The 56,907-nt window shown below is 72.5% G+C and carries 52 protein-coding genes (2 of these 52 only partly in view); 28 read left to right on the top strand and 24 right to left on the bottom strand.

Translation table 11 applies throughout. The annotated features are described in order from the left end of the window. From IO30_RS0118930 to hutH, 4 genes are all read left to right on the top strand, one after another. Nucleotides 1–566, top strand: the final stretch of a protein-coding gene (locus IO30_RS0118930) for an adenylate/guanylate cyclase domain-containing protein (protein WP_031144580.1). Its footprint begins 601 nt before the window's first position; only the last 566 of its 1,167 coding nucleotides appear in the window; the start codon falls outside the window, past its left edge; its stop codon occupies nt 564–566. Between the two features lie 26 nt (nt 567–592). After that, nucleotides 593–1,393 (top strand): enoyl-CoA hydratase/isomerase family protein, encoded by an 801-nt coding sequence (locus IO30_RS0118925; RefSeq protein ID WP_031144578.1) that lies wholly within the window; start codon nt 593–595, stop codon nt 1,391–1,393. Between the two features lie 101 nt (nt 1,394–1,494). Further along, on the top strand, nt 1,495–2,610 hold the full coding sequence (locus IO30_RS0118920; protein ID WP_031144575.1) for a GGDEF domain-containing protein: 1,116 nt from the start codon (nt 1,495–1,497) through the stop codon (nt 2,608–2,610). Between the two features lie 124 nt (nt 2,611–2,734). Next, nucleotides 2,735–4,276, top strand: coding sequence for a histidine ammonia-lyase (hutH, locus tag IO30_RS0118915; RefSeq protein ID WP_031144574.1), 1,542 nt, complete (start codon nt 2,735–2,737; stop codon nt 4,274–4,276). Nucleotides 4,277–4,343: 67 nt separating this feature from the next. Here hutH and IO30_RS44715 read toward each other — a convergent pair whose 3' ends face one another. Beyond that, nucleotides 4,344–4,724, bottom strand: coding sequence for a hypothetical protein (locus IO30_RS44715; RefSeq protein WP_031144572.1), 381 nt, complete (start codon nt 4,722–4,724; stop codon nt 4,344–4,346). A gap of 164 nt (nt 4,725–4,888) precedes the next feature. Here IO30_RS44715 and IO30_RS47025 point away from each other — a divergent pair, with 164 nt between their 5' ends. Then, nucleotides 4,889–5,173: a hypothetical protein gene (locus IO30_RS47025; RefSeq protein WP_234321472.1), complete on the top strand. Its 285-nt coding sequence runs from the start codon at nt 4,889–4,891 to the stop codon at nt 5,171–5,173. A gap of 132 nt (nt 5,174–5,305) precedes the next feature. Further along, on the top strand, nt 5,306–6,577 hold the full coding sequence (locus IO30_RS0118900) for a L,D-transpeptidase (RefSeq protein ID WP_031144568.1): 1,272 nt from the start codon (nt 5,306–5,308) through the stop codon (nt 6,575–6,577). A gap of 95 nt (nt 6,578–6,672) precedes the next feature. Here the strand turns inward: IO30_RS0118900 and IO30_RS0118895 are convergent, their stop codons facing one another. Then, entirely contained in the window at nt 6,673–7,668 is a 996-nt protein-coding gene (locus IO30_RS0118895) for a helix-turn-helix transcriptional regulator (RefSeq protein WP_107066903.1), read from the bottom strand. 174 nt (nt 7,669–7,842) lie between these two features. Here IO30_RS0118895 and IO30_RS0118890 point away from each other — a divergent pair, with 174 nt between their 5' ends. Beyond that, complete coding sequence (locus IO30_RS0118890) at nt 7,843–8,889, top strand: NAD(P)-dependent alcohol dehydrogenase (RefSeq protein WP_031144564.1); 1,047 nt, start codon at nt 7,843–7,845, stop codon at nt 8,887–8,889. A gap of 157 nt (nt 8,890–9,046) precedes the next feature. On the opposite strand, the gene msrA is transcribed toward IO30_RS0118890, so the two are convergent. From msrA to IO30_RS0118860, 5 genes are all read right to left on the bottom strand, one after another. Beyond that, on the bottom strand, nt 9,047–9,709 hold the full coding sequence (gene msrA, locus IO30_RS0118880) for a peptide-methionine (S)-S-oxide reductase MsrA (RefSeq protein WP_031144563.1): 663 nt from the start codon (nt 9,707–9,709) through the stop codon (nt 9,047–9,049). 104 nt (nt 9,710–9,813) lie between these two features. Next, nucleotides 9,814–10,989, bottom strand: a complete 1,176-nt coding sequence (locus tag IO30_RS44710) for a hypothetical protein (RefSeq protein ID WP_051858867.1) — start codon at nt 10,987–10,989, stop codon at nt 9,814–9,816. Beyond that, nucleotides 10,986–12,584 (bottom strand): M48 family metalloprotease, encoded by a 1,599-nt coding sequence (locus IO30_RS0118870; protein WP_031144560.1) that lies wholly within the window; start codon nt 12,582–12,584, stop codon nt 10,986–10,988. Before IO30_RS0118870 ends, IO30_RS44710 begins: the two co-directional genes overlap by 4 nt. A 79-nt stretch (nt 12,585–12,663) precedes the next feature. Continuing rightward, nucleotides 12,664–13,683, bottom strand: a complete 1,020-nt coding sequence (locus IO30_RS0118865) for a hypothetical protein (protein WP_234321473.1) — start codon at nt 13,681–13,683, stop codon at nt 12,664–12,666. A gap of 451 nt (nt 13,684–14,134) precedes the next feature. Continuing rightward, a complete protein-coding gene (locus IO30_RS0118860) occupies nt 14,135–15,244 on the bottom strand; it encodes a tetratricopeptide repeat protein (RefSeq protein ID WP_031144556.1) in 1,110 nt (369 codons plus the stop codon). A 93-nt stretch (nt 15,245–15,337) separates the two neighbouring features. Here IO30_RS0118860 and IO30_RS0118855 point away from each other — a divergent pair, with 93 nt between their 5' ends. Next, nucleotides 15,338–16,495 carry a cystathionine gamma-synthase gene (locus IO30_RS0118855; RefSeq protein ID WP_031144554.1) on the top strand — a complete coding sequence of 386 codons (1,158 nt, stop codon included), beginning with the start codon at nt 15,338–15,340 and terminating at the stop codon, nt 16,493–16,495. A 48-nt stretch (nt 16,496–16,543) separates the two neighbouring features. Here the strand turns inward: IO30_RS0118855 and IO30_RS0118850 are convergent, their stop codons facing one another. From IO30_RS0118850 to IO30_RS0118840, 3 genes are all read right to left on the bottom strand, one after another. Then, nucleotides 16,544–16,795 (bottom strand): hypothetical protein, encoded by a 252-nt coding sequence (locus IO30_RS0118850; RefSeq protein WP_031144552.1) that lies wholly within the window; start codon nt 16,793–16,795, stop codon nt 16,544–16,546. After that, entirely contained in the window at nt 16,792–17,325 is a 534-nt protein-coding gene (locus IO30_RS0118845) for a sigma factor-like helix-turn-helix DNA-binding protein (RefSeq protein WP_373316468.1), read from the bottom strand. Before IO30_RS0118845 ends, IO30_RS0118850 begins: the two co-directional genes overlap by 4 nt. Before the next feature lie 78 nt (nt 17,326–17,403). Beyond that, nucleotides 17,404–17,925, bottom strand: a complete 522-nt coding sequence (locus tag IO30_RS0118840; RefSeq protein WP_051858870.1) for a MarR family winged helix-turn-helix transcriptional regulator — start codon at nt 17,923–17,925, stop codon at nt 17,404–17,406. A 312-nt stretch (nt 17,926–18,237) separates the two neighbouring features. Here IO30_RS0118840 and ilvA point away from each other — a divergent pair, with 312 nt between their 5' ends. The 3 genes from ilvA (at nt 18,238) to IO30_RS0118825 (ending at nt 21,669) form a co-directional block, all read left to right on the top strand. Next, entirely contained in the window at nt 18,238–19,470 is a 1,233-nt protein-coding gene (gene ilvA, locus IO30_RS0118835) for a threonine ammonia-lyase (protein WP_031144548.1), read from the top strand. A gap of 286 nt (nt 19,471–19,756) precedes the next feature. After that, nucleotides 19,757–20,803: a daunorubicin resistance protein DrrA family ABC transporter ATP-binding protein gene (locus tag IO30_RS0118830; protein ID WP_031144546.1), complete on the top strand. Its 1,047-nt coding sequence runs from the start codon at nt 19,757–19,759 to the stop codon at nt 20,801–20,803. Continuing rightward, nucleotides 20,800–21,669 carry an ABC transporter permease gene (locus IO30_RS0118825; protein ID WP_202205102.1) on the top strand — a complete coding sequence of 290 codons (870 nt, stop codon included), beginning with the start codon at nt 20,800–20,802 and terminating at the stop codon, nt 21,667–21,669. The genes IO30_RS0118830 and IO30_RS0118825 overlap by 4 nt, the downstream gene beginning before the upstream one ends. Before the next feature lie 79 nt (nt 21,670–21,748). Here IO30_RS0118825 and greA read toward each other — a convergent pair whose 3' ends face one another. Continuing rightward, complete coding sequence (greA, locus tag IO30_RS0118820) at nt 21,749–22,246, bottom strand: transcription elongation factor GreA (RefSeq protein WP_031144541.1); 498 nt, start codon at nt 22,244–22,246, stop codon at nt 21,749–21,751. Between the two features lie 194 nt (nt 22,247–22,440). After that, a complete protein-coding gene (locus IO30_RS0118815) occupies nt 22,441–22,845 on the bottom strand; it encodes a DUF4307 domain-containing protein (protein ID WP_031144539.1) in 405 nt (134 codons plus the stop codon). A gap of 121 nt (nt 22,846–22,966) precedes the next feature. On the opposite strand from IO30_RS0118815, the gene mca reads away from it, so the two are divergent. From mca to IO30_RS0118800, 3 genes are all read left to right on the top strand, one after another. Continuing rightward, a complete protein-coding gene (gene mca, locus IO30_RS0118810; protein ID WP_031144537.1) occupies nt 22,967–23,848 on the top strand; it encodes a mycothiol conjugate amidase Mca in 882 nt (293 codons plus the stop codon). Nucleotides 23,849–23,850: 2 nt separating this feature from the next. Further along, nucleotides 23,851–24,084 (top strand): hypothetical protein, encoded by a 234-nt coding sequence (locus tag IO30_RS0118805; protein WP_031144535.1) that lies wholly within the window; start codon nt 23,851–23,853, stop codon nt 24,082–24,084. Between the two features lie 96 nt (nt 24,085–24,180). Beyond that, a complete protein-coding gene (locus IO30_RS0118800; protein WP_031144533.1) occupies nt 24,181–24,723 on the top strand; it encodes a hypothetical protein in 543 nt (180 codons plus the stop codon). A 358-nt stretch (nt 24,724–25,081) separates the two neighbouring features. Here the strand turns inward: IO30_RS0118800 and IO30_RS0118795 are convergent, their stop codons facing one another. After that, nucleotides 25,082–28,492 (bottom strand): tetratricopeptide repeat protein, encoded by a 3,411-nt coding sequence (locus IO30_RS0118795; protein ID WP_202205101.1) that lies wholly within the window; start codon nt 28,490–28,492, stop codon nt 25,082–25,084. A 203-nt stretch (nt 28,493–28,695) separates the two neighbouring features. Here IO30_RS0118795 and IO30_RS42045 point away from each other — a divergent pair, with 203 nt between their 5' ends. The 7 genes from IO30_RS42045 to IO30_RS0118760 all read left to right on the top strand — a co-directional run bounded on the left by IO30_RS42045 (nt 28,696) and on the right by IO30_RS0118760 (nt 40,460). Further along, entirely contained in the window at nt 28,696–29,460 is a 765-nt protein-coding gene (locus IO30_RS42045; RefSeq protein WP_051902401.1) for a DUF4344 domain-containing metallopeptidase, read from the top strand. A 118-nt stretch (nt 29,461–29,578) separates the two neighbouring features. Then, nucleotides 29,579–31,237 carry a recombinase family protein gene (locus IO30_RS0118785; RefSeq protein ID WP_031144529.1) on the top strand — a complete coding sequence of 553 codons (1,659 nt, stop codon included), beginning with the start codon at nt 29,579–29,581 and terminating at the stop codon, nt 31,235–31,237. A 96-nt stretch (nt 31,238–31,333) separates the two neighbouring features. Continuing rightward, entirely contained in the window at nt 31,334–33,412 is a 2,079-nt protein-coding gene (locus IO30_RS0118780) for a thioredoxin domain-containing protein (protein WP_031144528.1), read from the top strand. A gap of 243 nt (nt 33,413–33,655) precedes the next feature. Next, a complete protein-coding gene (locus IO30_RS0118775) occupies nt 33,656–35,017 on the top strand; it encodes a glycosyltransferase (RefSeq protein ID WP_234321475.1) in 1,362 nt (453 codons plus the stop codon). Then, nucleotides 35,014–36,765 carry an ArnT family glycosyltransferase gene (locus IO30_RS0118770; RefSeq protein ID WP_373316467.1) on the top strand — a complete coding sequence of 584 codons (1,752 nt, stop codon included), beginning with the start codon at nt 35,014–35,016 and terminating at the stop codon, nt 36,763–36,765. Before IO30_RS0118775 ends, IO30_RS0118770 begins: the two co-directional genes overlap by 4 nt. 6 nt (nt 36,766–36,771) lie before the next feature. Then, the gene (locus IO30_RS0118765) at nt 36,772–38,022 is read left to right on the top strand and encodes a glycosyltransferase (protein ID WP_031144522.1); all 1,251 of its coding nucleotides are present in this window, start codon (nt 36,772–36,774) and stop codon (nt 38,020–38,022) included. Nucleotides 38,023–38,045: 23 nt separating this feature from the next. After that, a complete protein-coding gene (locus IO30_RS0118760) occupies nt 38,046–40,460 on the top strand; it encodes a galactose oxidase family protein (protein ID WP_199920962.1) in 2,415 nt (804 codons plus the stop codon). Between the two features lie 82 nt (nt 40,461–40,542). On the opposite strand, the gene trhA is transcribed toward IO30_RS0118760, so the two are convergent. Then, nucleotides 40,543–41,274 carry a PAQR family membrane homeostasis protein TrhA gene (gene trhA / locus IO30_RS0118755; RefSeq protein ID WP_037894452.1) on the bottom strand — a complete coding sequence of 244 codons (732 nt, stop codon included), beginning with the start codon at nt 41,272–41,274 and terminating at the stop codon, nt 40,543–40,545. Nucleotides 41,275–41,494: 220 nt separating this feature from the next. On the opposite strand from trhA, the gene IO30_RS0118750 reads away from it, so the two are divergent. Then, nucleotides 41,495–43,324 carry a phosphoenolpyruvate carboxykinase (GTP) gene (locus IO30_RS0118750; protein WP_031144516.1) on the top strand — a complete coding sequence of 610 codons (1,830 nt, stop codon included), beginning with the start codon at nt 41,495–41,497 and terminating at the stop codon, nt 43,322–43,324. 111 nt (nt 43,325–43,435) lie between these two features. On the opposite strand, the gene IO30_RS0118745 is transcribed toward IO30_RS0118750, so the two are convergent. Genes IO30_RS0118745 through IO30_RS0118730 form a run of 4 tightly spaced genes read right to left on the bottom strand, consistent with a single transcriptional unit; the run spans nt 43,436 to nt 47,922 of the window. Next, on the bottom strand, nt 43,436–44,047 hold the full coding sequence (locus IO30_RS0118745; protein WP_031144514.1) for a hypothetical protein: 612 nt from the start codon (nt 44,045–44,047) through the stop codon (nt 43,436–43,438). Continuing rightward, a complete protein-coding gene (locus tag IO30_RS0118740; RefSeq protein ID WP_031144512.1) occupies nt 44,034–45,647 on the bottom strand; it encodes a substrate-binding and vWA domain-containing protein in 1,614 nt (537 codons plus the stop codon). The genes IO30_RS0118745 and IO30_RS0118740 overlap by 14 nt, the downstream gene beginning before the upstream one ends. Further along, nucleotides 45,644–46,834 carry a toxic anion resistance protein gene (locus IO30_RS0118735; protein WP_031144510.1) on the bottom strand — a complete coding sequence of 397 codons (1,191 nt, stop codon included), beginning with the start codon at nt 46,832–46,834 and terminating at the stop codon, nt 45,644–45,646. Before IO30_RS0118735 ends, IO30_RS0118740 begins: the two co-directional genes overlap by 4 nt. Continuing rightward, the gene (locus tag IO30_RS0118730) at nt 46,831–47,922 is read right to left on the bottom strand and encodes a substrate-binding domain-containing protein (RefSeq protein WP_031144508.1); all 1,092 of its coding nucleotides are present in this window, start codon (nt 47,920–47,922) and stop codon (nt 46,831–46,833) included. The genes IO30_RS0118735 and IO30_RS0118730 overlap by 4 nt, the downstream gene beginning before the upstream one ends. 143 nt (nt 47,923–48,065) lie before the next feature. Between IO30_RS0118730 and IO30_RS0118725 the strand changes: the two genes are divergently transcribed. Continuing rightward, nucleotides 48,066–48,494, top strand: coding sequence for a hypothetical protein (locus IO30_RS0118725; protein WP_157853337.1), 429 nt, complete (start codon nt 48,066–48,068; stop codon nt 48,492–48,494). A 48-nt stretch (nt 48,495–48,542) separates the two neighbouring features. Here the strand turns inward: IO30_RS0118725 and IO30_RS0118720 are convergent, their stop codons facing one another. Beyond that, nucleotides 48,543–48,938: an SCO4983 family protein gene (locus IO30_RS0118720; RefSeq protein ID WP_031144505.1), complete on the bottom strand. Its 396-nt coding sequence runs from the start codon at nt 48,936–48,938 to the stop codon at nt 48,543–48,545. Nucleotides 48,939–49,073: 135 nt separating this feature from the next. Further along, nucleotides 49,074–50,285, bottom strand: coding sequence for a pyridoxal phosphate-dependent aminotransferase (locus IO30_RS0118715; RefSeq protein WP_031144503.1), 1,212 nt, complete (start codon nt 50,283–50,285; stop codon nt 49,074–49,076). 341 nt (nt 50,286–50,626) lie between these two features. Here IO30_RS0118715 and IO30_RS45500 point away from each other — a divergent pair, with 341 nt between their 5' ends. The 4 genes from IO30_RS45500 (at nt 50,627) to IO30_RS0118695 (ending at nt 53,634) form a co-directional block, all read left to right on the top strand. After that, on the top strand, nt 50,627–50,860 hold the full coding sequence (locus IO30_RS45500) for a hypothetical protein (protein ID WP_031144501.1): 234 nt from the start codon (nt 50,627–50,629) through the stop codon (nt 50,858–50,860). A gap of 732 nt (nt 50,861–51,592) precedes the next feature. Further along, nucleotides 51,593–52,114, top strand: coding sequence for a hypothetical protein (locus tag IO30_RS0118705; RefSeq protein ID WP_031144499.1), 522 nt, complete (start codon nt 51,593–51,595; stop codon nt 52,112–52,114). A gap of 477 nt (nt 52,115–52,591) precedes the next feature. Beyond that, a complete protein-coding gene (locus tag IO30_RS0118700) occupies nt 52,592–53,068 on the top strand; it encodes a macro domain-containing protein (RefSeq protein ID WP_031144498.1) in 477 nt (158 codons plus the stop codon). Between the two features lie 17 nt (nt 53,069–53,085). Next, nucleotides 53,086–53,634: a GNAT family N-acetyltransferase gene (locus tag IO30_RS0118695; protein WP_031144497.1), complete on the top strand. Its 549-nt coding sequence runs from the start codon at nt 53,086–53,088 to the stop codon at nt 53,632–53,634. 4 nt (nt 53,635–53,638) lie between these two features. On the opposite strand, the gene IO30_RS0118690 is transcribed toward IO30_RS0118695, so the two are convergent. From IO30_RS0118690 to IO30_RS0118680, 3 genes are read right to left on the bottom strand one after another with little or no spacing between them, the layout of a single operon-like run. Continuing rightward, on the bottom strand, nt 53,639–54,142 hold the full coding sequence (locus IO30_RS0118690) for an FBP domain-containing protein (RefSeq protein ID WP_031144496.1): 504 nt from the start codon (nt 54,140–54,142) through the stop codon (nt 53,639–53,641). Between the two features lie 11 nt (nt 54,143–54,153). Beyond that, nucleotides 54,154–54,543, bottom strand: coding sequence for a hypothetical protein (locus tag IO30_RS0118685; RefSeq protein ID WP_031144494.1), 390 nt, complete (start codon nt 54,541–54,543; stop codon nt 54,154–54,156). A gap of 11 nt (nt 54,544–54,554) precedes the next feature. Next, complete coding sequence (locus IO30_RS0118680) at nt 54,555–55,019, bottom strand: nitroreductase family deazaflavin-dependent oxidoreductase (protein WP_051858872.1); 465 nt, start codon at nt 55,017–55,019, stop codon at nt 54,555–54,557. Nucleotides 55,020–55,126: 107 nt separating this feature from the next. Here IO30_RS0118680 and IO30_RS0118675 point away from each other — a divergent pair, with 107 nt between their 5' ends. Next, nucleotides 55,127–56,068, top strand: a complete 942-nt coding sequence (locus tag IO30_RS0118675; RefSeq protein WP_031144489.1) for a LysR family transcriptional regulator — start codon at nt 55,127–55,129, stop codon at nt 56,066–56,068. Between the two features lie 672 nt (nt 56,069–56,740). Here the strand turns inward: IO30_RS0118675 and IO30_RS0118670 are convergent. Next, nucleotides 56,741–56,907 carry the 3' portion of a hypothetical protein gene (locus IO30_RS0118670; protein WP_031144487.1) on the bottom strand. 19 nt of this gene lie beyond the right edge of the window, so 167 of the gene's 186 nt are visible here — the last part of the coding sequence; the start codon falls outside the window, past its right edge — the gene reads right to left on this strand; it ends in the stop codon at nt 56,741–56,743.

Genomic DNA, 56,907 nt, shown 5'->3' with positions numbered 1-56,907 from the left:
TCGACCGGCGGCTCGCGGTGGGCTTCGCGGACCTGGTCGGCTTTACCCGGCTCACGCGGCGGCTGGAGGAGGAGGAGCTCGGCGAGCTGGTCGAGACCTTCGAGACGACGGCGGCGGACCTGGTGGCCGCGTACGGCGGCCGGCTGATCAAGACGCTGGGCGACGAGGTCCTGTACTGCGCGGACGACGCGGGCACGGCGGCGGAGATCGCCCTGCGCCTCATCGAGACGATGGAGGCGGACCCGCAGATGCCGGAGCTGCGCGTCGGCATCGCCTTCGGGACGGTGACGACCCGCATGGGCGACGTCTTCGGGACCACGGTGAACCTGGCGAGCCGCCTCACCTCCATAGCGCCGAAGGACGCGGTGCTGGTGGACGGCGCGATGGCCGAGGAGCTCGCCAGGACGGGCGCGGCGCCGGTGTCGGAGAAGGAGGCGGAAGCGGCGCCCGAGGAGGGCACGGCCTACCGTTTCGCGCTCCAGCCGATGTGGCAGCGGCCGGTGCGCGGTCTCGGGGTCGTGGAGCCCTGGTCGCTCACGCGGCGGAAGCCTAAGCTGCCCGGGTAACGCTCGTTAACCGGGAGGGTCGCAGGATGTCTGAGCAGCGCTTCGGAGAGTTCGTCGCCGTACGCCGGGAGGGTGACGGGCACGTCGCCGAGCTGGTCATGGACCGGCCCAAGGCGATGAACGCCGTGTCGACGGAGATGGCCCGCTCGATCGGGGCGGCCTGCGCCGCGCTGGCCGGGGACCCTTCCGTACGGGTGGTGGTGCTCTCCTCCAGCGCCGAGCGGGCCTTCTGCGTCGGGGCCGATCTCAAGGAGCGCAACTCGCTGTCGGACGCCGAGCTGGTGCGGCAGCGGCCGACCACCCGCGGGGCGTACGGGGGCGTGCTGGAGCTGCCGGTGCCGACCATCGCCGCGGTGCACGGCTTCGCCCTGGGCGGCGGCTTCGAGCTGGCCCTGGCCTGCGACGTGATCGTGGCCGACGGGACGGCGGTGGTCGGCCTGCCCGAGGTGTCCGTGGGGGTGATCCCGGGCGGCGGTGGCACGCAGCTGCTGCCGCGCCGGGTGGGCGCGGCGCGGGCCGCCGAGCTGATCTTCACGGCGCGCAGGGTGGAGGCGGCCGAGGCGCTGTCCCTGGGCCTGGTGGACTCACTGGTGGCGGCGGGGCAGGACCGGGCCGAGGCCCTGGCCCTGGCGGCGCGGATGGCGGCGAACTCCCCGGTGGGCCTGCGGGCGGCCAAACGCGCGCTGCGGCTCGGGCACGGCATGGACCTCGCGGCCGGGCTGGAGATCGAGGACGCGGCCTGGCGGACGGTGGCCTTCTCGGGCGACCGGGCCGAGGGCGTGGCGGCGTTCAACGAGAAGCGCAAGCCGAACTGGCCGGGGCAGTAGTCCGTACGTCCGGCTCCGGCCGCTCATCCTTGGCGTTCCGGGTGGTACCGAATGCCGCGCCCATTGTCACTAAATCGGACAAAACTCCCTAATCTGGGGTGATGGGAGTTGACGGGCGGCTACGAGCCGTGGTGGGACTCGCGCAGGCCATGGCCGCGGCGTGTGCGCCGCGGGACAGCGTGCGGGCGGCCGCGCGGGGGGCGAGGACGGCGCTGGACGGGTCGTTCGCCGCGATCTCCGCGTGGGAGCGGGAGCGGGGGCGCCTGCGGGTGCTCGTGAACGAGGGCGAGCGGCGGCCCGGGGAGGAGGAGTTCCCCGAGGACGAGTCCTACCCGGTGCACGACTTCCCCGAGATCACCGAGTTCCTGCACGAGCGCTGGGCCGGCGGCGGCGGCCCCCACGCCTGGGTCGAGAACGCCGTCGGCGACCGGCCGGGCCGCCGCGGGGAGGCCCTGCGCCGCCGCGGGCGCGGGACCTGCGTGGTGGCGCCCGTCGTGCTCAGCGGGCGGGCCTGGGGGGAGCTGTACGTCGCCCGGGACGAGGGGATGCCCGACTTCGACGAGGACGACGCCGAGTTCGCGACCGTACTGGCCGCGGTGGTCGCCGCCGGGCTCGCGCAGAACGAGCGGCTGGAGGAGGCGCGGAGGCTCGCCTTCACCGACCCGCTGACCGGCCTCGCCAACCGCCGGGCCGTCGACATGCGGCTCGACGAGGCGCTGGAGGAGCACCGGCGGACGGGGGTCGTGGTCAGCCTGGTGGTCTGCGACCTGAACGGGCTCAAGAAGGTCAACGACACCCTCGGCCATGCCATGGGCGACCGGCTGCTGGAGCGTTTCGGGTCGGTCCTGAGCCTGTGCGGGGCCATACTGCCGGGCGCGCTGGTGGCCCGGCTCGGCGGCGACGAGTTCTGCCTGGTCGGGGTCGGGCCCACCGCCGACGAGGTGGTGCGGGTGACCGAGGAGCTGTGCACCCGGGCGGCCGAGCTGGAGCTGGGCGAGGGCGTGGCCTGCGGGGTGGCGTCCACCGGGGATCCGATCGGGCTGGTCAAATCCTCCCGGCGGCTGTTCCGGCTGGCCGACGCCGCCCAGTACAAGGCCAAGGCCGCGCGTTCGGCCAAGCCCGTCGTGGCGGGCCGGGACACCGCCGTGGTGCGCCTCGCCGACGCCGCCGCCGAGGCCGCCTCGGGTGAGCGGCGCCGCTTCCGGGGGCGCGGGTAGCCGCACGGGCGGGAGCGGAAGGGGGCGCCGGAGCGGCTGCGTAAGGGGCCCACCTGCCGCTGACTCGTGACAGAACTGGCTAGTGACAGGTAGCGATTCAATCCGTAGGGTGCTGAATATGGATATGCACACTGTCGTGGTGGGGACGTCCGGGACCACCGCCGAGGACGTCATCGCCGTCGCCCGCGGCAACGCACGGGTCGAGCTGTCCGGCGAGGCGCTCGACGCCCTCGCCCGCGCCCGCGAGATCGTCGATGCCCTCGCGGCCAAGCCCGAGCCCGTCTACGGGGTGTCCACCGGGTTCGGCGCCCTCGCCTCCCGGCACATCAGTCCCGAGCTGCGCGCCCAGCTCCAGCGCAACATCGTCCGCTCGCACGCCGCCGGCATGGGTCCGCGCGTCGAGCGCGAGGTCGTCCGCGCCCTGATGTTCCTCCGGCTCAAGACCGTCGCCTCCGGCCACACCGGAGTCCGCCCCTCCGTGGCCCAGACCATGGCCGACGTCCTGAACGCCGGGATCACCCCCGTCGTCCACGAGTACGGCTCCCTCGGCTGCTCCGGCGACCTCGCACCCCTGTCCCACTGCGCCCTCGCGCTCATGGGCGAGGGCGACGCCGAGGGCCCGGACGGGGTCGTGCGCCCCGCGGGCGAACTGCTCGCCGAAGCCGGGATCGCCCCGGTGGAGCTCCGCGAGAAGGAGGGCCTCGCCCTCCTCAACGGCACCGACGGCATGCTCGGCATGCTGGTCATGGCCCTCGCCGACCTCGGCAAGCTCTACACCTCCGCCGACATCACCGCCGCCCTGACGCTGGAAGCGCTCCTCGGCACCGAGAAGGTCCTCGCGCCCGAGCTGCACGCCATCCGCCCGCACCCCGGCCAGGGCGCCTCCGCCGCCAACATGGCCGCCGTGCTGAAGGGCTCCGGCCTCACCGGGCACTTCCAGGAGGAGTCCGCCCCGCGCGTGCAGGACGCCTACTCGGTGCGCTGCGCCCCGCAGGTGGCCGGCGCGGGCCGCGACACCATGGCGCACGCCGCCCTCGTGGCCTCCCGCGAACTGGCCTCCGCCGTGGACAACCCGGTGGTCCTGCCCGACGGGCGCGTGGAGTCCAACGGCAACTTCCACGGGGCCCCGGTCGCGTACGTGCTGGACTTCCTCGCCATCGCGGCCGCCGACCTCGGCTCCATCGCCGAGCGGCGCACCGACCGCCTGCTCGACAAGAACCGCTCGCACGGCCTGCCGCCGTTCCTCGCGGACGACGCGGGCGTCGACTCCGGGCTGATGATCGCCCAGTACACGCAGGCCGCCCTGGTCAGCGAGATGAAGCGGCTCGCGGTGCCCGCGTCCGCCGACTCCATCCCCTCCTCCGCCATGCAGGAGGACCACGTCTCCATGGGGTGGTCGGCCGCGCGCAAGCTCCGTACCGCCGTGGACAACCTGACCCGGATCGTCGCGATCGAGCTGTACGCGGCCACCCGCGCCATCGAACTGCGCCACGGGCTGACCGCCGCCCCCGCCAGCCGGGCAGCGATCGAGGCCGCCCGCGCGGCGGGTGTGCAGGGTCCCGGGCCGGATCGTTTCCTCGCCCCCGACCTGGCTGCCGCCGACGCCTTCGTGCGCAGCGGGGCGCTCGTCGACGCCGTGGAAGCGGTGACGGGCCCGCTCGCCTGACGGGCCGCGGACGCGAGCTGGGGCCGCCCTTCGGGGCGGCCCTTTCGCGTGGTCGGGGGCGGCCGGGCTACGGGGTGCGGGAGCGGTGCACGGAGAAGGTCACGAAGGCGGCCCCGAGGCCCAGGCAGAGCGTGCCGCCGAGGACGTACGGAGTGGTGTCGACGGAGCCGGTGTCCGCGAGGGTGAGCGGGGCCCGCACGGTCTGCGCGGCCGCACGGGACGGCGCGGCGGCAGCGGAACCGGAATCCGATGCCGGGTCAGAACCGGAAGCCGGTCCGGAGCCGGGACCGGCGGGCCGGGGCGTCCCGGAGGTGTTCGCGCCCGCGGGCGCGCCGGTGGGGCCCGCGGTGTGCCCGGGTGAGGTGGCGCCCGCGGAGGGCACGAACCAGAGGGCGGCGAGGAGGGTGGTCGCTCCGAGAGCGGTGAGCAGCGGTCGACGTGCGGACACGGTGCGATCCCCCTTGTGGCAGCAGCGAATTGGCCGTGTGCGGTGATGCTACGGAAAGGGGCGGGTCGTGGGAAAGCCGGGGGTTCCACGGGCTTACGCTCCGTCGTATGAACCCTTCTGAGACATCACGATACGTACGGCTTCGGGTTGATTTGGTACTGGAGGTGCCGGATCCGGAAGCACTCACCGGAGCCGCACTGGACCACATCGGGGCCGACGAGTTCATGCCGGACGAGGAGCGCGGCCACGCCGAGTCCGCCGTCCGGGAGGACGAATCGGAGGCCCTGGCGTACCTGGTGGACCCCACCGACCTGGTCGCCGACATCCCCGGCGTGGAGCTGGCGCAGGCCTCCTGGAGCAGCGAGCCCGTCGAATACGACCCCGAGTCCATGGAGTGGGACCTGGACGAGGAAGATGGGGACTTCGACGAACAGAACGACAACGCCTGACCGTGGGGTTGCCCACATTCGAACGGAATGTGGAACCGATCCATGCCGTTAACGCGTTGTCAGGGCGAGGCAGGGGGTGCGTCCCCCTGCCCGGCCAGCCCCGGGACGGCAGCCTCGGGGTTTCCGGCAACGATGGAGTGGCGTGTGAGGACGGACAGCAAGCGGCGGAGAAGGTCCCTGGTGGCCGTATCCGCCGTGCTCGGCGGCGTACTGATGCTCTCGGCGTGCAACGGCGGGGACGACGCCCAGCCGAAGGGGAACGGCGAGGCCAGCAAGTCCCAGGCGGAGGTGGACGCGGCGGCGGCGAAGGACGCCTCCAAGGCGCGAATAGTCATCACGCCCAAGGACGGCGCCGACAACGTCGGCCTGAACGACTCGACCAGCGTCACCGTCAGTGACGGCACGCTCACCAGTGTCGAGCTGAAGACCAACGAGGGCGCGGCCGTGGCCGGCAAGATCGCCGCGGACGGCAAGAGCTGGAAGCCGGACGCGGCGCTGAAGCGCTCCACGAAGTACGCCCTGGCGGCCACCGCGAAGGACGCCGACGGCAAGGAGGCGCACGAGAACGCCTCCTTCACGACGCTCTCGCCGGAGAAGAGCTTCATCGGCTCCTTCACCCCGGACGACGGGGCGACGGTCGGCGTGGGCATGCCCGTCTCCATCACCTTCAACAAGCCGATCAAGGACAAGAAGGCCGTCCAGGCGGCCATCTCGGTCTCCTCCAGCAGCGGCCAGGAAGTCGTCGGCCACTGGTTCAGCCCCCAGCGCCTGGACTTCCGCCCTGAGCAGTACTGGCAGGCGAACTCCACCGTCACGCTGAAGCTGGCGCTGGAAGGCGTCGAGGGCGCTCCCGGCATCATGGGGTCCCAGAACAAGACCGTCACCTTCAAGACCGGCCGCAGCCAGGTCTCCACGGTCGACGCGAAGACGAAGCAGATGACGGTCACCCGGGACGGCGCGGTCCTCAAGACCATCCCGATCTCGGCGGGCTCCCCGGCGAACCCGACGTACAACGGCCAGATGGTGATCTCCGAGAAGTTCAAGGAGACCCGGATGGACGGCGCCACCGTCGGCTTCAAGAACGGCGAGGGCAAGGGCGAGTACGACATCAAGGACGTCCCGCACGCGATGCGGCTGTCCACGTCGGGCACCTTCATCCACGGCAACTACTGGGGAGCGGACTCGATCTTCGGCAGCGTCAACACCAGCCACGGCTGTGTCGGCCTGAACGACGCCAAGGGTGCCAACGACCCGAACCAGCCCGGCGCCTGGTTCTTCGACAACTCGCTCATCGGCGACGTGGTCACCGTGGTCAACTCCCCGGACAAGACCATCAAGCCCGACAACGGCCTCAACGGCTGGAACATGAGCTGGGCGGAATGGAAGGCCGGCGCGGCCTCCTGACGGCGCGCCACCTGCGACGGCGACGGCCGGGAACCCTCACGGGGTTCCCGGCCGTCGGCCGTTCAGCGCGCCCGGCAAGGTCCGAAAGAGACGCCCTAGCCCGCAGAGCGCCCGCCCGCAGAGCGCCCGCCCTCCGAGCGCCCGCCCGCAGAGCGCCCGCCCTCCGAGCGCCCGCCCGCCGAGCGCTTGCCCTCCGGGGCGGGGGACGGCGCGGGCGCGGGGGAGGGAGCGGCCGGGGACGGGGACTGGGCCGCCCACGACGACAGGAGCCGCAGGGCGTCCGAGGACGGGGAGCCGGGGGCCGCGTGGAACACCACCAGCCCCTGCTCCGGGTCGTCGGGCAGCGTCAGGGTCTCGAACGACAGGCTCAGCTCGCCCACCAGTGGATGCCGCAGCCGCTTCACCCCGTGCGTCTTGTCGGCCACGGTGTGTGCCGCCCAGAGCCGCCGGAACTCCTCGTCCTTCACCGACAGCTCGCCGACCAGCGCCGACAGCTGCTCGTCCTCCGGGTGCCGGCCGGCGTACATCCGCAGGTTGCTCACCACCTCGCAGGCCCGGCACTCCCAGTCCGCGTACAGCTCGGCCGTCGCCGGGTCCAGGAACACCAGCCGCACCAGGTTCCGCTCGGCCGCGGGCAGCGCCCCGAAGTCCCCGAAGACCTCCGCCGCCAGCCGGTTCCAGCCGATGACGTCCTGGCGCCGCCCCACGAGGTACGCCGGTACGCCGTCCATCGCGTCCAGCAGCGTCCGCAGCTCCGGCCGGACCTGCTGGGGCCTGGGGGGCTGGCGGCGCTTCGTGCGGGACGCGGGGCGGGCCAGATGGGTCAGGTGCGCCGTCTCCGTGCCGTCCAGGCGCAGCGCCCGCGCGATCGCGTCGAGCACCTGCGCGGACACGTTCTGTCCGTTGCCCTGCTCCAGGCGCGTGTAATAGGCGACCGACACCCCCGCCAGCAGCGCCAGCTCCTCGCGGCGCAGCCCCGGCACCCTGCGGTGGCGGCCGTAGTCCGGCAGGCCCACGTCCTCGGGGCGCAGCCGGGCCCGGCGGGAGCGCAGGAACTCGCCCAGTTCGGCTCGCGGGTCCAGTTGGTCCATACCGCCAGTATCGCCGGGCCGCCCCCCGTGCGGCGGGCCGGTTCCTGACCCTGCCAGGGGTAGGTCTGGCAGTCCTAGGCAGGACAGGGGGCTGGGTGGCCGGGCGGGGTCCCGGCAGGCTGGAACCCGTCAGCGCACGACACCCCTGAAAGCCCAGCGCCGAGGAGTCACCCCATGTCCGTCACCCAGGTCGCCGCCTACGCCGCCCCCGCAGCCAAGGCCCCGCTGGAGCGCGTCACCGTCCCCCGCCGCCCGGTCGGCGAGCACGACGTCCTCATCGACATCAAGTACGCGGGCATCTGCCACTCCGACATCCACCAGGCGCGCGACGGCTGGGGCGAGGGCATCTTCCCCATGGTCCCCGGCCACGAGATCGCCGGTGTCGTCGCCGAAGTCGGTCCGGGCGTCACGAAGTTCGCCGTCGGGGACCGGGTGGGCGTCGGCTGCTTCGTCGACTCCTGCCGGGAGTGCGAGTACTGCCTGCGCGGGCAGGAGCAGTACTGCGTCCAGGGCATGACGGGCACGTACAACGCGCTCGACAAGAACGGCGAGCCCACGTACGGCGGTTACTCCACCCACGTCGTCGTCGACGAGAACTACACCGTCCGCATCCCCGAGGGCCTGGCCCTCGACGTCGCGGCGCCGCTGCTGTGCGCGGGCATCACCCTGTACTCGCCGCTCAAGCACTGGGGTGCGGGCCCCGGCAAGAAGGTCGCGATCGTCGGGCTCGGCGGCCTCGGCCACATGGGCGTGAAGATCGCCCACGCGCTGGGCGCGGAGGTCACCGTGCTGTCGCAGAGCCTGCGCAAGAAGGAGGACGGCCTGCGCCTGGGCGCCAGCCACTACTACGCCACGAACGACCGGGCCACCTTCGAGGAGCTGGCCGGGACCTTCGACCTGATCGTCTCCACCGTGTCCGCGCCGCTGGGCCTGGACTCCTACCTCGCCCTGCTGAAGGTCGACGGCGCACTGGTGAACGTCGGCGCCCCGGAGGAGCCGGTCGAGCTCAACCTCTTCTCCGTGATCGGCGGCCGCAAGACCCTGGCCGGCTCGATGATCGGCGGCATCGCCGAGACCCAGGAGATGCTCGACTTCTGCGCCGAGCACGGCCTGGGCTCGGAGATCGAGCTGATCGCCGCCGACCGGATCAACGAGGCGTACGAGCGGGTCCTGGCGAGCGACGTCCGCTACCGCTTCGTGATCGACACCTCCACGATCTGACGGATACGCCGGGCAGCGGGCTACAGGGCTGCGAAGGGCGGCACGATCCGCACCACGACGATCAGCCGGGCCCGGGGTGCGGCCAGGAAGTAGAACCAGCCTCCGGCGGCGTCCATGCGCCGGAGGCCGGGGCCCCGCTCGAAAGGTTGAGCCGGGGCTACTCCGCCGCCGCCACGCCGATCGGGCAGGAGACGCCCGTGCCGCCGATGCCGCAGTAGCCCGACGGGTTCTTGTCGAGGTACTGCTGGTGGTGGGCTTCCGCAGGCCAGAAGGGGCGCTCCGACGCGGGCAGGACGGCCGTGGTGATCTCGCCGTGGCCCGAGGCCGTCAGGACCTGCTGGTAGGTCGTGCGGGAGGCCTCGGCAGCCGCCTGATGGGCGGGGGAGTGGGTGTAGACCGCCGAGCGGTACTGGGTGCCCACGTCGTTGCCCTGGCGGAAGCCCTGGGTCGGGTCGTGGGACTCCCAGAACAGCTTCAGCAGGGCCTCGTACGGGACGGCCCGGGGGTCGAAGACCACGCGGACGACCTCGGTGTGGCCCGTCAGGCCCGAGCAGACCTCTTCGTAGGTCGGGTTCTCGGTGAAGCCGCCCTGGTAACCGGCCAGGGTGGTCCACACCCCCGGGGTCTGCCAGAACTTGCGCTCGGCGCCCCAGAAGCAGCCCAGGCCGAAGTCGGCGACCTCCAGGCCGGCGGGGTACGGGCCGGAGAGCGGGTTGCCGAGGACCGTGTGGCGGCCGGGAACGGGGAACAGTGGCTCCGGGCGGCCCTTCAGGGCCTCCTCGCGGGTGGGGAGCTCGGGCGTGCGGCGGTACGAGAACATGGATTCCCTCCTTGTGGGAGTGTCAACGGCCGGGGGCGGGCCGGGATTCCCCGGCCCGCCCCCGACGGTCACGCGCGCGGTGCGCTCAGGCGCGCGGCGCGCGCTCAGGCGTCCCGTGCGACCAGCGACACCGCGAAGTCGCGCGCGTACAGGTAGCGGCGCTTCGGCGTCCCCGAGTACGACCACGGCATGGCGCCGATGTGGCCGTCGATGTGGCGGAACTGCTCGACGGCCTCCGCGTCCCGGTCCTGCCAGAACAGCAGGAACGCCAGCATGTGCCGCATCAGCGGAGCCTGCCGGTGGCCGGCGCCGGCCGCCGCCAGGTCCGCGAGCGCCGCGTCCACCGCGGCGAGGATCTCCGGCTCCTTGAAGTAGGTGTCGACCGCGAGGTCGTCCTCGTCCGTCTGCTTCTCGAAGTACGCGATCAGCGGGAGCAGCGACAGCAGGTCACCGGGCTCGCCCGCGGCCGCCGACTCCTTCGCGAAGGCCAGCGCCAGCTCGTGCGAGCCGCACCACTTGCGGCACCAGAACTGCAGGGCCGTGTAGTGCGCCCACAGCACCTTCGGGGCCCGCCCGGTGATCTGCGCCCACAGCTCCCGGTAGCGCTCGTGCGAGTAGCCCAGCCCGAAGGCGATGGGCTGCTCCACGATGTACGGGGTCGGGTCCGCGGGACCGGCCAGCCGCTGGGCCTCGTGCGCGTCCTGCTGCGCCTTGGTCAGGAGCTGGTGGAAGAGGCGGAACTGCTCCTGGGTGGTGTGGCTGGCGCGCAGCGAGCCGCGGACGTTCCAGGCGACCTGTACCGAGGTGTCGGCGTTGACCAGGGCGGCCGTGGGGTCCGAGGGGCGTGCCGCCCGCCAGGCCAGCAGCCACGCGTCCTCCTCGGCGGCTGCTTCGGCCAGCGGGCGGACCCGCTCCATCCGCTCCTGCCAGTCCTGCCCGGCCGCCTCCACGTACGCGGCCGCCGCCTGCCAGTCGCCTGCCCGGACGGCCGCCAGCACGGCGGTCTGCTCCGGCGGCACGGGCATGGCGTTGTCCGTGTCGAGATCGGCCTCCGGTACGAAGCCCTGCGCGACGGCCGTCGCCGCCCGCTCGGCCTCCTCCGCGGCCTCGGTGGCCTTCTCCGCGGCCTCCTGCTCGCTCTCGATGGCCCGGGTCCGGCCGTTCAGGACGTCGATCTCGGCTTCGAGGGCCTTGGCCTTGCGGATGTAGTAGACGCCTCGCAGGACCTTGAAGGCTCCGGCGAGGAGGACGCCGCCGAGTACGGCGAGGGCGATGATCACGGGGCAAGTACCAGCTTTCGCAGGGGTTCGGTGTCGCACTGGTCGGCGGTCACCGCGTCCAGGGCCGGGCCGAGCTCGTCCTCGAAGCCGGGGACGGGGTAGGTGAGGGTGGCCGAGTCGGCCCAGGACATCTGCCAGCGGGCCGCACCGCGGGCCGTCAGCTCCACGGTGACCAGCTGGTTCAGGGCGCGGCGCAGGACCGGGCGGGCGAATTCGCGGGCCGTGCGGCCGGTGGCGGCCTGCGCCTCCTCGGACTTCGGGAAGCGGTCGGTGATCCGCCAGCGCACGGACGGGTCGGCGTCCACGGCGTCCAGCAGCGCCCCCAGGCCGGGGCCGGCGCCCTCGGTGGTGAGGAGCTCGCGGACCTCCTGCGCGCTCTGGCCGGCGTACAAGGTCATCGACGCGTGGACGAGCTCGTCCCAGCCGACCCGCCGGAGCGCGAGGGCCTCCGGGGTGAGGACGGCCTGCTCCAGTGCGATCAGTGCCGCATCCGCGTCGCAGAGCAGGTCCAGCGCCGGACGGGCGCCCTGCCCGCTGCGGCCGTCGTCGGGCAGCGCCTCGATGCGGGCCACGCGGTCGGCGAGCGCGGGGTGGGAGTCGTAGGGGGAGACGGGCTCGGTGGACAGCTCGCGGCGCAGGCCGTCCAGCTCCTCGGAGCGGGCGTCCAGGAGGCTGCGCAGGCCGCCGAAGACCTGGCCGGGCGGGGGCAGCAGACCGGCGTTCACGCCGAGGGTGGCGTACGCGTTCATGTAGAAGTCGTGCGCCGCGTCCAGGGCGCCCAGCTCGCGCAGCGCGGACGCGGCGGAGTCGCGCCCGGCGACGCGGGCCGAGGCGAGGTCGGCGGCGAGCTCCTGGCGGCGGGCCGAGGAGCGGGTGGCCCGCATGTAGAACTTCGCGTACGCCGTGTAGAGCTTGGCCATGGCCCGGTACATCGCGCCCTGGCCGGAGGTGTCGATCTCGTGGGCCTTCTTGCCCTTGGCGATCCGCTTCTCGGCCTTCTTCTCCTGCCGCGCGCGCTCCTTGGCGACCTTGTCGGCGGCGCGGTCGTTGAAGTGCTCGATGGTGCGGATCAGCTGGGCGCGGCCGCGTGCGATGAGCGGGGTCAGCCGGGTGTCGAAGTTGGCGTAGTGGCCCATCTCGTGGGCGAGCACGGCCCGCAGCTGCATCTCGTCCAGGCCCGTCATCAGCGGCAGCCCGAGGTACAGGCGCCGGGTGCCGGAGCGCAGGCCCAGCAGCCGGGCGTCCTCGCTGACGGCCGCGTTGACCTCGTCGACGAGCACGATCTCGTCGGGGGCGCGGGTGCCGACCTGCTGCGCGATCTCGCGCACGGCCTGCCACAGGGCGGGCTCCTGCGCCTCGGTGACGGGGACGCCCGCCGGGGGTTCGCCCTTGGGGGTGCGCAGCATGAACATGCCGCGCACGATCGGGACCGAGAGGACCACGGAGACGATGAGGACCTTGACGGCGGCCGGTCCGTGCAGCCCGGTGACGGCGGCGTAGTCGGCGGCGGCGAGGACGGCCAGCAGGACGAGGCCGAGCAGGTAGAAGCCTGCGAGCAGGACGAGGGCGCGCGAGGCGCGCAGTGAAGCGCCCATATGGACAGATCCCCCCACGGGACGAAGAAGAAGACGAAAAAGGCGGAGCAGCGGAAAGCGGAGACGGGCGGCGCCGGCGTCAGCCGCGGGCGCCGTGGGCCGCGAGGCCCCTGGCGAGGTCGAAGGCGGCCGCGGGACCCGCAGGGTCGGCGGTCCAGGGAGCGGCCCCGCAGTACGGGCCGATCCTGCGGAACTGCTCCAGCGCCGGGCCCGCCAGGCCGGCCCGCAGGAGGTGGTGCGCCAGCAGGTGGCGCAGGCGCGGCAGGTCCTCGTGGTCCTGGCGTACGGAGTCCAGCCGGGCGGCGACGGCCGTCAGCAGCTCCGGGTCGCCGCCGGGCCGCTTGGAGCGCAGCTCGGTCAGGGCGTTCAGGTAGAGGCCGGGCAGGAGGCTCCCGGCCGGGGCGCCGAGGACGGCCCGGCGGGCGAAGTCCAGCATCAGCTCGTCGGAGCCGCCCCACTTGGCGCACCAGTACTGCAGGGCCTGCCAGTGGGCGGCGGTGTGGTGCGGCGCCCGCCGGGTCAGGTTGCGCCACAGGTCGGCGAACTGGCCGCGCGAGTAGCTCATGGCCCGGGCGGCCGTGATCATGACCACCCAGGGGCCCGGGTCGGCGGGGGCCAGGTCGGCGGCGCGCTGCGCGGCGGCCATCACGGACGGCAGCGTGGCCATGAACTGCTGCATGTCGCCGTCGGGGACGTCCTTCGCGAACGCCGATCCGCGGACGGCCCACGCACTGCGCAGCAGCAGTTGGGCGTGCACGGTCGCGGCGTCGCCGTCGGCGGGCTCGGCGGTGCGCCAGTCGGTGAGCCAGCGGTCGTCGGACCCGGCGAGCTCGAACAGCAGCTCCAGCCGGGACCAGCGCTCGTCCCAGTCGCCGGGCCGGGCGGCCCGTACGTGGGAGGCCGCCGGGCGCCAGTCGCCCTCGAAGGCCGCGTCGGCGACGAGGCGGCGCTCGGCGCGCACGGTGGCGGAGGCCTCGGGGCCGCCGCGCCGCGGGTCGAGGTCCGCACGGGGGACGAGGCCGAATGCGGCGGGTTCGAACTGGTTGCGCGCCCACCGGGTGGCGAAGAAGCCGGGGCGTCGGTTCCGCAGGGAGATCACGGCCGGAATCATGCGGCCTGAAGGTCACTCACAGCAACTTTATTGGCCAGGGGTTCGCCTTGGCGGCAGAGCCCGCAGCGCGCGGGGCGGGGCCGGCGGGAGCGGACCCGGCCGGACAACTCCCGCCGGCCCGGCCGGGCGGCTGCCGCGTGCCGGGCGGGACGGGCCCTGTCGTTTTGACCGGGCGGCTGCCGCCTGCCGGGCGGGACGGGCCCGGCCCGGGGTGAGGCCGGCCCCGCCGAACAGGCCGGACAGCTCCGGCCGGCCCGGCCGGCCCGGCCGGACCGGCTGCCGTCGGCCGGGCGGGACGGGCCCCTGTCGGTTCGGTCGGGCGGCTGCCGTGTGCCGGGCGGGACGGGCCCCTGTCGGTTCGGTCGGGCGGCTTCCGCCTGCCGCCGGGACGGGACCCGTCGCCTCGGCCGGACCGGCTCCCGCCGGCCTCGCGCCTGCGTCAGTGCGGCAGCGTCGCCGGGGAGCCGCCGTTCGCCTCGTAGCCCGCCACCGCCAGCGCCCGGAACAGCGCGTACTGCTCCGCCGGATCACCCGAGGCCGACCACGGCAGCGCGCCGACGAACCCGTCGACGTGCCGCACCTGCTCCATGGCCTCCGCCCAGCGCTCCATCTGCACCAGGAACATCAGCAGCATGTGCCGCACGTGCGCGAGCATCGGATCGTCCTGCCGCGCCGTGTGCACCGCGTACAGGGCGCCCTCCACCGCCCGCGTCACGACCGCGCCCCGGAAGTACCCCCCGGTCATCACCAGGTCGGGGGTGTTCTCGTACAGCGCGAACAGCGGCAGCGCCGCCAGCAGCGAACCCTGCGGGGCGCGGGCCGCAGCCGCGTGCGAGAACGCGTCGGCCTTCTCCCGCGAGCCGTGCCACTTCTCGCCCCAGTAGTGCAGGGCGGCCAGGTGCGCGCCCATGTGCTGCGGTGCCACGTCGATCACCTTCGCCCACAGGGCGTCGAACTCGGCCTCCGAGTACCCCAGACCCCGGGCGATCGCCAGCTCCGCGATGTGCGGGACCGGGTCGCCCGGCGCCAGCAGCGCGGCCTTGCGGCACGCGTCCCGCGCCTCCTCCAGGATGATGCGGTGATCGGCGGAGCCCACCCCGCCCGAGTGCCGCCACGCCTGCTGCACCAGCAGCTCGGCGTGCACCTGCGCGCCGCCCGCGTCCTTCTCCGCCTCCAGCCGCCAGGCCTTCAGCCACTGCGCGCCCACACCGGGCTGCTGGACGAGCTCCAGGGCCGCGGCCCCGCCGAAGGCCTGGACGCGCTGCCAGCGCTCCTCGCCCTCCTTCGGGGTCCCGGCGAGCAGCTGCGAGGCCGCCTGCCAGCTGCCGCTGCGCTGGACGTTGCCCAGGGCGTCCATCAGGTCCTCGTCGGGCCCCGGCACCCGGATGTCGAGCTGCTCCTGACGGACGAACCCGTAGTTCTCCGGGTCGGCGGCGTCCGGGCTGCCGGGCGCGACCTGACGGATGCCGCCGCCGCGGCCGCGCCGCACGTAGGGAGCGACCACGGCGAAGAGCAGGCCGATCGCGAGCAGGAACAACATAATCTCCATGCCTCCAAGCGAACCAGACTCACGCCACCCGGGGCCAACAGGGGGTGGCCGCCACGTGCGGCACGGGCTCCAGGCGGGGCTTAGGCTCTGCCCATGAGCGACGACAGCCACGAGCACCAGAGCTTCGAGACCCGCGCGATCCACGCGGGCAATACGGCCGACCCCCTGACCGGCGCGGTCGTACCGCCGATCTACCAGGTCTCCACCTACAAGCAGGACGGCGTCGGAGGACTGCGCGGCGGCTACGAGTACAGCCGCAGCGGCAACCCGACCCGTACCGCCCTGGAGGAGAACCTCGCGGCGCTGGAGGGCGGCCGGCGCGGCCTCGCCTTCGCGTCGGGCCTGGCCGCCGAGGACTGCCTGCTGAGGACGCTGCTCTCCCCGGGCGACCACGTGGTCATCCCCAACGACGCCTACGGCGGAACCTTCCGCCTCTTCGCGAAGGTCGTCTCCCGCTGGGGCGTCGAGTGGTCGGTGGCCGACACCTCCGACCCGGCGTCCGTGCGCGCCGCCCTCACCCCGAAGACCAAGGTCATCTGGGTCGAGACCCCGTCCAACCCGCTGCTCGGCATCACCGACATCGCCGTCGTCGCCGACATCGCGCGTTCGGCCGGCGCCAAGCTGGTCGTGGACAACACCTTCGCCTCCCCCTACCTCCAGCAGCCCCTCGCGCTCGGCGCGGACGTGGTCGTGCACTCCCTGACCAAGTACATGGGCGGCCACTCCGACGTGGTCGGCGGCGCGCTGGTCACCGCCGACGCGGCCCTGGGCGAGGAACTGGCCTACCACCAGAACGCGATGGGCGCCGTGGCCGGCCCCTTCGACTCCTGGATCGTGCTGCGCGGCATCAAGACCCTGGCCGTCCGCATGGACCGGCACGCGGAGAACGCGACGAAGGTCGCCGAGCTGCTGACCCGCCACCCCAAGGTCACGCACGTCCTCTACCCGGGGCTGCCGGACCACCCGGGTCACGAGATCGCCGCGAAGCAGATGCGCAACTTCGGCGGGATGATCTCCTTCCGCGTCCAGGGCGGCGAGGCGGCGGCGGTGGAGGTCTGCAACCGCGCCAAGCTGTTCACCCTGGGCGAGTCCCTCGGCGGCGTCGAGTCCCTCATCGAGCACCCGGGTCTGATGACCCACGCCTCGGTGGCCGGCTCGGCCCTGGAGGTCCCGGCGGACCTGGTCCGCCTCTCGGTGGGCATCGAGAACGCGGACGACCTGCTGGCGGACCTCACCCAGGCCCTGGGCTGACCCCTGCCGCAACCCCTGCCTGCCGGACGCCCGGCAGGCAGGACCGGGCTACCACCCCTCCAGCGGCGGCGAGATGCTGCTGGAGGGCGTGACCCACGGCTGCGTGAGCGCGGCCCACACCGTGAAGGCAACCGCCGCCGCGAAGAGCACCGCCCACCCCAGCCGCCGCAGCGCCCGGCGGCGGCGCAGCAGCCGGTCGCCGCGGGCGGCCGCCCCTGACGCGAGATCGGCCGGGACCACCGGAAGCGGCCCCTCCATCAATTGCCTGACCTGCGCTTCCTTACGGTTCGCGGAGCTCATGCCGCACCCGCGGTGCCTGCGGTGCCTGCGGTGCCTGCGGTGCCTGCGGTGCCTGCGGCGTCTGCCGCACCCGTCGTACCTGCCGTACCCGGGCCGGTCACGGTCCTGCCTGCGGGGCGGGACCTCAGTGCGTTGACGGCCCGGCCGCACAGCACCCGGACCCGCTCCGGCGGCAGCCCCAGCTGCGCCGCCGTGACCTCTTCCGCGACCCCTTCGTAGATCCGCAGGACCAGCACGAGCCGCTCCGCCGGGCTCAGCCCGGCCAGTACCCCGACGCCCCCGTGGTGGCGCCGGCCGGTGCGGGCGAAGGCCGCGCACAGCTCCTGGCGGGTGTGGTCGTAGGGGTCGTCGCCGCGCAGCCGCCGCCAGTTCGCGTACGTACGGGCCAGCGCGCCCGCCAGCAGCCGGCGCGCGGCGACGGCCTCGGTCTCCGCCTCGGCGGTCAGCAGGACCGCGACGCGCAGGAGCCGCCCCGCCGCGCCCGCGACGAAGGCCTCGAACTCGGTGTAGAGCCCCGATCGGTGGTCCACAGGCCACATAGTGCGGCCAGCGGGACCACCCCGGTCAAGAGGTCGGACGGACCTGCCTGGAGGAGGGTTTCCCCGGGCTCAGGACGCCGGGCCCGCCTCGGTCACGGCCGCCATCAGCTCCGACAGCGACAGGTTGAAACGGGTCAGCAGTCCGGTGAAGGACTCGCGCTCCTGCGGACTCCAGCCTTCCGTCACCCGGGCCATCAGCTCGCGCCGCGAGGAACGGACCTCCTCCAGGCGGGCCAGCCCGCGCGGGGACAGCGCGAGGACCACGGCCCGGCCGTCCTCGGGGTGCGAGGTCCGCTTGACCAGACCGCTGTCGACGAGCGGCGCGACCTGCCGGGTGACGGTGGAGGAGTCGATGCCCATGCCCCCGGCGAGCGCCTTGACGCCCATCGGCCCTTCCAGGTCCAGCCGGTTCAGCAGGAGGTACGCGGCACGGTCCATCGAGTTGCGGGCCTGGCCGACACCGCCGAGGCGGGTCTGCTCGGCGCGTCGGGCGAAGACCGCCACCTGGTGCTGGAGCGCGTCGAGGAGACCGGCTCCGGCGGGCACTGATGCCACCGCGGGCAGGTCGGAATTGGCCGGGATGGAAGGCATGGCCGTGGGCTCTCTTCGCGTGGTCCGACAAGGATGGGGGACAGAGTACGCGGCCGTACGGCGGCTCGTACGCCGCGTTTGAGAACTGATACGACCGGAATGCAGCGCCGCCCGGCGGTCGTCGCGGATGGCGGGATCCCGACGCTCGCCCCGCCGCGCGGACCGCCTCCGCCCGCTCCGCGACCGGCCTGCGCCCGGACCCCGTCCAGCCGTCCCGCGCGCGTCCGCACCCGGCCGGTCCGCCGTCCCGTCCCGTCCCGGGCCGGTCCGCCGTCCCGAGCCGGGCTCCGCGCAGGCTGCGAGACTGGCGGCATGAACTACCGCGTGCCCCAGCCCGTCCCGCAGGTCATCCTCGACGACGTCCGCGGGGCCCAGAAGATGCTGTCCGGCGTCTCCCGGGTCACCGCCATGGAGGGCAGCCGGTACCTCTCCTCGCTCACCGGGTCACCGGTCCACTTCAAGTGCGAGAACCTCCAGCGCACCGGCTCCTTCAAGCTGCGCGGGGCCTACGTGCGCATCGCGGGCCTGCGCCCCGAGCAGCGGGCCGCCGGTGTCGTGGCGGCCAGCGCGGGCAACCACGCGCAGGGCGTGGCCCTGGCCTCCTCGCTCCTCGGGGTCCGCTCGACGGTGTTCATGCCGGTCGGGGCGCCGCTGCCGAAGGTGGCCGCGACCCAGGAGTACGGCGCCGACGTGCGCATGCACGGCCAGGTCGTCGACGAGACCCTCGCCGCCGCGCAGGAGTACGCGGACCGCACCGGTGCGGTGTTCATCCACCCCTTCGACCACCACGACATCATCGCGGGCCAGGGCACGGTGGGCCTGGAGATCCTGGAGCAGTGCCCGGAGGTCCGGACGATCCTCGTCGGGATCGGCGGCGGGGGTCTCGCGGCCGGTGTCGCGGTCGCCGTGAAGGCGCTGCGGCCGGACGTACGGGTCATCGGGGTCCAGGCGGCGGGCGCGGCCGCGTACCCGCCCTCGCTGAAGGTCGGGCACCCGGTGTCGATCGACAACCCCGTCACGATGGCCGACGGGATCAAGGTGGGCCGCCCCGGCGACGTCCCCTTCAAAATCATTGGCGAGCTCCTCGACGACGTGCGTACGGTCTCCGAGGACGCGCTCTCCAGCGCCCTCCTGCTGTGCCTGGAGCGGGCCAAGATGGTGGTCGAGCCGGCCGGGTGCAGCCCGGTGGCCGCGCTGCTGAGCGAGCCCGAACTGTACGGCGGGGGACCGGTGGTGGCCGTCCTGTCCGGCGGCAACGTGGATCCGCTGCTGCTTCAGCGGATCCTGCGCCACGGCATGGCGGCGGCGGGCCGGTACCTGTCGCTGCGGCTGCGCGTGACGGACCGGCCGGGGGCCCTCGCCGGACTCCTGGCGGTGTTGTCGGTGGTGGACGCGAACGTACTGGACGTGAGCCACGTCCGGACCGACCCGAGGCTCGGGCTCACCGAGGTGGAGGTGGAGCTGCACCTGGAGACGAAGGGCCCGGAACACTGCGCGGAGGTCGCGCGTTCGCTGCACGGCGCGGGGTACAAGGTCATGGGCTAGAGCTAGAGCTAGAGCTAGAGCTAGAGCGGAACGGCCCGGGGCCGCGGCCTGCGGCCCGGTGGGAGCCCGGCAAGATCTGCGGGATCTGCGGGCTCTGCGGGCGGTCCGGAGGACCCGGACGTCTGTGCGGCGGCCTTCCCCCTAGCGGGACGCGATATAACGCGATAGCGTGCCGCCGGGCGGCGGGGGGATCCCCCGTTCGGCCGGGCGGGGCTCGTCCGGCAACCATAAGATTTGCCTACGAATGTGCCGGTTTACTGGCCCGATTCACACAGGGAGCATCCCTATGCCAGGCGCCATCTACGCCGAAGGCCTGGTCAAGACCTTCGGCGATGTACGGGCTCTGGACGGCGTGGACCTCGACGTCCCCCAAGGCACCGTCCTGGGCTTGCTCGGCCCCAACGGGGCGGGCAAGACCACGACCGTACGCGTCCTGACCACCCTCCTCCGGCCCGACAGCGGCAAGGCCGTCGTCGCCGGGATCGACGTGCTCAAGCACCCCAACGAAGTCCGTCGGGCCATCGGACTGTCCGGCCAGTTCGCCGCCGTCGACGAGTACCTGACCGGCCGTGAGAACCTCCAGATGGTCGGCCAGCTCTACCAGATGAAGGCCAAGGCCGCGAAGGCCCGGGCCGACGAACTCCTCGAACGCTTCAACCTCGCCGACGCCGCCGACCGCACCGCCAAGACCTACTCCGGCGGCATGCGCAGGCGCCTCGACCTCGCCGCCGCCCTCGTCGTCAGCCCGCCCGTGATGTTCATGGACGAGCCCACGACCGGACTCGACCCGCGCAACCGCCAGCAGCTCTGGGGGATCATCCAGGAACTGGTCGCGGGCGGCACCACCCTGCTGCTCACCACCCAGTACCTGGAGGAGGCCGACCACCTCGCGCACGACATCTGCGTGGTCGACCACGGCAAGGTCATCGCACGCGGCACGTCCGACCAGCTCAAGGCCCGTACGGGCGGCGAGCGCGTGGAGGTCGTCGTCCACGAGCGCGACCACATAGCCACCGCGCGCGAGGTCCTCGCCGGGTTCGGCAAGGGCGAGACCACGTTCGAGGAGCACACCCGCAAGCTCACCGTGCCCGTGGCGGGCGGCGCCAAGCTGCTCGCCGAGGTCATCCGCGAACTGGACGGCCGCGGCATCGAGATCGACGACATCGGCCTGCGCCGGCCCACCCTCGACGACGTGTTCATCTCCCTGACCGGCCACGCGGCCGAGCGCGCCGAGGAGAACGGCGAGGCGCCGCAGGACGTCGACGGAGACGGCCAGGACAGGAACAAGGACAAGGGCAAGGGCCGCAAGGCGCGTAAGGAGACGGCCAAGTGACCATCACCTCCCCGAACCCGAGCCCGGCCCCGGACCTCGCTGCGCCGCGGCCGCGCGGCGGCGTCGTCCAGGGCGTCAACGACTCCCTGGTGATCGCGAAGCGGAACCTCATCCGCATGTCGCGCATCCCCGAGATGATCATCTTCGGTGTGATCCAGCCCGTGATGTTCGTCGTGCTGTTCAGCTACGTCTTCGGCGGCTCGATCAGCGTCGACGGCAACACCTCGCCCGCCGCCTACCGCGAGTTCCTGATGGCCGGCATCTTCGCCCAGACCGTCACCTTCGCCACGGCCGGAGCGGGCGCGGGCATCGCGGACGACATGCACAAGGGCCTGATCGACCGCTTCCGCTCACTGCCGATGGCCCGCGGCGCGGTCCTCACCGGCCGCACCCTCGCCGACCTCGTCCAGACCACGCTCACCCTCGTCGTCCTGGCGGTCGTGGCCCTGCTCGTCGGCTGGCGCACCCACACCAGCGTCGGCGAGGTCCTCGCGGGCTTCGGCCTGCTGCTCCTGCTCGGCTACGCCTTCTCCTGGATCGGCGCGCTGATCGGCCTGTCGGTGCGCACCCCGGAGGCGGCCACCTCGGGCGGTCTGATCTGGCTCTTCCCGCTCACGTTCATCTCGAACGCCTTCGTCCCCTCCGACAACATGCCGACGTTCCTGCGGCACATCGCGGAGTGGAACCCCTTCAGCGCCACCGTCCAGGCGGCCCGCGGGCTGTTCGGCAACTTCCCGCCGGGATACGAGGCCCCGGCGGCCTGGCCGATGCAGCACCCGATCATCGCGTCCCTGATCTGGTCGCTGCTGATCGTCGTGGTCTTCCGCACCCTGTCGGTGCGCAAGTACCGCTCGGCGACCGCATAGCCCCGGGGGAGCAGCCCCCACGCACGATGCCCGGCCGGATGGGATCCGGCCGGGCATCGTGCGTGTGCGGGTGGGACCGTCAGCCGGTGAAGGGCTTGACGTCGAGGATCTTGACCGAGGCCTTCTTGCCGTTCGGCAGCTCGTACTGGGCGTCCTCGCCGATGGCCTTGCCCATCACTCCGGTACCCAGCGGGGACTGCGGGGAGTACGTCTCGAAGTCCGAGGAGGCGTACTCGCGGGAGGCCAGCAGGAACTCCATGGTGTCGCTCTCGTCGCCGTCGAAGGCGATCTTGACCAGCGTGCCGGGGGCGACGACGCCCTCGGACGCGGGCGCGGTGCCGACCTTGGCGTTCTCCAGCAGCTGCGTCAGCTGGCGGACGCGGAGCTCCTGCTTGCCCTGCTCCTCCTTGGCCGCGTGGTAACCGCCGTTCTCGCGCAGGTCGCCCTCCTCGCGGGCGGCTGCGATCTTCGTGGCGATCTCCGTGCGTGCGGGACCAGAGAGGTAGTCCAGCTCTGCCTTCAGCTGGTCGTACGCCGCCTGGGTCAGCCAGGTGACGCTTTCGCTCGTCTGGGTCACGGGTGCTCCTCGTCGGTACAGGGGACTACATAGCCGCCAGCGGCGGACGAAACCACGAGCCTAACAATTCGGGAAGAAAAGGGGGAGGACCCGCGGGCCTCGTAGCTCCCGGCCACGTCCCGGACCGTGCTCGTCCCGCAGCCGGACGGCACCGTTCCTGCACGTCCGGCGGCTGTCGCCGCCGCCCGGACGGATCAGGCAGCGGGCTTGCAGCCGATCAGTTCGATCATCGTGGCGCGGCTGGTCGTCTTCAGCGAGACCATCTCGTCCACCCGGGCCTGCGGCTGCGCGAAGCTGAAGTCGGCGCGGCCCACCTCGCCGTGCTCCTCGTCCTGGGAGCTCAGGGTGCACACCCCGGTGACCGAGGAGTCCTTGCGGACCTCCAGGTGGACCTTCACCTCGCTGTCCGAGACCACCTGGAACTTGATCACCTCGGCGCTGACCTCCTGGCCCGCGATGTAGTCCCAGCCGATCCAGCCGACCATGCCCAGCAGCAGGGCGCCCAGCACCGAACCGACGATCTTGAGCTTGCGGTCGGCGCGCTCGTCCGCCGACCGGCCGTAACGGCCTTCGGGAAGGCCTTCGCGTACCGCGCTCATCGATCGTTCCTTCCGACAGGGAGGGGCCCGGATCCGTGTGGACCCACCCCTGGAATTTTCCGTCCCCCGATTCGGTCACTATAGAAGTCGCCCGCCGCGCCGAATTGCAGAGGATCCCGTCTTGACCGAGCAGCTTCGACTGATGGCCGTCCATGCCCACCCCGACGACGAGTCGAGCAAGGGCGCGGCCACCATGGCCAAGTACGTGTCCGAGGGGGTGCCCGTGCTGGTCGTGACCTGCACCGGCGGCGAGCGCGGCTCGGTCCTGAACCCCAAGCTCCAGGGCGACAAGTACATCGAGGAGAACATCCACGAGGTCCGCGCCAAGGAGATGGACGAGGCCCGCGAGATCCTCGGCATCGAGCAGGAGTGGCTCGGGTACGTCGACTCCGGCCTCCCCGAGGGCGACCCGCTGCCCCCGCTGCCCCAGGGCTGCTTCGCCCTGGCGGACGTGGACGAGGCCGCCGGCGAGCTGGTGAAGAAGATCCGCGCCTTCAAGCCGCAGGTCATCACCACCTACGACGAGAACGGCGGCTACCCGCACCCCGACCACATCATGACCCACAAGATCTCCATGGTGGCCTTCGACGGTGCGGCCGACACCCAGAAGTTCCCCGAGGCCGAGTTCGGCCCGGCCTACCAGCCGCAGAAGCTCTACTACAACCAGGGCTTCAACAAGCCGCGCACCGTCGCCCTGCACGAGGCGCTCCTCGCGCGCGGCATGGAGTCCCCGTACGGGGAGTGGCTGGAGCGGTGGAAGGAGTTCGAGCGCACCGAGCGCACGCTGACCACGCACGTGCACTGCGCCGACTTCTTCGAGATCCGTGACAAGGCGCTGGTGGCGCACGCCACGCAGATCGACCCGGACGGCGGCTGGTTCCGCGTGCCGATGGAGGTCCAGAAGGAGGTCTGGCCCACGGAGGAGTACGAGCTGGCGAAGTCGCACGTCGACACTTCCCTCCCCGAGTCCGACCTCTTCGCGGGCATCCGGGAGAATGCGTAGCTATGAGCGCTACGCAGGCAGCACTGAACGAGCTCCTTCCGCTGGCAGGGGACACCTTCGACAAGAACAAGGTGACCCCGGGAGTCCTGGGTTTCCTCGTGTTCGCGGCCCTCGCCCTCGGCGTGTGGGGCCTGATGAAGTCCATGAGCCGGCACATGGGCCGGGTGAACTTCCAGGAGGCCCCGGAGCCGACCGCCCCCGCCGGCCGCGCCGCGGACGGCACCCGGGCCCCGTAGGACCCCTCGTGTGACGGCCGCCCCGGACCGTGCGAAACGGCAGGGCGGCCGTTTCTGCGCGTGTTCTCCGCGCTTCGGGGCGTGCATGATCATCGGATGACCGCCTACCCGCACGACTTCGAGCCCGTCTTCGCACCCCTGCGCGGCAGGCGGGCGATCGACGTGCGCCGCGCCGGATGGCTCGACCATGACGAGGGCTGGCCGCGGGCGGTCCCCCTGGCCGGCCCCGTCTACCTGGTGGTGGAGGACGGGGCGGGCGCCGTGGGCTGGATCCGCTTCGAGTCGCTGGGCGGCCACGGACAGCTGGGCATCCGCGAGGTCGACCGGCCCGGCTTCCCGGCCGTGCTCGACCCCGAGGACGACGAGTTCGTCCTGCTGTCCTGCGGCGACCAGCACCTCGACGAACCGCAGGGCGTCGTCGGCGTCCGCTACCTCCTCAACCGGGAGTCGGACCTCGCGGCCGGTACGGTGCGCGCCCTGGAGATCGAGTTCGAGTACGGGACGCGGCTCCTCCTGGACCCCGGCCATTACTGGGGCATCAGCCTCCGCGGCGCCGGCGCGCACGAGAAGCTCCGGTCGAGCCTGGAGGAGCCCCCCTCGGCCCACGGCCCCGTCGAGGAACACACCTGGACGGCGTGACCGCTCCGACCGACCGCCCGGCCGGGCGGGCCGACGCGCGGCGGGAGGCCCACTGCTGGCGGCTCACGGCGGGAGGCCCGCGGCGGGAGGCCCGCGGCGGGAGGCCCACGGCGGGCGGCCCACGGTGGGCGGCCCACGGCTGAGGCTCACGCCGTGCGTCACGCGAGCGCGGCTCGCCCCGGGCGCCTGAGGGGCGGCCGGCTCGCCGGGGTGGCCTCACGGCGGGCGGCCCACCGCCGTCGGCTCTCCGCAGAGGCCTCAGGGCTGGCGACCCGCCGCAGTCGTCCCAGGGCGGCCGCCCACGGCGGGCGGCTCGCGGGCGGCTTGCCGGTGCCGGCGGCAGCCCACTGCGGGCGGCTCAGGACGGGCGGGGTGGGGTCGGGACGCCCATGACCTCGCGGGAGTGGAGGCCCGGGACCAGGCCCAGACGCCACGCCTGCCAGCCCTCCGAAGGGTCCACCCCCCGGCCCAGCACCACCCCGTACGTCTCCAGGCAGTCCTCAAGGCGCCCCTCGCGCGCCGGATGCGGCGCCTGCGCCAGCCGCGCCAGCTCCGCCCGCGCCTCCTCCGGGGCCCCGGGGACCGCGTACGGCAGCAGCGTGCACCGCAGGAAGCGGGCCCAGTCCTCCCCGCGCCGGTCCCCGTAGGAGATGAACAGCCGCACCGCCTCCTCGCACAGCCCCAGCGCCTGCGAGACCTTCGCGTTGCCCGCGTCCACCACCGCCAGCTCCAGGCAGGTCCACGCCTCGCCGTGGGCCAGGCCGATCCGCCGGAAGTCCGCCCGCGCGTCCACCAGCAGCTGCCGCGCGAAGCCGGAGTTGCGCAGGTTGCCCGTCTGCGCCGCCCGCTGGTCCCGGGTGACCCGGCCCGAGTGGTGCCGCGCGTGCGCCAGCCCGTAGACGTCCCGCATCCGCGAGAACATCGTCCGGGCCCGCTCCAGCTCCCGTACCGCCTGGTCGCGCTCGCCACCCTCCTCCAGCGCCTGCCCGAGGTAGTACAGCGTCCACGCCTCGCCGCGCGCGTCCTCCGCCTCCCGGTGCCGGGCCAGCGCCTCGCGCAGCCGCTCCACCGCCGGCCCCGGATCCCCGTCCACCACCCGGGCCCGGCCCAGCTGGGTCAGCGCCCACGCCTCGCCGCGGTCGTCGCGCGTGCGCCCGTACAGGTCCAGGGCCCGGCGCAGCTCCACCTCCGCCTTCGCGACCGAGCCCAGCCGCAGGTACACCTGGCCCAGCTGGAAGTGCGCCCAGGCCTCCCCGTGGACGCTCTCGTTCTCCCGGTGCAGCTCCAGCGAGCGGTCCAGCAGCGCCGTCGCCTCGCCCAGGTGCGCCAGGTCCCGCTCCACCGCCGCCAGCGCGTGCAGCCCCCACGCCCGGTCGCCCGCCAGCTCCGCCGGCTCCTGGAGGACGAGCGCCTCCCGGATCCGGGCCGCCGCCTCCGGCAGGTTCCCCTGGTGGTGCAGGGTGATCCCGAGCGAGATGAGCGCCATCGCCGCGCCCGCCTCCTGCTGCGCCTCCTTGTACTGGTCCACCACCGACGTCAGGGTGGTCCGCGCCTTGTCCAGCTCGCCCAGCTGCCGCGCGGCGATACCGGTGCGCCAGCGCACCGACCGCACCAGCCGCCCCTGCTGGCCCCCGCCGTCCCGCCCGGCCGCGCCGTCACCGCCCACGGCGGACGCGGATGCGGCCGCGACCGCCTGCGTCAGCTCGTCGATCTCACCGAGCCGGTACAGGTCGCCGCGCAGCAGGCAGAAGTCGCACAGTGCCCCCAGCAGGTCCAGCACCGCCTGCTGGTCGACGCCCTCCGAGTGCCGCAGCGCCGCCGTGATGAAGCTCGACTCGTCGTCCAGCCAGCGCAGCGCCGCGTCCAGGGAGGTGAACCCGTGGCCGCCGAACTGGTCCGCGCGCGTCGACATCTTCCCGTCGACCATCCGGATCACCGCGTCGGCCAGCTGCGCGTAGGTGCGGATCAGCCGCCCGTGCGCCGCCGCGGCCTCCGCCCGGTCCTCCTCGTCCGCGAGCCGCGCCGCCGCGTACGCACGCACCGCGTCGTGCATCCGGAACCGCTGCCCGCGCACCCGCTCGATCAGCCCGGCCTCCCACAGCTCCTCCAGGGTCCGCAGGGCCGCCTGTTCCGGTACGTCGGCCAGTGCGGCGGCCGCCGCACCGCCGAGGGAGGCCCGCCCGGCCAGCGGGAGCCGCCGCAGCAGCTGCCGCGCGGGCCCGGCCAGGCCCGCGTCGGCCGCGCGCAGCGCACGCTCGACCGGGTGACCGGCCCCGGTCTCCGCCAGGGCTTCCGCTCCGGCTGCCGCCAGGGCTTCCGCTCCGGGAGCCGTGCCCGCGCGGGCCAGCGGGGCCAGCATCCGCAGCGCGAGCGGCAGCCCGCCGGCCGCCTCCGCCACCGCCACCGCGTCGAGCACGGCGGCGGCCCCGGCGGGTGTGCCGGCGCCGTCCGCGCCCGGAGCGCCCGCGCCGGGAGCGCCCGCGCCGGGAGCGCCCGGGCCCCGAAGCAGCTCCGCCGCGTCTGCCTCCGCGAGCCGCTCCACCGGCAGCTGGTGCACCCACGCCGCCAGGTCCGCGGGGAGCTCCAGCGGCTCCCGGGCCGTCACCAGCACCAGGCTCTCGGACCGCTCCGGCACCAGCTGCCGCACCTGCGCCGGATCCGCCGCATCGTCCAGCACCACCGTCACCGGCAGCCCCAGCAGGTGCTGGTGGTACAGCTCGCCCAGCCTGCGCACCTGCTGCTCCGCCGAAGCGCCCTCGCGGAACAGCAACTGCTCGCGGGGCGCGCCCAGCCGGTTCAGCAGGTGCAGCAGCGCCTCCCGCGTCGACAGCGGAGCCTCCACACTCGGGGCCCGCAGCCCCCGCCCGGCCGGGACCGCCCCCGGGTCGCCGCCCCGCAGGTCCACCACGCAGGCGCCCCGGAACTGGTCCCGCAGCGCATGCGCCGCCCGCAGGGCCAGCGCCGTGCGGCCCGACCCAGGCTCGCCGTGCAGGACCACCACCACCGGGCGGGTCTCCGTACTGGCCCGGGCCGCCTGCACCCACTGCGCGATCCGGGTCAGTTCCGCACGCCGGCCCACGAACGGCCCGGCAGGGTCCGGGAGCTGGCCGAAGGACTGCTCCAGCACGCTGCGCCGCCGGGCCTCCGCACTGCGGTCCGCGCCGCGCAACTGCGCCGACGGGGTCCGGGCCTTGCCCAGGTGGGAGGGCCGGGCCGTCCGTGCGGCGGCCGTCACCGCACGCTGCTGTTCGAGGAAGGGCCGGATCCCGCGTACCTCCAGCGCCGACAGCCACTGCAGTTTCAGCTGTTCGGCGCCGCCCGGCCGGCCCTGCTCCCCGGCCCGCCGGTTCGCGGCCGGCAGGTGCAGGGCCGTCACCTTCGCCACCGTGGCCGCCGCCCCCGCGACGCCCGCCACGGCACCGGCGGTCAGCGCCGTACCCGCCGCGACACCGAGCGCCAGGTCCGCCCCCACGGCGGCCGCCGCGGCGACCGCCGTCACCAGCAGGGCCGTGGAGGCGCTGTTGCGGCGGAAGGCCTGGCCCAGGGACTCGTTCCCGGCCGCCGCCTCGTCCAGGGCCCGCACGTACGCCTCGTACTCCGGTGCGGCGCTCGCCGCGAGGGCGTCCAGTGCCTCCTTGCCGCGGGCCAGCAGGGCCTCCCGGTCACCGGGCGTCACCGGTGCACCCGCCGCGCCCGCCCCTCGCCGGCCCTCCTCCGCCACGGCCCGGGCCAACAGGCGCTCGGCCTCACTGCGATGGCTGTCCCGCATCGGCATCCCCCTCGGAGAGCTCCGGCAACGAGCCACAAGTGTCCTGCGGGACGCTCATGAGCGCGAGGGAATCTGAGCTACTTCAGAGGGAAGCGGTCAAGGTCGTACAGTCGGGACACACACTTCCAAGTGGCCTGGACCGAGGGGAACATGACGGTACGAGAGATGGCGCAGCCGACCGCCGCCCGCGCCCGCACACCGGCGTGAGCGCCGCCCGCCGACGGGGCGCCGCCGCGGCGGCCCTCTGCACGGCCGCGGCCCTGCTGCTCTCCCTACCCGGATGCGCCCCGGAACGCCCCGCCAAGGGCTTCGTGCTCCGCTACGAACGGCCCGCGCCCGCCGACGAGGAGGCCGCCCGCTTCCTGAAGGACCGGGCCCTGCCCGAGTCCGCCCTCGCCGACCTCAACGCCTACCTCGACCTGCCCCACCGGGTCACCGTCCTCGCCCGCTCCTGCGCCGGCGAGGGCACCGGCTACGACCCCGCCGAGCAGCGCATCGAGCTCTGCTACGACGACCTGGCCGAGGAACGCGAACTCTTCGAACGCGCCCGGTCCGCACGCCCCGACGAGGACCTCGCCGCCGTCGTACGCGAGACCGTCCACCACGAGGCGGGCCACGCCCTCGTGGACGCCCTCGACCTCCCGGACGCGGGGGAGCGGGCCGAGGAGGACGCCGCCGACCGCTTCGCCCAGCTGATGCTCCTGCGCGGCCACCCGGAGGGCGAGGACACCCTGCTGACCGCCGCCCGCGCCTACGACCTGGCGGCCGCGGCCGACCCCGAGCCCGACCCGACGGACGAACACGCCCCCGCCGCCGCCCGCGCCGAAGCGCACCGCTGCGCGGTCTACGGCCGGGCCCCGGCCCGCCACCCGGACCTGGCCACCCCCGCCCGCGAGGGCTGCGCCGCCACGTGGACCCGCACCCACACCGCCTGGACCACCGACCTGTCCCCGCTCCTTCGGCGCTGATCCGCGGCCCGGAAGGGGGCTCCGTGAACCACGAGTGGATAGTGCCTCACTTCGGGAAAGCCCATGTCCGAGATCCATGCCTTCCGTACCTTTTTCCTTGAAGGAGGAGGGGGTTGCAGTGCGCGAGGATCACACGACACTGGTCGGTCTGGGGCTCGGCCAAGAGGCGCTGGAGGCCATGGGGCTGGACAAGCCGGCCACGGCGGAGCCGTCGAAGCTCATGGACGCCTATCTGCGGCGGAGCAACAAGAAGGAGGACCTGGCCACCCTGCGGGGGCATCTGCGGGACCTGGCGCGCTGGGCGCGGGCGGAGGGGCTGCAGATCCGGCACGTCTGGTTCGAACAGCTTTCGGCATCCAAGACCTACGTACGGCGGCAGGAGTTCGAGAAGGCCACACAAGCCGTCATGGACGGCAGGTCCAAGACGCTCGGGGTGTGGAAGACGGACCGCTTCGACCGGCGGGGCATGGGAGCCGTAGGCCGGATGCTCGACGAGTTCGACCGCCGGCAGTCCCGACTCGTGTCCGTGTCCGAGGGGCTGGACTCGTCCAAGGGCGGACGCATCGTCTTCGCCATCCTGAGCGAGCGTGCCCGGGAAGAGGCGAAGGACATCGCGAAGCGCGTCAAGGCGGGCCACGACGCGCACAAGGCGGAAGGGCGACGCGGAACGGGTAGGCCGCCGTTCGGGCTCCGCAGCACTCCGGGAAGCGGCACGGTCGAACACCACGGGGACGAGTACGACACGGCCCGTCGGCTCGCGGACCTGTTGCTGGACAAGAAGACGACGAAGGACACGGCGCACAAGCTCAACGAGGAGGGTCGCCGGACCCGGAGCGGGGCCACCTGGTCACCCACGGCCGTGAGCAAGCTCGCCCAGTCCCCCTTGTTCGCCGGCATGGTGCCGATCCGGCGGCGCAAGACGGACGGGCACGGCAACCCCCTGGACAGCTGGGAGGGTTACGGAGAGCCCTTGCGCAATGAAAGGGGCGAGATCGTCATGTGCGGCGAGGGAGTCGTGACCCCCGCGGAGTGGTTCAGGATCAAGGCACTGATCGCCGAGCGGACCGATGACCGCTGGGCGAAGGGGAAGCCGGAAGCGAAGTACCTCGGTACGGGCAGCTACCGGTGCGGGCGGATGCGGGACAAGAAGGGCTCCGGGGAGCTCGAGCGGTGCGGTGGCCCGATGAGCCACCGTGGAGGGCGCTACCGGTGCGAGGTCCGGCAGACGCGCGGCACGTCCGTCTGCGAGGGCGTCGTGACGCTCGCCGACCGGTTGGACCACGCGGTCGGACGGGCATGGGTCGATCACATCACAGGGCTGGAGCCGGATGACCCGGTGATCACGGAGATGGCCCGGCGGTGGATCGCTTTTGCGGACCCTGGGACGCAGGCGAAGAAGCGCGAGGCCCAGAGGGCGCTCGAAGCCGCACTGGAGAGAGTGAAGAAGCTCGAAGACGACTTCTATGTGTACGGGAAGATGGACGAGGAGCGCTTCGTGGAGCTGGGCGAGGGGCAGCGAGCCGTCATCGAGAGCGTGACCGCGACTCTGGAGTCCCTGGACGCCGAAGCCGACTTCACGTCGCTCCTGCAGGTCGAGCACCTCAGGGAGGCCTGGGGGAAGGCTGACATGGCGGACAAGCGCATCCTCTTGAAGTGTGCTCTAGGGAAGAACGGCATCACGGTCAGGCCGGCGTCCCGCCGGGGGGACCACACCCCGATTCTCGAGCGGATCGACTTCGACTGGCTCTCGAAGAGGGCGGAAGCTGCCGAAAGGTGAATCGGTCGTCTCGGGAGGCCGTGCGTCCGTTCCGTCTGGCGGCCTTACCCTCGTGGCGCCTGGGCGGGGCGTTGCGGGGTGCGTAAGGATGTGTGCATGTCCAACCGACTTGCGCAGGCCACGTCCCCCTACCTCCTCCAGCATGCGGACAATCCCGTGGACTGGTGGCCGTGGGAGCCGGCGGCTTTCGAGGAGGCCCGTCGGCGCGATGTGCCCGTGTTCCTGAGCGTCGGCTATAGCGCGTGTCACTGGTGCCATGTGATGGCGCACGAGTCCTTCGAGGACGAGCTGACGGCCGCATACATGAACGAACACTTCGTCAACATCAAGGTGGACCGTGAGGAGCGGCCGGATGTCGACGCCGTCTACATGGAGGCGGTGCAGATGGCGACCGGCCAAGGCGGCTGGCCCATGTCTGTTTTCATGTCGGCCGAAGGGGAGCCCTTCTACTTCGGTACCTACTTCCCTCCCGAGCCCCGGCACGGGATGGCTTCGTTCATGCAGGTGCTCGAAGGCGTACGGACCGCCTGGGCCGGCCGACGCGAGGAGGTGGCCGAGGTCGCGCAGAAGATCACCCGTGACCTGGCCGGCCGCGCACTCGGGGCGGGGGGCTCGGAGCTGCCGACCGCCGAGTCCCAGAGCAACGCCCTGCTCCAGCTGACCAGGGAATACGACCCGTCGAGCGGTTGGTTCGGGGGAGGCGACACGAAGTTCCCGCCGAGCATGGTCGTTGAGTTCCTGCTCCGCCACCACGCCCGGACCGGCTCCGAGGCCGCCAGGGAGATGGCCGAAGGCGCCTGCGAAGCCATGGTGCGATCGAGCCTGTTCGACCAGGTGGGAGGCGGGTTCCACCGCTACGTGCTGCGCCCCGAGCCCAATGGGACCTTGGTACCCCACTTCGAGAAGATGCTCTATGACAATGCATTGCTGTGCCGGGTGTACGCGCACCTGTGGCGGGCCACCGGGTCGGATCTCGCGCGGCGGGTGGCCCTGGAGACGGCCGACTTCATGGTCCGGGAACTGCGCACGGACCAGGGCGGCTTCGCCTCCGCCCTCGACGCGGACAGTGAGGACCCGCTGACCGGGAAGCACGTCGAGGGGGCGTACTACGCCTGGACCCCCGCCCAGTTGCGCGAGGTGCTCGGGGAGGCGGAAGGGGAGCTGGCCGCCGCCTGCTTCGGGGTGACCGAGGAGGGCACCTTCGAGCACGGCACGTCCGTGCTCCAACTGCCCGAGGACGGGCCGGGGGCGGACGCGGACGCGGACGCCGGGCGGCTCGCGGGGATCAAGGAGCGCCTGCTCGCCGCGCGGGCGCAGCGGCCGGCGCCCGGGCGGGACGACAAGATCGTCGCCGCGTGGAACGGGCTGGCCATCGCGGCGCTCGCCGAGTGCGGGGCGTACTTCGAGCGGCCCGACCTCGTCGAGCGGGCCACCGAGGCCGCCGACCTGCTGGTCAGGGTGCACATGGACGGGCGGGCCCGGCTGGCGCGGACCAGCAGGGACGGCCAGGTCGGTGCGAACGCGGGGGTGCTGGAGGACTACGGCGACGTGGCCGAGGGCTTCCTGGCGCTGGCCTCCGTGACCGGGGAGGGGGTCTGGCTGGAGTTCGCCGGTTTCCTCGTGGACCTGGTCCTGGACCGGTTCACCGCCGAGGACGGTTCGCTCTACGACACCGCACACGACGCCGAGCAGCTGATCAGGCGGCCGCAGGACCCCACTGACACCGCGGCCCCCTCGGGCTGGACGGCGGCTGCGGGCGCCCTGCTGTCGTACGCCGCGCACACCGGATCGGAGGCCCACCGCACGGCCGCCGAGCGGGCGCTCGGGGTGGTGCACGCCCTGGGTCCGCGCGCCCCGCGCTTCATCGGGCACGGGCTGGCGGTCGCCGAGGCGCTCCTCGACGGGCCGCGGGAGGTCGCGGTCGTGGGTCATCCGGAGGACGAGGCGCGGGCCGTGCTGCACCGGACCGCGTTGCTGGGGACGGCTCCTGGGGCGGTGGTGGCGGTCGGTCTTCCGCGTGCGGAGGACGGCAGTGGCGGTGAGTTCCCCCTCCTGACCGAGCGCACTCTCGTGCGCGACCTTCCCACGGCGTACGTGTGTCGACATTTCGTCTGCGCGCGGCCTACGACCGACCCGGTCGAGCTGGCAGAGCAGTTGGGCACGGTTCGCCCCTGAAAGGGGCGGAGTAGCGTCAATTCCGGTTGATATGGCGTGCGTTCAGAAACGTACTTTTTATCTCCACTGCGCCTGAGTGTCATGTTCAGTGTCTAGTCTCATGGCTTCGGGAGTCACCGAGACGGCGCGCTGGGGGGTGCGCACGAGGGGGAAGCGGGGGCGGCGGGCCGGGGGGCCCGCTGTGCGTCCCCGGGGGGTTTCACGATCGCCGCCTGGGGTTGCGGCATGTCTGTGGGGGACAATTTGTACACCTCTGTGTTCATATCCGTGATTTCGCTTGCCTTGTTCGGGATCGCCGCCTTCACGCTGTGGTGGCAGATGCATGCCTGGCGGACGCCCGAGGTGCTCGCCTCCACCCGGTTCGACCGTCCCGACGGGGGCGGCCGGCTGGCGTTCTCCCTGCTGCTGCCGGCCCGTCACGAGCAGGCGGTGCTGGAGCACACCATCGACCGGCTGCTGGAGTCCACGCACACCGACTACGAGATCATCGTGATCGTCGGCCACGACGACCCCGAGACCGCCGCCGTCGCCGAGCGGGCCGCCGCCCGGGAGCCCGCCCGGGTGCGGGTCGTCGTCGACACCCACGAGAGCAAGAACAAGCCGAAGGCCCTCAACACGGCCCTGCCCTCCTGCCGGGGCGACATCGTCGGCGTCTTCGACGCCGAGGACCAGGTCCACCCCGAGCTGCTCGCCCACGTCGACCACGCCTTCCGCTCCACCGGCGCCGACGTGGTCCAGGGCGGGGTCCAGCTCATCAACTTCCACTCCAGCTGGTACAGCCTGCGCAACTGCCTGGAGTACTTCTTCTGGTTCCGCTCCCGGCTGCACCTGCACGCCGAGAAGGGCTTCATCCCGCTCGGCGGCAACACCGTCTTCGTCCGCACCGAGGTGCTGCGCGAGGCGGGCGGCTGGGACCAGAACTGCCTGGCCGAGGACTGCGACCTGGGGGTGCGGCTGTCGTCGGTGGGCAAGAAGGTGGTCGTCGCGTACGACTCCGACATGGTCACCCGTGAGGAGACCCCCGGCTCGCTGATGAGCCTGCTCAAGCAGCGCACCCGCTGGAACCAGGGCTTCCTCCAGGTGTACCGGAAGAAGGACTGGCAGCAGCTGCCCGGGCGCGGTCAGCGCTGGCTCGCCCGCTACACCCTGATGACCCCCTTCATGCAGGCCGCGTCCGGGGTGATCATCCCGCTCAACTTCGCCGTCGCCGTCTTCCTCGACGTGCCCGTCGGCATCGCGATCATCACCTTCCTGCCCATGATCACGGCCATGGTGACCTTCGTCTTCGAGATCGTGGGCCTGCACGACTTCGGCCGCCAGTACGGGCTGCGGGTCCGCTTCGTGCACTACCTCAAGCTCGTGGTCGGCGGCCCGTTCTACCAGGTGATGCTGGCCGGCGCCGCGATCCGGGCCGTCTGGCGCGAGCAGCGCGGCCGCAACGAGTGGGAGCTCACCAGCCACACCGGCGCCCACCTCACCGGGGCCGCCGGAGCGCCCGCCGCTGCCCTGGCCGGCGCCTCCGCTTCGGCCTCCGCTTCGGCCGGCTCCTCGGCAACAGCCTCCGTCTTCCCGTCCACCGCGACCCGAGAGGACCGCCACCAGTGACCGCCACCCTGCCCACGGCCACTGATCCCCATCCCCGGCCGGGCACCACCGCCACCGCCACCGCCACCGCCACCGGCACGGCCACCGAGCCCACCGCGCCCACTGCGCCCCGCGTCCCCGTCCAGCGCGGCGGCAGCGGCAGCACCGGCGGCAGCGGGACCGGCGCCGGCCCCCTGCCGCCCGCCCCCGCCCGGCCGCTCGTCCGCTTCCGCTCCTCCCGGCCCGACCTGCTGCTGTGCGGCGCGCTGCTGCTCGTGATCGTCCTCGTACAGGGCTGGAACATCACCAACTTCCCGACCCTGAGCGACGACGAGGGCACCTACCTCGCCCAGGCGTGGGCCGTCCAGCAGGGCGACGGCCTCGCGCACTACACGTACTGGTACGACCACCCGCCGCTCGGCTGGATCCAGGTCGCGGCCCTGACCTACCTCCCGTCCCTCTTCGTGCCCGAGGCGATGACCGTCGCCCCCATGCGGTTCTCGATGCTCGCCGTCTCCGCCGCCAGCTCCGTGCTGATGTACGTCCTGGCGCGCAGACTGTGGCTGCCGCGCTGGGCCGCCGGGCTCGCGATGGCCCTGTTCGGGCTCTCCCCGCTGTCGGTGGTGCTCCAGCGGGAGATATTCCTCGACAACCTCGCCGTGATGTGGATGCTGCTGGCCTTCTGCCTCGCCGCGTCCCCGAGCCGGCACCTGTGGCACCACTTCGGGTCGGGACTCGCGGCCGCCACCGCGGTGCTGACCAAGGAGACGATGCTGGTGGTGCTCCCGGCGCTGCTGGTGACGATGTGGCGCCACAGCCACCGCGACACCCGCAAGTTCGCCGTCACCGGGGCCATCACCGCCTGCGCCCTGATCGGGCTGTCGTACCCGCTGTTCGCGCTGCTCAACGGTGAACTGCTGCCCGGCGCCGGACACGTCTCGCTGATCGACGGCATCACCTACCAGATGGGCCGCGAAGGCTCCGGCTTCATCCTCGACCCCGGTTCCGGCTCGCACGGCGTGTTCCGCAGCTGGCTCTACTACGACACCGTCCTGCCGCTCGGCGGGCTGGCCGGCGCCGTCCTGCTGCTGGTCACCCTGCGCTGGTCCGTCACCGCCCGCGCGCTCGCCGGTCCCGCGCTCGCCGCCGTCATCCTCGCGCTGGTGGCGATGCGGCCCTCCGGCTACCTCCCCGCCATGTACGTGATCCAGGCGCTGCCCTTCCTCGCCCTCGTCCTCGCCGGGGGCGCGGCCAGCATCGTGCACGCCGTGCTGCGCCGCCGCCGCACGCCGGGGGAGGGCCGCAAGGCGGTGTACGCGCGCCGGGCGCTGGTCGGCGTCCTCGCCGCGGCCGCCGCGGTCTACGTCCTGCCCCGCTGGTACGACGGCAACCGCACCGCGCTCACGGTGGACGCGAACGCCCCCTACCGGCAGGCCGCGGCCTGGCTCGGCAGCGAGGTCGCCGACCCGGCGCACACCCGGGTCCTGGTCGACGACGCGCTCTGGCTGGACGCCGTGCACCACGGCTTCGAACCGGGCCTCGGCGCCATCTGGTTCTACAAGGCGGACCTCGACCCCGCCGTCACCAAGACCCTGCCGCGCGGCTGGCGGGACATCGACTACGTGGTCTCCTCGCCGACGGTGCGGCGCGACGCCGTGGACCTGCCCAACGTGAAGGCGGCGCTGGAGCACTCGACGACCGTGGCCGTCTTCGGCGCGGGCGAGGACCGCATCGAGATACGCCGCACCGACCGCGAGACCGGGAGCTGAGCCACCATGAGCGAAGACGTGTGGGCACCCCATGCCCCGAGCGATCCGGAGCTCGACATTCCGGTGGTGCCCGACCCGGCCGCCGTCACCGCCCCGGGCAGCGTCACCCTCATCGTCCCGACCTTCAACGAGGCGGGCAACGTGGCGGAACTGCTCCGGCGCCTCACCGAGGCCCTGCCCGCCCACCTGCCCTGCGAGGTGCTGTTCGTGGACGACTCCACGGACGACACACCCGCCGTCATCGAGAAGGCCGCCGCCGACTGCCCCTTCCCGGTGGCCGTCCTGCACCGCGAGCAGGCCGACGGCGGCCTCGGCGGAGCCGTCGTCGAAGGCGTCAAGCGGGCCGCCACCGACTGGGTCGTCGTCATGGACGCCGACCTCCAGCACCCGCCCCACCTGGTGCCCGAACTCGTCGGCGAGGGCGCCCGCACCGGCGCCGACCTCGTCGTCGCCTCCCGCTACATCAGCGGCGGCAGCCGCGCCGGACTCGCGGGCGGCTACCGCATCGCCGTCTCCCGCGCCGCGACCTGGCTGGCCAAAGGCCTCTTCCCGCGCGCCCTGCGCGGGATCAGCGATCCGATGAGCGGCTTCTTCGCCATGCGCCGCTCCGTGGTCACCGCAGAGGCCCTGCGCCCCCTCGGCTACAAGATCCTGCTGGAGCTGGCGGTGCGCTGCCGCCCCGGCAAGGTCGCCGAGGTGCCCTTCGTCTTCCAGGACCGCTACTCCGGCGAGTCCAAGTCCACCGCCCGCGAGGGCCTGCGCTTCCTCGCCCACCTGGCCACCCTGCGCTCCGCGACCCCCCTGGCCCGGATGATCGGCTTCGGCCTGATCGGGCTCTCCGGCTTCGTACCGAACCTGGCCGCGCTCTGGCTGCTCACCGGCGCCGGAATGCACTACCTGCCCGCCGAGATCGTCGCCAACCAGGCAGGGGTGCTGTGGAACTTCCTCCTCATCGAGGTCCTCCTCTTCCGGGACCGCCGCGGCCACCGCCACTGGGCGGACCGGCTCGGCCGCTTCGCCCTGCTCGCCAACGCCGACCTGCTGCTGCGCATCCCGCTCATCGCGGTGTTCGTCGCCCAGCTCGGCATGGCCGTGCTGCCCGCCACCGCCCTCGCGCTGGTCACCACCTTCCTCCTGCGGTTCGCGGCCACCGAGGCCCTCGTCTACCTGCCGCGCACACCGCGCACACCGCGCACACCGCGCACACCGCGCACACCACGGACGCCGCGCACCGCGGGACGTCACACCAGGAGCTGAGCCGCACAGAAGGGAACATGTCCATGCGTCTGAAGATCCGACGGAGGGCAGGGCGGCGGGCCGCCCTGCTGGCCGTCGGGGCGATGACCGCAGGCCTGCTGCTCACCGCACCGCAGCAGGCCACGGCCGGACCGCCCAATCTGCTCACCAACCCCGGGTTCGAGAGCGCGGGTACGCCCGGCTCCGACATGCCGTCCTGCTGGTCCAAATCCGGCTGGGGCGACAACGACTTCACCTTCGCCACCGTCGCCGACGCGCACACGGGCACCAAGGCGATGAAGGTCTCCCTCACGCGCCGCGTCGACGGCGACCGCAAGGCCCTGGTCACCGAGAGCACGGCCTGCGCCCCGGCCGTCACACCGGGCAAGCAGTACGACCTGTCCGCCTGGTACAAGTCGAACACCCCGGACGTCTCGGTGACCGTGTTCCGCCGGGACACCACGGCGGGCTGGCAGTACTGGACCGACCTGCAGAACCCGCCGGTCAGCGCCGGATGGGCGCGCACGGAGGTCCGTACGCCGCCCGTACCGCCGAACACCGACAAGATCGCGTGGGGGCTGTCGGTCTACGGGGTGGGCACGCTCACCTCCGACGACTACACGCTGGAGGAAGTGGGCGCGGTCCCGCCGCAGCCGGCCTGCTCGGGCACCGCCGAGGAGTGCGCCAAGGGCAAGTGGCAGGTGATCCCCGCCCAGAACCCGGTGCGTTCGATGCACGCCGTGGTGCTCAGGAACGGCAAGGTGCTGCTGATCGCCGGCTCGGGCAACGACATCGCCCAGTTCAACGCGGGCACCTTCACCTCGGCCGTCTACGACCCGGCGAACGGCAGCTTCAAGACGGTGCCCACGCCGGTGGACATGTTCTGCGCGGGTCACGTGCAGCTGTCCGACGGGCGGGTGCTGGTGATGAGCGGCAACAAGGGGTACCCGTCCGCCGACGGCTCGATCGGCTACCAGGGGCTGAAGGACAGCTACGTCTTCGACCCGGCCACCGAGGCGTACACGAAGACGAACGACATGAACGGCGGGCACTGGTACCCGTCGGCGACGATCCTCGGCAACGGTGACGTGATCTCCTTCGGCGGGCTGAAGGAGGACTCCACGGGCAACGTGACCGCGGAGAAGTTCTCGGCGGCGCAGAACAAGTGGCTGCCGATGAACGAGGTCAACCAGACCTGGTCGTACTGGGGCCTGTACCCGTCGATGATCCTCATGCAGGACGGCCGGCTCTTCTACTCCGGCAGCCACACCTTCGGCAACGGCACCCCGGGCACCGGCGCCTCCGTCTACGACTACGACGCCAACACCATCACCGACGTACCGGGCCTGCGGAACAAGGACGAGCGCGACGAGTCGGCGAGCGTCCTGCTGCCCCCGGCGCAGGACCAGCGCGTGCTGACCATCGGCGGCGGCAACAACGAGCGCAACCCGGCCGCCAACCGGCTCACCGACATCATCGACCTGAAGCAGCCCAGCCCCGCCTACACCGCGGGCCCGCCGATCCCGCAGGGCCTCGTCGACCAGGGCGCGGGCAAGCGCCCGCAGACCGGCGACGAGGGCAAGATGTTCGTCTCCGCGGTGCTGCTGCCCGACGGGAAGGTGCTGGAGACCGGCGGCGGCCTGCACGACCGGGCCGACCCGGTGTTCGAGGCCTCGTTCTTCGACCCGGTGACCAACACCTACCAGCCGGGACTGGCCGCCGACCCGATCCCGCGGACCTACCACTCGGCGTCGTTCCTGATGCCCGACGGGCGGGTGATGTCGGTCGGCGACAACCCGGGCAACGGCACCTACAACCACGCCGTGTCGATCTACACCCCGCCCTACCTCTTCAAGGGGCCGCGCCCGCTGATCACCTCGGTGATCGACACCCAGTGGGTGTACGGGGACACGCAGCGGATCACCGTCGACCGGCCCGTGGTGAAGGCGGAGCTCATCCGCCCGGCGGCCGTCACCCACTCCTCGGACCCCAACCAGCGGTTCGTCGACCTGCCCATGACCGTGGACGGGAACACCATCGACCTGAACGTCACCAGCAACCCGAACCTGGCACCGCCCGGCTGGTACATGCTCTTCGCGGTCGACGCGAACGGGGTCCCGTCCGTCGCGAAGTGGGTCCACCTGGGCGGGGCTTCGGCCCTGGCCAAGACGGACGCACAGCCCTCCGCGCACGAGCACACCTTCGCGAACGAACTGGGGGCTCCGAAGAAGAACCCGGCCCCACGGGACTCCGCCCCCGTGGCGCCCACCGTGGCCGGCTGCGACCGCCACTACGGCTCGGTCAACGTGTGCGTGCCGACCCGCTTCCCGGCGGAGGTGAAACAGACCCCGAAGGCCCGCTGCGAGTGGCTGGCCGCCCACCAGTACCCCAAGCGCATGAAGGTCAACGGCAGCGACCCGCTGCGCCTGGACCAGGACCGCGACGGCTACGCCTGCTGAGAGCGCGCGTCCGCTGACCGCGGCACCCGTACCACGGGCGCTCCCCCGTCCCGGGCCTCCACCGGAGGGCCGGGTCGGGCCGCTAGTGGGAGTACGCGGCCAGCGAGATGCCGACGTAGTGGGCCACGAAGGCCGCCAGCGTCAGCGAGTGGAAGACCTCGTGGAAGCCGAAGAAGCGAGGTGAGGGGTTGGGGCGCTTCATGCCGTAGATGACCCCTCCCACGCTGTACAGCAGGCCGCCGACGATCACCAGGACCAGGACGGCGATGCCGCCGCTGCGCATGAAGTCCGGCAGGAAGAAGACCGCCGCCCAGCCCATCGCGATGTAGCAGGGCGTGTACAGCCAGCGAGGGGCGCCGACCCAGAAGACGCGGAAGGCGATGCCCGCGGCGGCGGCGATCCACACCGCCCACAGCAGCGTGCGCCCGGTGGAGGGCGGCAGCAGCAGGACGGTCAGCGGGGTGTACGTGCCCGCGATGATCAGGAAGATGTTGGCGTGGTCGAGCCGCCGCAGGATGGCCTCCCCGCGCGGACCCCAGGTGCCGCGGTGGTAGACCGCGCTGACGCCGAAGAGCAGGCACGCCGTGAGGACGTAGACCCCGCAGGCCACGCGGGCCCGGGTCGAGTCGGTGAAGGCCATGAGGACCAGGCCCGCGACCACCACGGCGGGGAACATTCCGGTGTGCAGCCAGCCGCGCATCAGCGGCTTTTCCTCGAGAGCGGTCTCGGCAGCCTCCAGGGCCCGGGTGACCGGGGAGGCGTCGGCGACCGGATCGGCCTCGGCAGCCGGCGCGGCAGCGGCGTCAGAAGTCATGGCCCACATGCTACCTACGGGTCCGTAGGTTTCCGTTGGTCCTCTTTACGGAAGATTGACGGGAGTGGCGATGCTCACGTGAGAAGCCCCCTGGACATATGCGCACATCCACCGGATGATCAGATGAGTGCGGTCGGCACCGGATGAGCGGAGCGCGAAGCATCCGGGTCGCAGCCCCCACGGGGCATACACCAAACACACCCCTCAACAAGGAGCAATCGTGGCGCGCGACAACGCGGCTCCCACTGTCCCGACGACCCACCAGGAGCTGATCTCCTGGGTGGACGAGATCGCAGCCCTCACCCAGCCGGACCGCATCGTCTGGTGCGACGGCTCCGAGGACGAGTACGAGCGCCTGTGCGGGGAGCTCGTCGTCAAGGGAACGTTCAAGAAGCTCGACGAGACGAAGCGCCCGAACTCGTACTACGCCGCCTCCGACCCCTCCGACGTCGCGCGCGTCGAGGACCGGACCTTCATCTGCTCCGAGAAGGAGGAGGACGCGGGCCCCACGAACCACTGGAAGGCCCCTTCCGAGATGAAGGAGCTCTTCGCCGGCCAGGAAGGCATCTTCCGCGGCTCGATGAAGGGCCGGACGATGTACGTCGTCCCCTTCTGCATGGGCCCCCTCGGCTCCGAGCTCTCCGCGATCGGCGTCGAGATCACCGACTCCGCCTACGTCGCGGTCGCCATGCGCACCATGACCCGCATGGGCAAGGCCGTCCTCGACGAGCTCGGCACCGACGGCTTCTTCGTCAAGGCCGTCCACACCCTCGGCGCACCGCTCGCCGAGGGCCAGGCCGACGTGCCGTGGCCCTGCAACACCACCAAGTACATCTCCCACTTCCCCGAGACCCGCGAGATCTGGTCCTACGGATCCGGCTACGGCGGCAACGCCCTCCTCGGCAAGAAGTGCTACGCCCTGCGCATCGCGTCCGTCATGGCCCGCGACGAGGGCTGGCTCGCCGAGCACATGCTCATCCTCAAGCTCACCCCGCCGGCCGGCGAGGGCGACGCGAAGTACATCGCCGCCGCCTTCCCCTCCGCCTGCGGCAAGACGAACCTCGCCATGCTGGAGCCCACGATCCCCGGCTGGACCGTCGAGACCGTCGGTGACGACATCGCCTGGATGCGCTTCGGCGAGGACGGCCGCCTCTACGCGATCAACCCCGAGGCCGGCTTCTTCGGCGTCGCCCCCGGCACCGGCGAGCACACCAACGCCAACGCCATGAAGACGATGTACGCCAACACCGTCTTCACCAACGTCGCGCTCACCCCCGACGGCTCCGACGTCTGGTGGGAGGGCATGACCGAAGAGGCCCCCGCCCACCTCGTCGACTGGAAGGGCAACGCCTGGACCCCGGAGAGCGACACCCCGGCGGCCCACCCCAACGCCCGCTTCGCCGTCCCCGCCGCCCAGTGCCCGACGATCGCCCCCGAGTGGGAGGACCCCAAGGGCGTCCCGATCTCCGCGATCCTCTTCGGCGGCCGCCGCGCCTCCGCCGTACCGCTGGTCACCGAGTCCTTCGACTGGAACCACGGCGTCTTCATCGGCTCGAACATCGCCTCCGAGAAGACCGCCGCCGCCGAGGGCAAGGTCGGCGAGCTGCGCCGCGACCCCTTCGCCATGCTGCCGTTCTGCGGCTACAACATGGGCGACTACATGGGCCACTGGGTCGACGTCGCCAAGGGCAAGGACCAGTCCAAGCTCCCGAAGATCTACTACGTGAACTGGTTCCGCAAGAACGACGCGGGCAAGTTCGTGTGGCCCGGCTTCGGCGAGAACAGCCGCGTCCTGAAGTGGATCGTCGGCCGCCTCGACGGCACCGCCGAAGGCGTCGAGACCCCCATCGGCATCCTGCCGACGGTGGACTCCCTCGACACCGACGGCCTCGACCTCCCCGCCGCCGACCTGGACTTCCTCCTCACGGTCGACAAGGAGATCTGGCGCGACGAGGCCGCCCTGGTCCCCGAGCACCTGAACACCTACGGCGACCACACCCCGAAGGAGCTGTGGGACCAGTACCACGCGCTCGTCGAGCGCCTGGGCTGAGCCGGCCCGCCCTGAACAAGGGCCAATGAACGTGGGAGCCCCCGACCAAGCGGCGCCCACCGCTGTGGGAGCCCCCGACCAAGCGGCGCCCACCGCAGCACACGAGCGATCTCAGGAGCGTCCGCGCTCCTCCAGATAGGTCGTGTGCGTCTGCTGACGGCGGGCCTCCACCTCGTGGAGGCCCGCCGTTACGCGCTGCGCCTCCTCGTACAGGACCCCCAGCTGCCGCTCCAGGTGCCGGTCCGGGGACTCACCGCCCGGCGCCATCCGGTTCCACCAGCGGGTCCGGTTGTACGCGTCCACGCACTCCGGCACGTCCTGGCGGACCGCCCGCGACAGCGCGTGCACCGCCTCCGGCTCCGTGGCCAGCACATCGGCCACCCACCCCGGCTCCAGCAACGCCCCGTACAGGCCCAGCAGACCCTCCAGCGTGCCCCCGGCCGCCGACGGCAGCTCCACCTCCGCCAGGTAGTCCCGCAGCCGCGCGAAGTCCTCGCGCAGCACGCCCAGTTCCTCCCGCGGATCGAAGGGAGGCGGCGCCGCCCGCTCCGGCGGGGCGATCAGCGCGCCCGCCCCGTACAGCCCGCCCACCACCAGCGGCCAGTACGCACCCGCCACCCCGGCCAGCGCCAGACCCACCCCGGCCACCCCGCACGCCGAGCCGGCCAGGTTCTTCCTCGACTCCAGGTAGCCCAGGGCCCTGGCCGCCCTACTGGTAGCCACGGATCTCCTCGAACGCGCCACCCAGCGAACCGTTCCCGTCCGTGGCGTCGAACAGCCGCCCGCCGGTCAGCTCGGTGATGTGGGTGAGCTCCTTGCGGTCCGAGTCTCCGAACAGCACCGCGAACACCGGCGTGTGCTTCTGCGCCTGCGGCAGCGCCGCGTAGAAGGAGTCGAAGTGCCCGGCCCCCACGCCCTCCGTGTTCTCCCCGTCCGTCATCAGCACGATCGAGGTGAACGCGTCCGCGCCGCCCTTGCCGAGGTGCTCGTACGCCGCCTCCAGACTGCCGTACACCGCCGTACCCCCCTCGGGCCGCAGCGCCTTCACACCGGCGCGGACCGCATCCAGGGCCGGCCCCGGATTGCCCGGCTCGACCACGTGCGTCGACACCTCCTTGACCTTCGACCCGAACGGCACCAGCGTCACCTCCTCGCGGTCCCGGAACCGCTCCCCGGTCCCCGAACTCCCGCTCCCCGTCAGCTCGGTCAGCGCCGCCTTCAGCCGCCCGATGCGGTCCTCCTCGGCCATCGAACCCGAGGTGTCCAGCACGTACACCGTCCGCGAAGGCCGCCGCAGCTCGTTCTCGTACGAGGCCAGCAGCCCGTCCGCCACCTGACGCGAACCCGGGAACGGCAGCTCCCGGCGCTTGTCCGCGCCCAGCCCGGCCGCCGGAGCCACCCCGGCCGCCACCGGACGGCGGAAGGTCTGCTCCGTGATCGCCTTCTGCGCCTGCGCGCCGCGCAGGTACTCCGTCAGGGCCCGCCCCGACTCACGCGCCCCGGCCGGGGCCGAGGTGAGCAGCGTCAGCGGGTAGTGCGCCGTCACCACCCCGTCGCGCGGCCGGATCACCGTCAGCGGAGCCTTCGCGTCCCGGTTCATCGACAGCAGCACCGACTCGTAGTTCACCAGCGCGTCCACGTCCCCGCGCTTCGCGTACGCCGACACGAGCCAGCCCGAGGAACCGGACGTCAGCTTCTGCCCCGCGAAGAACTCCTTCAGCCGCGGCGCCGCCGCCTTCACGTCCGCGTCCGTCAGCGCCGCCTGCGCGCCCGACAGCCCCGAAGCCACCGACACCAGCGCGGAGAAACCCGAGTTGGACCGCACCGGGTCGGTCATCCCGTAGGTCAGCTTCCCGCCGGCCACGGCCTCGTGCACCGCCGACCAGGTGACCTCCTCGGGCTTCCAGCCGAGCCTGGCCAGCGCCTGCGGCTGCACACCGAGCGCGACCGGCGACGACATCACCGGCGTCTCGTTGGCGAGCTTCCCGGCGGCCTCGGGGCGCAGCCGCAGATAGTCGTTGGAGGACAGCCAGATCGCGTCGTACTTCCCGTCCGCCTTCCCCGAGGCCACCTGCTCGACCGCGTCCAGGGTGCCGGACCAGGTCAGCTCCACACCGACCCCCGTGGCCGCCTTGGCCGCCTTCAGCACCGGCTCCATGTCGGAGAGCTCGCTGGACGCCAGCACCCGCAGCTTCCCCGCCTGGTACGTGGACTTCCCCGGCCCCGGACCAGGACCCGGCTCCTCGCCCCCGGACGTACAGGCCGTCCCCGCCGCCAGTACCGCCAGGGCCAGCGCCGTCAGCGCCGCGCGCCGCCCCCTCACCGGGCACCCCCTTCGAGGTCCCCGGCGGCGCCCCGGGTACGCGCCAGGTACGCCGAGGCGCTCTGCAGCTCGCCCGTCAGCGACTCCACCGTCGCGGCCATGTTCTCGGTCGCCTGCACCTTGAACGTGTCGATCGCATCCAGGGTCTCGTAGATCTGCGCGAAGGCCGTCCGCAGGGTCTCCGCGCCCACCGCCGGATCGGCTGCGATCCGCTGGATCTCCCCGCTCTGCGTGGACAGCATCCGGGCGTTGCCGCGGATCAGCTCCTCGGTCGTGCCCTTCAGCGCGTCGACCTGCTCGACGACCCTGCGCTGGCTGTCGAGGGCCGAGGCCAGCATGACGGCGATCCGCAGCGCCGAGACGGTGGTGGTCGCCGCCCGGTCGACGCCCTTGATCAGCTCGTCGTTGTTGCGCCGGACCACGTCCATCGCCAGGTAGCCCTGCGCACAGACCGCCAGCTGCGTCAGCAGGTCCTGGTGCTTCTGCCGGACCGGGAACAGCACGTCCGCCCGCAGCGCCTCGGCCTGCTGGGGGTCGGCGTGCCCGGCCTCGGCGATCCGCTGCTCGACCGCCGCGTCCAGGGCCTCGGTGAGGACCGCGTACTCCTGGAGCCGCCCCATCGTCTCCCACAGCCGGGCGCGCTCGGTGTGCAGCGCCGCGTTGTCGCGCCGCAGCTCGTCCTGGCCGCCGCGCAGCGAACCCACGATCTTGTTCAGCGTGGCCTGCGAGGAGGCGTACTTCGCCACGTGGTCACGGAACCTGCTGCCGCCCGGCAGCTTCGCCAGCAGCTTGCGGGCGCCCTTGGCGGGCGAGTCCCGCGGGTCGAGGTCCTCGACGGTGCGCCGCAGCTCGACCAGCGACCCGGCGACCCGGGCCTGGGCGTCGCCGCCCTCCCCGGAGCCGAGCGAGCGCACGGCCCGCTCCAGCATCCGGTTCGACTGCTGGGCGGCGCTGCGCACGTCGGCCGAGCCGAGCCCGGCGATCTCGCCCAGGCGCTGCGCGAACTCCGGGGAGCGGCTGTCGATCCCGGCCAGCTGGCCCACGTACTCCCCGGCGCGGCGGCCCATCTCCTCGCGGACGCCGTCCGCGACCGGGACGAGGCCGCCGGCCTGCTCCCGGCGGACCGGGGCGACGGGCTCGGGTGCGGTGAGGACCAGCGGAGCGTCCTCGGGAGGTGTGAGTGTCATGGTGTGTCCCCCTGGCCCTTGGCGCGCTCGGCCAGCGCCATCAGGATCTTGACGGTGGGTGTGCCGACCTGGCGGATGCCGGTCAGTCCCGGGTTGAGGTACGCGGCGTGCGGGGCGGTGGCGGCGGTGAACTCGGGCACCCCGTCCTGCGGGCGGAAGCCGTGGCGCAGGGCCAGCTCGCGCAGCTTCGGGTCGGTGGCGAGGAGGGGTCCGAGCTCCCGGGCCGCGTCGCCGAGCGGGACGAAGGTGTGCGCGGTGTTGACGGTGGTGTCCGGGTAGAGGACGACCATGTCGCCCGGCTCCTGCTTCTGCAGCAGCAGGGCGGCCACCTGGGACTCGTACACCAGGATGAGCGGTTCGCCGCTGCCGCTGATGAAGGCCCGGAAGGGGTCGTCGGTGCTGGGTTCCAGGGCGCCCTGGACCGAGATCAGCTTGCGCATCAGGGGCGCGGTGCGCGCGAGCCCGGGGTCGTCGGCGACCACGTTGCCGCCGTTGGCGACGTTGGAGGTGGCGGCCAGGAAGAGGGCGCCGGAATTGGAGGTGGTCGGGTCGGTGGTCTTGACGAACACCGTGCCGGTCAGCTCGGAGTGGGCCGCGGAGCCGGACAGCTGCTGCCAGGTGCGGTCCTCGCCGGAAGCCTTCAGGAACGGGCCCATGAGGAGGGTCCCCGAGTTCTTCCCGGTCATCTTCACCAGGCCGTTGCCGGCCAGTACCTGCGCGGCGTTCGAGCGGGCGACGACGACGAGCGGGGAGTAGAAGGGCTTGGTGGTCTGGGCGCCCTTGAGGCCGGCCGCGGTCTCGATCTCCTTGGCCGGTTCACTGCTGCTGGGGAAGGCGAAGTCGAATTCCTTGAGGGCGAGTTGGTCCATCGCCCAGGAGCCCGAGGTCTCGGTCTTCACGGTGTAGCCCTTGCGGGCAAGGGCCTTGACGACGTCGGGGTCGCGGAAGAATTCGGACTTCTCCGAGCCGATGACGCCACGCACGGTCTTCGTTGCCGTGGTTGCTGAGTCCTGCCCCTGGAAGAGGACGACGAAGATCACGCCGACGACGAGGAGGAGGCCCAGGACGATTCCTAGGATGCGTCTCACGAGGGCAGCGTGCTCGCGGAAACCCACATTCCGCGTGGAGTTGAATGAACGTCAGGTGTCCAGGCGGTCCCACTTCGAAATGCTGTGTGGGCCCGTGGGTGCTGGTGGGCGGGGCGGCGGCCCGGGAGGATCGTGCCATGGGCGTGAGCGCGTTGAAGTGGCAGGGCTGGCTGGTCGGTCTGGTGGCGCTGGCCGGACTGCTGGTGTTCGCCCCGCTGGGCCTGTACGTGTGGGCCAGCGGCGGAGACCCGCCCGCGGAGCTGCCGCGGGCGGCCGTGGAGGACGTACGGGTCACCGGGTGCCGCATCGATCCGGCCAGCCGCCGGGTGGTGGCGGCGGTGACGGCCGCGGGGCGGCCCGAGGGGCCGGGCGCGTACGTGGTCACCGTGGAGTTCCGCGTGACGCAGCTGCCGGATCCGGTCGAGCGGGCCGCCCAGGCGCTGGTGAAGGTGCCGGGCGTGGCCCCGGGTGCGACCGAGCAGGCGGAGGCGGTCGGGCCGGTGTGGCCGCTCGCCACGGTCCCGTGGTGCGGGATCGCCTCGGCGGAGTTCACCCCGGCCGGTCAGCCGTAGGGAACATGGCGCCCGGTCCGGAGCCTCCGCGGCCCCGGACCGGGGCCGTCAGTGGGCGCCGGCCAGGTCGAGGGTCTCCAGGGCGGCGGCGTGGGCGTCCATGCGCTCGGCGGCGAGGATCGCGGCGGTGGTGTCGGCGCGGGACGCGGCCACGAGGAGCGCGCGGGCGGCGAGGTCGTGCGCACGCTGGTGCAGTACCGCGGCGTCCCCGGCCGGGCCGCCCTGCGGTGCCCGGGCGGGCTCGGCGCCGCGCAGCCGCTCCACCTGGACGGCGATCGCGGCGGCGTCCTCGTCGAGCCCGAGCTCGTCGGTGACGGCGAGCAGGGCTGCGAGGTGCCCGGCGAGCTGGATGTCCAGGGCCTCGCCGCGGCTGCGGTGCGGGTAGTCGGCTGCGGCGTCGCCCATGCGGTGGACGACCGGCTTGGTGCGGATCGGCTCGTACATGAGGAGGCCTCCTGCGTGGGTCAGGAGACCATCCTACATTGGATCGGTTCTAAAGTTGAGCTGGATCCGGCAGAGCTCGACCGGGGCCGGACCGGGATGGGATACGGGCCGGACCCGGGCCGGAGCGGAGCCGGATCAGGGCTGGCTGTAGCCGTCCAGGAACTTCCCGATCCGCGTCACCGCGTCCGCCAGGTCCTTGGCGTTCGGCAGTGTCACGATCCGGAAGTGGTCGGGCTCCGTCCAGTTGAAGCCCGTCCCGTGCACGACCATGATCTTCTCGGCCCGCAGCAGGTCCAGGACCATCTGCCGGTCGTCCTTGATCTTGTAGACCGAGGGGTCGAGCTTCGGGAAGAGGTACAGCGCACCCTTGGGCTTCACGCAGGTGATGCCGGGGATCTGCGTCAGCAGGTCGTACGCCGTGTCGCGCTGCTCCAGCAGCCGCCCGCCCGGCAGCACCAGCTCGTTGATCGACTGCCTGCCGCCGAGGGCGGTGGCCACCGCGTGCTGCGAGGGCATGTTGGCGCACAGTCGCATGTTGGCCAGGATCGTCAGGCCCTCGATGTACGACGAGGCGTGCTTCTTGGGGCCGCAGACCGCCATCCAGCCGGCCCGGTAGCCGGCGACGCGGTAGTTCTTCGACAGCCCGTTGAAGGTCAGGGTCAGCAGGTCCGGCGCGATGGCGGCGGTGTTCGTGTGCGTGGCGCCGTCGTACAGGATCCGGTCGTAGATCTCGTCCGAGCAGACGACCAGGTTGTGGCGGCGCGCGATGTCCGTCAGCCCGCGCAGCATCTCGTCGTCGTAGACGGCGCCGGTCGGATTGTTCGGGTTGATGATCACGATCGCGCGGGTGCGGTCGGTGACCTTGCGCTCGATGTCGGCGAGGTCGGGCATCCAGTCGGCCTGCTCGTCGCAGCGGTAGTGCACGGCCGTGCCGCCCGCGAGGGAGACGGAAGCGGTCCACAGCGGGTAGTCCGGCGCCGGGACCAGCACCTCGTCGCCGTCGTCGAGCAGCGCCTGCATCGACATCTGGATCAGCTCGGAGACGCCGTTGCCGAGGTAGATGTCCTCGACGTCCAGCTCGATGCCCTTGGTCTGGTAGTGCTGCATCACCGCGCGGCGCGCCGAGAGCAGCCCCTTCGCGTCCCCGTACCCGTGGGCGTTGCCCAGGTTGCGGAGCATGTCCTCAAGGATCTCCGGCGGGCACTCGAAGCCGAAGGCCGCGGGGTTGCCGGTGTTGAGCTTGAGGATGCGATGACCTGCTGCTTCGAGCCGCATCGCCTCTTCGAGGACGGGGCCGCGGATCTCGTAGCAGACATTGGCGAGTTTCGTTGACTGGATCACCTGCATGACGGGAGCTTACGGGCCCGCGCGCGGGCGTGCCGAGCCATTTGGCCACAGGTCACCGGGAGTGATATGTCCCATTTCGCGTGATGGGCGGGTAGCGACCCGGTCCACCCTTGGAATCCGGGGCCCGCCCCGCACTCCGACCTGCGGAACGGGTGCACGCGGGCGCCGCCGAAACCCGGGTGTTGCGCTCGTCACCCCGGGGGTGGGGGAGGGGGCGGGGCGCGGGAGGGTGCGGCTGAGTACGTGGCATGAGTACGTCGCATGAGTACGCGCACTCATGTGCGGGCCCGCCCCGCCGGAGAGGCTGATCCCGGCACATCAGCTACTGAAGGGCGCGATCAGTGGAGTTCGTAGTCGGCGACATGGCGATCACCACCCTGGGTTCGGACGGAGACGACCGGGTGATCGAGTTCCTGGTGACGACCCGGAACGGCGCTGAGACCGGCGGCTTCGCGATCTTCCGCGAACACGGCGAAGGCTGGGAAACCGCCCGCCTCGCCCTCGACCCCCATTCGGGCAGCGTCCCGGTGGCGGCGGTGGAATGGGCGGTGGAGTTCGCGCGGGAGTACTTGTAGGGGCCGGGGTGGAGCGGGGCGGGGCGGGGGCTTCGAGGGGCTGAGGGCGGCTTCGGGGGCCTGTTACCCCTTGGCGGCATCAGAGATGTCTTGGGGGCTTCCCGTCAGTGCGCTCCCTGCGGTCGCGTCGCTTCGCGATGGCCTTCGGCCACCCTTGACCGCCCGTCCCGACACGGAAAGACAAGGACTGTCGGGAAGCCCCCAAAGGGACGGTCTCCGCAGCAGTAATCCACGGACGGGGCATCAGGGCCCCGGCGGGCACGGCTCCCGGGGGCCGTGCCGCAGCCGGGGCCGTTCCAGTTGCCGGGCGGGGCCGGTGGGCGCATCAAATCGCTACGCGCTCCTCATTGCTCGGCGTCTGCGGGCCGCCTGGGGCCGGACATAGGCCGCCGCAGATCGTTACGCGCTCCTCCGGGAAGGCGTCTGCTGCTCGCCTGGGGCTGGGTAGAGGCGTATGGGCAGCCCGTGACCGGCCGGACCCTCCCTCACGCCCGCCAGCGGGTGGTATGTCCATATTTGGGGGCGGGTTGGAGGGTGAATGGCGTCGAGAGGGGACGAAATGCCGAGTATTTCGGCATCCTGCTCGGTCAGGCGGCATCTGACGGCCTCGGACCGTGTCAGATGCCGTCTTGGGGTGTCAGGGGGCGTGTCAGCGGCCTGTCTGGGGTCTGTCAGGGGGTGGGTCGATGGTTTGGACGTCACCAGGCAGGCACTGAGGAATGAGGGATCCCCATGAACGGGTTCGTTGCGTCGCTGCAGGTACTGATCGCTGTTGCTTTCCTGAGCATCCCGGTGGTGCGCAGCCGCTACGGGGCCCGGGCTCAGGCGGCAGTCGAGGCGGAGCTCGGACGCCAGGGTGTACGCAGGACGGTGATGGCGGAGAACGGGATGCGTCTGGACGCCGGCGGCCACGAGACCTACGCCCCGGTCGGTATCGCGCTCACCCTCACCGCTTCCGCCGTACTCCTCCTGACCAAGACGACGTGGGGAGAGAGCGCCGCATGGATCATCCAGTCCCTCGTCCTCCTCGTGAACTGCGTGATCCTCTACTCGAACCTGACCGCCGTGCAGTCCGTGACCGGCCACTTCACAAAGAGCGGTGACTCCGAACTCCAGCGCATCGACGTCAAGTCGATGCTGAAGGCTGCCGAGACCGGCTTCCCCCGCTGGGTCATGCCCTACCTCCAGAACCTGCGTCACCTCACCGTCTTCGCCGGCTCCGCCCTCGCCCTCACTCTCCTAGCCACCACCTGACTACCCCCGCCCGTCCCACCCGCCCACCGCCAGGCCCCCCGGCCCAGGACGGTGGGCGGCCGCCGTGAGAGAGAAGCGCGTAGCGATTTGATGCGCCAGCAGGCCCGCCCGGCAACTGGAACGGCCCGGGCTGCGGCTGGGCCACCGGGAGCCTTGCCCGCCGGGACCCTGATGCCCCGCCCCTGTGACTTGTCCCCAGGAGACCATCCTTTGGGGGCTTCCCGACAGTCCTTGTCTTTCAGTGTCGGGACGGGCGGTCAAGGGTGGCCGAAGGCCATCGCGAAGCGACGCCCATCGCGAAGCGACGCGACCGCAGGGAGCGCCCTTGAGGGCCCGGCCCGGCACGGAAGGACCGTGGGACTGACGGGAATCCCCCAAGACTTCTCTGATTCGGCCAAGGGGTAACAGGCCCCCGAAGCCACCCCGCCCCCATCCCACCCCGCCCCCCTTGTCAGTGCTTTCGCCTAGCGTGGGGATGTGAAGCCGCTCAGGATCATTGCCGGGGATGCGACGAGTCCTCAGGCCAAAGGGCCCAAGGTCATCGCCCATGTGTGCAACGACCTCGGGGGGTGGGGCAAGGGGTTCGTGCTGGCCGTTTCGAAGCGGTGGCCCGAGCCGGAGGCGGCGTACCGCGCCTGGCACCGGGGGCGCAGCGGGAACGACTTCGGGCTCGGGGCCGTGCAAGTGGTGCGGGTGAAGCCCGACGTGTGGGTGGCCAACATGGTCGGTCAGCGCGGCATGCGGACCGGGAGCAGCGGGCCGCCGATCCGGTACGAGGCCGTGCAGCGCTGCCTCGACGCGCTGGCGGGGCATGCGCTGGAGCTGGGTGCCTCCGTGCACATGCCTCGCATAGGGTGCGGGCTCGCCGGTGGCAGCTGGTCCCGTATCGAGCCGCTGATCTCCGACACGCTGTGTGCCCGGGACGTGGAGGTGTGCGTCTACGACCGGGGGTGACGTGGCACGATCGCGCCATGGAGTACCGGTACGCCGCCGAGTCCGACGCCGCCGCGATGGCCGCGCTCTTCGCCGCCAACCACCGTGACGCGTTGACGGAGAGTCAGCGGGCGCAGCAGGGCTTCGTGCAAGGGGTGTTCGGGGTGGCCGAGCTGCGGGGCATGGTCGCGGCCGGGCAGCTGCTGGTGGCCGACGACGCGGGGAGGCTGGCCGGGCTCCTCGCCCTTTCCGTGCCGCAGGACGTGCCCTCGCCGCCGCCCCCGCTGCGGGCGCTGCTCGACGCCCAGGGCTCGTTGCAGTGGCGGGGTCGCCCGCTGAGCGAGGTGCGGTGGCTGCTCTACGGCCCGGTGGTGGTCGACGCCGCCTACCGGGGGCGCGGTGTGGCCCGGGGGCTGTTCGCGCTGGCCCTGCGGGAGGCGGCCGGACGGGCGGACGCGGTGGTGGCGTTCATCGAGTCCGGGAACGAGCCGTCCTGGCGGGTGCACGTCGACGGGTTCGGCATGAGCCCGCTGGGCGAGTACGCCGCGGGCGGCCGTACGTACAGCGCGGTCGCGGCACCCGCCTGAGGGATCAGGCGGCGGTGACGCGGGCCGCGAAGGCGTCCAGGTTGTCCGTCATGCGGGCCAGGCGCTCGTCCAGGGTGAGGGACTCCTCGTACCGCGCGGTGCGCAGCTTCGGCTGCCTCTTGCCGCGTACGTACAGGGGGCAGGCGAGGTCCGCGCAGACGTAGATGCCGACGGTGTTGCCCTCGCGGCCCCGGGCGCCCGCCAGGGGTGCGGCGAGCAGGGTGACGCCGGAGGAGGCGTGTCCGGTCAGGCAGAGCTGGCACAGGCTGGACTTCATCGCGCTCGTGCGGTTCACGGACGGAACGCGCAGGGAGATCCCCAGCGGGCCCTCGGCGGCGGGCAGGACGAGGTGGGCCTTCAGGGGCGCTCCCGGATCCACCCAGCCGAGGAAGTCGAGGTCTTCCCAGGGCAGTTCGGCGAAGTCGAGGGGGAGGCGCAGCCGTGAGGCCTCGCCCTTGGTGCAGTTCACGAAGGACGAGCGGATCTGTTTCTCGGTGAGTGGTTCCACGGGCATCGACCCTACGGGCGCTCCGACCTGCCCGCATCCCGATATCGGAGGTCTTCCGCGGGGGCGGCGGAGAAGGAGGCCGCCAGCAGGAAGGAGATCAGCGTGGCCGCGGCGGCGGCCCACCAGAGGTACGTCATGACGTCCAGCGCGGCGATCTCGGTGCCGTCGGGCCAGACGCAGGTCTCGTTGGGCGGGAGGGAGCTGGTCTCCACCCTGAACGGGCCGCCGGGCCCGACGATCTGGTGGGCGCACCTCTCGCGCTGCTCCGACATGGCCGTCGCCAGCCAGCACGCGACCCACAGGAAGGCCGTGGTGGAGAGGCACAGCTTGAACGCTTTCCAGGCCCGGCCGGCGGCCGACCGTTGGCGGCGGCCGGGCGCGGGGGGCTGTGTGGTGGGCATGAGAGGGAAGGTTACTGCGGCCTGCTCGTCCGGGGTTCCAGGATGACCAGAGGGATCTCGCGGGGCCGGGCTGCCGCCTGGTCGTCCTCGTAGGCGGGCCACAGGGCCGTCATCATGGCCCAGTAGACCTCGCGTTCCCACGGCGTGGCCGTGCGGGCCGTGGCCTTCAGGGCGGCGGCGCCGACCTGGAGGCGGACCTCCGGGTGGGCGGTGAGGTTCCGGTACCAGCCGGGGTGGTCCGGGGCGCCGTGTCCGGAGGCCAGGACGATGTGGCGGCCCCCGTCCTCGGTGTAGATGAGCGGGGTGCGGACGGTGCGGCCGGTGGTGCGGTCGACCGTGGTGAGCAGGAGCGTGGGGACGCCGTGCCACAGGTGGCCGTCGGCGCCCGCGCTGGCCACGTAGGCGCGGACGTGGTCGAGCCGCGGGCCGGGCAGGGGGTCCGTGGGGTGGTCCCAGTCGACGTCGAGTGCGTACATTCACCTGTCCTTTGGGTTTCGGCCCCCTGGCCGATAACGAGCGTCCACCGATTCTGGATGCGGTCGGACCGTAGCGCTCGTCCACTGGTCTGGACCAAGCTCGTCGTATGGACCTGGAGCTGAGGCACCTCAAGATCGTCAGGGCCGTCGCCGATGCGGGCAGCCTGACCCGGGCGGCGACCGCGCTCGGGGTCGCGCAGCCCGCACTCAGTGCCCAACTGAAGCGGATCGAGCGGGCGCTGGGCGGCGCGCTGTTCGTCCGCGGCCGGGAGGGCGTCCGGGCGACCGCTCTCGGGGAGCTGGTCCTGGACCGGGCCAGGGTGGTGCTCCCCGCGGTGTGCGAGCTCCAGGAGGAGGCCCAGCGGTTCGCCCGGCAGGGGACGGAGGGCTACCGGCTCGGCGGGACGCACGGGCCGCTGCTCGGCGGGCTCGTGGACCGGCTCGCCCGGCAGGAGCCCGGGGTGCCGGTGACCACGTACACGTCCTGGTCCGAGACGGAGGTCGCCGGGAGCGTCGCCGCCGGGCGGCTGGACTTCGCGCTGGTCGGGGTGTGCGGGGAGAGCGCGCCGCCGGAGCCGGGGCGGCTGGCGTGGATGGAGGTGGCGCGGGACCCGGTGCACGTGATGCTGGCCGAGGACCATCCGCTGGCCCGCTCCCCGCGCGGGGAGGTCGAGCTGGCGGAGCTGGCGGCGGAGGCGTGGGCGGACGTGCCGGGGGACGGGTGCTTCGGGGACTGCTTCGCGGCGGCCTGTGTACGGGCCGGGTTCACGCCCGCCTGCGTGTACGAGACGGACACGGCGTCGTGTGTGCACCTGGTGCAGGTCGGGCGGGCCGTCGGGCTGTGCCGGGCCACCTTCCCGGTGACCCCGGGGGTGGTCACCCGGCCGCTCGCCGGGGCTCCGCTGGTGTGGCGGCACCTGCTGGGGTGGCACCCCGCGGCCCGGGCGGCCGCCCGCGCGCCGGACGTGCTGGAGCACGCCAGGGCTGCGCACGCGGACGCCCTCACCCGCTCCGCCGCCGGCCCGTCCCGCCGGGCGCTGGCCCCGTGACGTGTCCCGTGCGGGGCTTGGCGGTGGGGCGGTGTCCCGCCTGCGGCGCCGTTGCACGGGGCTCCGCCGCGTCCCTGCGGGGCTCGGCCGTGTGGTGGTGTCCCGTCTGCGGCGCCGTTGCTACGGGGCTCGGCCCCGGACCCCGCGCCTCAATCGCCGGCGGGGCTGGATTTTGCCCAGGCAGGGCGCTGGATGTGCTGGCCGTTGCGGTGCCTGGCGGGGTCAGGGGTGTGGGGCGGGGTCCATCCGGAGTGTCTCCTCGGCTCGCGCACTTAGCCCCCGCTACGAGAGATACGGCCCAGGTTGCGCGCTCGTCCTGCGGGGACCCTCCTGCGCGCCCCCACCCCACACGCCCCGGCGTCGGAAGCGAAGCCGTGGCCGAGGGGAGTGGGGACACTGCGGGGTGTCCCCGCAGGACGAGCGCGCAACCAGGGCCGCCACATTTTGACCGGGCTCAGTGCGCGAGCCGAGGAGATACCCCGGAGGGGCACCGCTCCCCGACCCCCACCGAACAGGCCCCGCCAGGGCAAACCCAAGCCCCTCCGGCGATTGAGGAGCGGGGTCCGGGGCGGAGCCCCGTGCAGCGGCGCCGCAGGCGCAAGGGCACCGCCGAGCCCCCGGCAGGGGCCCGGCGTGGCCGACGCAAACACACCGCCGAGCCCCCCGCAGGGGCTACGGCAGGTAGCGCTCGATGACCTGCGGACCCTCCTTCTCGATCAGCTGGCGCGCCTTCTCGATCCGCTCCGGAGTCGGGTCGTGGCCTGTCGCCATCACGAGGTCTTCGGGGTCGTACGGTCGCTCCCCGCCCGTGAAGAGCCGGTCCGACCGTGTGGGCTGCT

The organism is Streptomyces xanthophaeus, from assembly GCF_000725805.1.
GTDB classification, from domain to species: Bacteria; Actinomycetota; Actinomycetes; order Streptomycetales; family Streptomycetaceae; genus Streptomyces; species Streptomyces xanthophaeus.
The sequence above is the reverse complement of the archived record's forward strand: the minus strand, read 5'-3'. Positions and strand labels throughout refer to the sequence as shown.

Excerpts from the sequence above, each read along its gene's own strand:
- IO30_RS0118925 (WP_031144578.1), top strand. The coding sequence starts at position 593 with ATGTCTGAGCAGCGCTTCGGAGAGTTCGTCGCCGTACGCCGGGAGGGT.
- IO30_RS0118920 (WP_031144575.1), top strand. The coding sequence starts at position 1,495 with ATGGGAGTTGACGGGCGGCTACGAGCCGTGGTGGGACTCGCGCAGGCC.
- hutH (WP_031144574.1), top strand. The coding sequence starts at position 2,735 with ATGCACACTGTCGTGGTGGGGACGTCCGGGACCACCGCCGAGGACGTC.
- IO30_RS0118900 (WP_031144568.1), top strand. The coding sequence starts at position 5,306 with ATGGAGTGGCGTGTGAGGACGGACAGCAAGCGGCGGAGAAGGTCCCTG.
- IO30_RS0118895 (WP_107066903.1), bottom strand. The coding sequence starts at position 7,668 with ATGGACCAACTGGACCCGCGAGCCGAACTGGGCGAGTTCCTGCGCTCC.
- IO30_RS0118890 (WP_031144564.1), top strand. The coding sequence starts at position 7,843 with ATGTCCGTCACCCAGGTCGCCGCCTACGCCGCCCCCGCAGCCAAGGCC.
- msrA (WP_031144563.1), bottom strand. The coding sequence starts at position 9,709 with ATGTTCTCGTACCGCCGCACGCCCGAGCTCCCCACCCGCGAGGAGGCC.
- IO30_RS0118870 (WP_031144560.1), bottom strand. The coding sequence starts at position 12,584 with ATGGGCGCTTCACTGCGCGCCTCGCGCGCCCTCGTCCTGCTCGCAGGC.
- IO30_RS0118860 (WP_031144556.1), bottom strand. The coding sequence starts at position 15,244 with ATGGAGATTATGTTGTTCCTGCTCGCGATCGGCCTGCTCTTCGCCGTG.
- IO30_RS0118855 (WP_031144554.1), top strand. The coding sequence starts at position 15,338 with ATGAGCGACGACAGCCACGAGCACCAGAGCTTCGAGACCCGCGCGATC.
- IO30_RS0118850 (WP_031144552.1), bottom strand. The coding sequence starts at position 16,795 with ATGAGCTCCGCGAACCGTAAGGAAGCGCAGGTCAGGCAATTGATGGAG.
- IO30_RS0118840 (WP_051858870.1), bottom strand. The coding sequence starts at position 17,925 with ATGCCTTCCATCCCGGCCAATTCCGACCTGCCCGCGGTGGCATCAGTG.
- ilvA (WP_031144548.1), top strand. The coding sequence starts at position 18,238 with ATGAACTACCGCGTGCCCCAGCCCGTCCCGCAGGTCATCCTCGACGAC.
- IO30_RS0118830 (WP_031144546.1), top strand. The coding sequence starts at position 19,757 with ATGCCAGGCGCCATCTACGCCGAAGGCCTGGTCAAGACCTTCGGCGAT.
- IO30_RS0118815 (WP_031144539.1), bottom strand. The coding sequence starts at position 22,845 with ATGAGCGCGGTACGCGAAGGCCTTCCCGAAGGCCGTTACGGCCGGTCG.
- IO30_RS0118805 (WP_031144535.1), top strand. The coding sequence starts at position 23,851 with ATGAGCGCTACGCAGGCAGCACTGAACGAGCTCCTTCCGCTGGCAGGG.
- IO30_RS0118800 (WP_031144533.1), top strand. The coding sequence starts at position 24,181 with ATGACCGCCTACCCGCACGACTTCGAGCCCGTCTTCGCACCCCTGCGC.
- IO30_RS0118795 (WP_202205101.1), bottom strand. The coding sequence starts at position 28,492 with ATGCGGGACAGCCATCGCAGTGAGGCCGAGCGCCTGTTGGCCCGGGCC.
- IO30_RS0118780 (WP_031144528.1), top strand. The coding sequence starts at position 31,334 with ATGTCCAACCGACTTGCGCAGGCCACGTCCCCCTACCTCCTCCAGCAT.
- IO30_RS0118765 (WP_031144522.1), top strand. The coding sequence starts at position 36,772 with ATGAGCGAAGACGTGTGGGCACCCCATGCCCCGAGCGATCCGGAGCTC.
- IO30_RS0118760 (WP_199920962.1), top strand. The coding sequence starts at position 38,046 with ATGCGTCTGAAGATCCGACGGAGGGCAGGGCGGCGGGCCGCCCTGCTG.
- trhA (WP_037894452.1), bottom strand. The coding sequence starts at position 41,274 with ATGACTTCTGACGCCGCTGCCGCGCCGGCTGCCGAGGCCGATCCGGTC.
- IO30_RS0118735 (WP_031144510.1), bottom strand. The coding sequence starts at position 46,834 with ATGACACTCACACCTCCCGAGGACGCTCCGCTGGTCCTCACCGCACCC.
- IO30_RS0118720 (WP_031144505.1), bottom strand. The coding sequence starts at position 48,938 with ATGTACGAGCCGATCCGCACCAAGCCGGTCGTCCACCGCATGGGCGAC.
- IO30_RS0118715 (WP_031144503.1), bottom strand. The coding sequence starts at position 50,285 with ATGCAGGTGATCCAGTCAACGAAACTCGCCAATGTCTGCTACGAGATC.
- IO30_RS0118705 (WP_031144499.1), top strand. The coding sequence starts at position 51,593 with ATGAACGGGTTCGTTGCGTCGCTGCAGGTACTGATCGCTGTTGCTTTC.
- IO30_RS0118695 (WP_031144497.1), top strand. The coding sequence starts at position 53,086 with ATGGAGTACCGGTACGCCGCCGAGTCCGACGCCGCCGCGATGGCCGCG.
- IO30_RS0118685 (WP_031144494.1), bottom strand. The coding sequence starts at position 54,543 with ATGCCCACCACACAGCCCCCCGCGCCCGGCCGCCGCCAACGGTCGGCC.
- IO30_RS0118680 (WP_051858872.1), bottom strand. The coding sequence starts at position 55,019 with ATGTACGCACTCGACGTCGACTGGGACCACCCCACGGACCCCCTGCCC.
- IO30_RS0118675 (WP_031144489.1), top strand. The coding sequence starts at position 55,127 with ATGGACCTGGAGCTGAGGCACCTCAAGATCGTCAGGGCCGTCGCCGAT.